The 57671-nt window shown below is 37.1% G+C and carries 41 protein-coding genes, 3 tRNA genes and 1 pseudogene; 21 read left to right on the top strand and 24 right to left on the bottom strand.

What is annotated here, in order from left to right; genetic code table 11:
• Nucleotides 1-306 precede the first annotated feature (306 nt).
• Nucleotides 307-381: transfer RNA gene (locus ACFIKQ_RS05965), tRNA-Glu, on the bottom strand.
• 1253 nt (nt 382-1634) lie between these two features.
• Between ACFIKQ_RS05965 and ACFIKQ_RS05960 the strand changes: the two genes are divergently transcribed.
• Both ACFIKQ_RS05960 and glpX read left to right on the top strand, forming a co-directional pair.
• Nucleotides 1635-2951, top strand: coding sequence for a homoserine dehydrogenase (locus ACFIKQ_RS05960; protein ID WP_375656129.1), 1317 nt, complete (start codon nt 1635-1637; stop codon nt 2949-2951).
• Nucleotides 2952-3094: 143 nt separating this feature from the next.
• A complete protein-coding gene (gene glpX, locus ACFIKQ_RS05955; protein WP_015856516.1) occupies nt 3095-4081 on the top strand; it encodes a class II fructose-bisphosphatase in 987 nt (328 codons plus the stop codon).
• A gap of 104 nt (nt 4082-4185) precedes the next feature.
• Here glpX and ACFIKQ_RS05950 read toward each other — a convergent pair whose 3' ends face one another.
• Nucleotides 4186-5292: a branched-chain amino acid aminotransferase gene (locus tag ACFIKQ_RS05950; protein ID WP_015856515.1), complete on the bottom strand. Its 1107-nt coding sequence runs from the start codon at nt 5290-5292 to the stop codon at nt 4186-4188.
• A 305-nt stretch (nt 5293-5597) separates the two neighbouring features.
• On the opposite strand from ACFIKQ_RS05950, the gene ACFIKQ_RS05945 reads away from it, so the two are divergent.
• Nucleotides 5598-5870: a membrane protein gene (locus tag ACFIKQ_RS05945; protein ID WP_015856514.1), complete on the top strand. Its 273-nt coding sequence runs from the start codon at nt 5598-5600 to the stop codon at nt 5868-5870.
• 179 nt (nt 5871-6049) lie between these two features.
• Here ACFIKQ_RS05945 and ACFIKQ_RS05940 read toward each other — a convergent pair whose 3' ends face one another.
• The 3 genes from ACFIKQ_RS05940 to ACFIKQ_RS05930 all read right to left on the bottom strand — a co-directional run bounded on the left by ACFIKQ_RS05940 (nt 6050) and on the right by ACFIKQ_RS05930 (nt 11729).
• Entirely contained in the window at nt 6050-8587 is a 2538-nt protein-coding gene (locus ACFIKQ_RS05940; RefSeq protein WP_375656128.1) for an SPOR domain-containing protein, read from the bottom strand.
• Between the two features lie 151 nt (nt 8588-8738).
• A complete protein-coding gene (gene argS, locus ACFIKQ_RS05935; protein WP_375635884.1) occupies nt 8739-10496 on the bottom strand; it encodes an arginine--tRNA ligase in 1758 nt (585 codons plus the stop codon).
• A gap of 30 nt (nt 10497-10526) precedes the next feature.
• Nucleotides 10527-11729, bottom strand: a complete 1203-nt coding sequence (locus ACFIKQ_RS05930) for a deoxyguanosinetriphosphate triphosphohydrolase (protein WP_375644741.1) — start codon at nt 11727-11729, stop codon at nt 10527-10529.
• A gap of 108 nt (nt 11730-11837) precedes the next feature.
• Between ACFIKQ_RS05930 and ACFIKQ_RS05925 the strand changes: the two genes are divergently transcribed.
• From ACFIKQ_RS05925 to glmS, 5 genes are all read left to right on the top strand, one after another.
• A complete protein-coding gene (locus ACFIKQ_RS05925) occupies nt 11838-12161 on the top strand; it encodes a HesB/IscA family protein (RefSeq protein WP_375644740.1) in 324 nt (107 codons plus the stop codon).
• Between the two features lie 39 nt (nt 12162-12200).
• Nucleotides 12201-13187: a carboxypeptidase regulatory-like domain-containing protein gene (locus ACFIKQ_RS05920; RefSeq protein ID WP_375644761.1), complete on the top strand. Its 987-nt coding sequence runs from the start codon at nt 12201-12203 to the stop codon at nt 13185-13187.
• A 46-nt stretch (nt 13188-13233) separates the two neighbouring features.
• On the top strand, nt 13234-14019 hold the full coding sequence (locus tag ACFIKQ_RS05915) for a cytochrome c biogenesis CcdA family protein (RefSeq protein WP_273788202.1): 786 nt from the start codon (nt 13234-13236) through the stop codon (nt 14017-14019).
• A gap of 14 nt (nt 14020-14033) precedes the next feature.
• Nucleotides 14034-15383 (top strand): bifunctional UDP-N-acetylglucosamine diphosphorylase/glucosamine-1-phosphate N-acetyltransferase GlmU, encoded by a 1350-nt coding sequence (gene glmU, locus ACFIKQ_RS05910; protein ID WP_375635886.1) that lies wholly within the window; start codon nt 14034-14036, stop codon nt 15381-15383.
• A 172-nt stretch (nt 15384-15555) separates the two neighbouring features.
• Nucleotides 15556-17379: a glutamine--fructose-6-phosphate transaminase (isomerizing) gene (gene glmS, locus ACFIKQ_RS05905; protein ID WP_375635887.1), complete on the top strand. Its 1824-nt coding sequence runs from the start codon at nt 15556-15558 to the stop codon at nt 17377-17379.
• Between the two features lie 393 nt (nt 17380-17772).
• Here glmS and recG read toward each other — a convergent pair whose 3' ends face one another.
• The gene (recG, locus tag ACFIKQ_RS05900; protein ID WP_375644738.1) at nt 17773-19881 is read right to left on the bottom strand and encodes an ATP-dependent DNA helicase RecG; all 2109 of its coding nucleotides are present in this window, start codon (nt 19879-19881) and stop codon (nt 17773-17775) included.
• A 401-nt stretch (nt 19882-20282) separates the two neighbouring features.
• On the opposite strand from recG, the gene dnaE reads away from it, so the two are divergent.
• Complete coding sequence (dnaE, locus tag ACFIKQ_RS05895) at nt 20283-23750, top strand: DNA polymerase III subunit alpha (RefSeq protein WP_375652955.1); 3468 nt, start codon at nt 20283-20285, stop codon at nt 23748-23750.
• Between the two features lie 191 nt (nt 23751-23941).
• Here dnaE and ACFIKQ_RS05890 read toward each other — a convergent pair whose 3' ends face one another.
• Together ACFIKQ_RS05890 and ACFIKQ_RS05885 are read right to left on the bottom strand one after the other, a co-directional pair.
• On the bottom strand, nt 23942-25189 hold the full coding sequence (locus ACFIKQ_RS05890) for an FAD-binding protein (protein ID WP_375652944.1): 1248 nt from the start codon (nt 25187-25189) through the stop codon (nt 23942-23944).
• A gap of 52 nt (nt 25190-25241) precedes the next feature.
• On the bottom strand, nt 25242-25490 hold the full coding sequence (locus tag ACFIKQ_RS05885; protein WP_015856502.1) for a zinc-finger domain-containing protein: 249 nt from the start codon (nt 25488-25490) through the stop codon (nt 25242-25244).
• Nucleotides 25491-25816: 326 nt separating this feature from the next.
• Between ACFIKQ_RS05885 and ACFIKQ_RS05880 the strand changes: the two genes are divergently transcribed.
• Nucleotides 25817-27997, top strand: a complete 2181-nt coding sequence (locus tag ACFIKQ_RS05880; protein ID WP_375635891.1) for an RNA degradosome polyphosphate kinase — start codon at nt 25817-25819, stop codon at nt 27995-27997.
• 6 nt (nt 27998-28003) lie between these two features.
• Nucleotides 28004-29521: an exopolyphosphatase gene (ppx, locus tag ACFIKQ_RS05875; protein WP_375644737.1), complete on the top strand. Its 1518-nt coding sequence runs from the start codon at nt 28004-28006 to the stop codon at nt 29519-29521.
• A 303-nt stretch (nt 29522-29824) separates the two neighbouring features.
• Here the strand turns inward: ppx and ACFIKQ_RS05870 are convergent, their stop codons facing one another.
• From ACFIKQ_RS05870 to rnd, 3 genes and pseudogenes are all read right to left on the bottom strand, one after another.
• Complete coding sequence (locus tag ACFIKQ_RS05870) at nt 29825-30001, bottom strand: helix-turn-helix transcriptional regulator (protein WP_375635893.1); 177 nt, start codon at nt 29999-30001, stop codon at nt 29825-29827.
• Between the two features lie 208 nt (nt 30002-30209).
• Nucleotides 30210-31378 (bottom strand): annotated as a pseudogene (locus ACFIKQ_RS05865) (tyrosine-type recombinase/integrase).
• Between the two features lie 432 nt (nt 31379-31810).
• Nucleotides 31811-32965, bottom strand: coding sequence for a ribonuclease D (rnd, locus tag ACFIKQ_RS05860; RefSeq protein ID WP_375644736.1), 1155 nt, complete (start codon nt 32963-32965; stop codon nt 31811-31813).
• Nucleotides 32966-33097: 132 nt separating this feature from the next.
• On the opposite strand from rnd, the gene aspS reads away from it, so the two are divergent.
• Nucleotides 33098-34891 carry an aspartate--tRNA ligase gene (gene aspS / locus ACFIKQ_RS05855; protein WP_375656127.1) on the top strand — a complete coding sequence of 598 codons (1794 nt, stop codon included), beginning with the start codon at nt 33098-33100 and terminating at the stop codon, nt 34889-34891.
• 775 nt (nt 34892-35666) lie between these two features.
• Nucleotides 35667-37916: a DNA topoisomerase IV subunit A gene (parC, locus tag ACFIKQ_RS05850; protein WP_375656126.1), complete on the top strand. Its 2250-nt coding sequence runs from the start codon at nt 35667-35669 to the stop codon at nt 37914-37916.
• Between the two features lie 337 nt (nt 37917-38253).
• Here parC and ACFIKQ_RS05845 read toward each other — a convergent pair whose 3' ends face one another.
• The 10 genes from ACFIKQ_RS05845 to rpe form a co-directional block, all read right to left on the bottom strand.
• Complete coding sequence (locus ACFIKQ_RS05845) at nt 38254-39510, bottom strand: multidrug effflux MFS transporter (protein WP_375635906.1); 1257 nt, start codon at nt 39508-39510, stop codon at nt 38254-38256.
• A gap of 71 nt (nt 39511-39581) precedes the next feature.
• On the bottom strand, nt 39582-39914 hold the full coding sequence (gene grxD, locus ACFIKQ_RS05840) for a Grx4 family monothiol glutaredoxin (protein ID WP_015856495.1): 333 nt from the start codon (nt 39912-39914) through the stop codon (nt 39582-39584).
• A 98-nt stretch (nt 39915-40012) separates the two neighbouring features.
• Nucleotides 40013-40246, bottom strand: a complete 234-nt coding sequence (locus tag ACFIKQ_RS05835) for a BolA/IbaG family iron-sulfur metabolism protein (protein WP_375635930.1) — start codon at nt 40244-40246, stop codon at nt 40013-40015.
• 59 nt (nt 40247-40305) lie between these two features.
• The gene (gene purL / locus ACFIKQ_RS05830) at nt 40306-42516 is read right to left on the bottom strand and encodes a phosphoribosylformylglycinamidine synthase subunit PurL (RefSeq protein ID WP_375635907.1); all 2211 of its coding nucleotides are present in this window, start codon (nt 42514-42516) and stop codon (nt 40306-40308) included.
• Between the two features lie 290 nt (nt 42517-42806).
• On the bottom strand, nt 42807-43478 hold the full coding sequence (purQ, locus tag ACFIKQ_RS05825; RefSeq protein WP_273788188.1) for a phosphoribosylformylglycinamidine synthase subunit PurQ: 672 nt from the start codon (nt 43476-43478) through the stop codon (nt 42807-42809).
• 11 nt (nt 43479-43489) lie between these two features.
• A complete protein-coding gene (purS, locus tag ACFIKQ_RS05820; RefSeq protein ID WP_375623949.1) occupies nt 43490-43729 on the bottom strand; it encodes a phosphoribosylformylglycinamidine synthase subunit PurS in 240 nt (79 codons plus the stop codon).
• 79 nt (nt 43730-43808) lie between these two features.
• On the bottom strand, nt 43809-44573 hold the full coding sequence (purC, locus tag ACFIKQ_RS05815; RefSeq protein ID WP_375635931.1) for a phosphoribosylaminoimidazolesuccinocarboxamide synthase: 765 nt from the start codon (nt 44571-44573) through the stop codon (nt 43809-43811).
• A gap of 172 nt (nt 44574-44745) precedes the next feature.
• Nucleotides 44746-45294 (bottom strand): RBBP9/YdeN family alpha/beta hydrolase, encoded by a 549-nt coding sequence (locus ACFIKQ_RS05810; protein ID WP_375635908.1) that lies wholly within the window; start codon nt 45292-45294, stop codon nt 44746-44748.
• A 69-nt stretch (nt 45295-45363) separates the two neighbouring features.
• Entirely contained in the window at nt 45364-46671 is a 1308-nt protein-coding gene (gene purB, locus ACFIKQ_RS05805) for an adenylosuccinate lyase (protein WP_015856489.1), read from the bottom strand.
• Entirely contained in the window at nt 46671-47357 is a 687-nt protein-coding gene (rpe, locus tag ACFIKQ_RS05800) for a ribulose-phosphate 3-epimerase (RefSeq protein WP_375644732.1), read from the bottom strand. Before rpe ends, purB begins: the two co-directional genes overlap by 1 nt.
• Nucleotides 47358-47503: 146 nt before the next feature.
• Here rpe and ACFIKQ_RS05795 point away from each other — a divergent pair, with 146 nt between their 5' ends.
• Both ACFIKQ_RS05795 and dksA read left to right on the top strand, forming a co-directional pair.
• Complete coding sequence (locus tag ACFIKQ_RS05795; protein ID WP_026500725.1) at nt 47504-48037, top strand: flavin reductase; 534 nt, start codon at nt 47504-47506, stop codon at nt 48035-48037.
• Between the two features lie 313 nt (nt 48038-48350).
• Nucleotides 48351-48767 carry an RNA polymerase-binding protein DksA gene (gene dksA / locus ACFIKQ_RS05790; RefSeq protein ID WP_375635910.1) on the top strand — a complete coding sequence of 139 codons (417 nt, stop codon included), beginning with the start codon at nt 48351-48353 and terminating at the stop codon, nt 48765-48767.
• A gap of 52 nt (nt 48768-48819) precedes the next feature.
• On the opposite strand, the gene ACFIKQ_RS05785 is transcribed toward dksA, so the two are convergent.
• Nucleotides 48820-49296: a flagellar biosynthetic protein FliO gene (locus ACFIKQ_RS05785; protein ID WP_015856485.1), complete on the bottom strand. Its 477-nt coding sequence runs from the start codon at nt 49294-49296 to the stop codon at nt 48820-48822.
• Between the two features lie 210 nt (nt 49297-49506).
• Here ACFIKQ_RS05785 and ACFIKQ_RS05780 point away from each other — a divergent pair, with 210 nt between their 5' ends.
• A complete protein-coding gene (locus ACFIKQ_RS05780) occupies nt 49507-52041 on the top strand; it encodes a response regulator (RefSeq protein WP_375656125.1) in 2535 nt (844 codons plus the stop codon).
• Between the two features lie 291 nt (nt 52042-52332).
• Here the strand turns inward: ACFIKQ_RS05780 and purN are convergent, their stop codons facing one another.
• Together purN and purM are read right to left on the bottom strand one after the other, a co-directional pair.
• Nucleotides 52333-52944: a phosphoribosylglycinamide formyltransferase gene (gene purN, locus ACFIKQ_RS05775; protein WP_375635912.1), complete on the bottom strand. Its 612-nt coding sequence runs from the start codon at nt 52942-52944 to the stop codon at nt 52333-52335.
• Nucleotides 52941-54032: a phosphoribosylformylglycinamidine cyclo-ligase gene (purM, locus tag ACFIKQ_RS05770; protein WP_375647547.1), complete on the bottom strand. Its 1092-nt coding sequence runs from the start codon at nt 54030-54032 to the stop codon at nt 52941-52943. The genes purN and purM overlap by 4 nt, the downstream gene beginning before the upstream one ends.
• Before the next feature lie 158 nt (nt 54033-54190).
• On the opposite strand from purM, the gene ACFIKQ_RS05765 reads away from it, so the two are divergent.
• From ACFIKQ_RS05765 to ACFIKQ_RS05745, 5 genes are all read left to right on the top strand, one after another.
• A complete protein-coding gene (locus ACFIKQ_RS05765; RefSeq protein WP_015856481.1) occupies nt 54191-55402 on the top strand; it encodes an AI-2E family transporter in 1212 nt (403 codons plus the stop codon).
• On the top strand, nt 55399-56088 hold the full coding sequence (hdaA, locus tag ACFIKQ_RS05760; RefSeq protein WP_026500728.1) for a DnaA regulatory inactivator HdaA: 690 nt from the start codon (nt 55399-55401) through the stop codon (nt 56086-56088). Before ACFIKQ_RS05765 ends, hdaA begins: the two co-directional genes overlap by 4 nt.
• A gap of 708 nt (nt 56089-56796) precedes the next feature.
• Nucleotides 56797-56873 (top strand) — tRNA-Pro (locus ACFIKQ_RS05755).
• Nucleotides 56874-56962: 89 nt separating this feature from the next.
• Nucleotides 56963-57268: an ETC complex I subunit gene (locus tag ACFIKQ_RS05750; protein WP_015856479.1), complete on the top strand. Its 306-nt coding sequence runs from the start codon at nt 56963-56965 to the stop codon at nt 57266-57268.
• A gap of 39 nt (nt 57269-57307) precedes the next feature.
• Nucleotides 57308-57384: transfer RNA gene (locus ACFIKQ_RS05745), tRNA-Arg, on the top strand.
• Nucleotides 57385-57671 lie beyond the last annotated feature (287 nt).

The raw sequence follows: 57671 nt of genomic DNA, 5'->3' as shown, positions 1-57671 counted from the left end.
TATAAATGATGTGGCTGGTTTTAATTTAAAAATTAACGGTATACGCAAGAATATGGCTTATAAACTCACCGGATCACGAGCTAGAACCCTCTAATTTTTATATTTTATCGATTTTTATTGTTATTAACTGTGCGCAGTAAAACACTATCCTCGAAATGCAACAAAGAAATCAATTATCTAATGATTCTTGTATCTTTTTTACGAAGAGATCCCTTTAAAAATCTTATTCCCTCGTTTTTATTTATGCATTCCTCATTTTTTAAAATACGAATAAAATGAATGTATTAAACATAGAAAAAAAGATGATGGTACGCCCAAGGGGAATCGAACCCCTGTTTCCGCCGTGAAAGGGCGATGTCCTAACCGCTAGACGATGGGCGCAAACCATTGATGAGGCTTATAGAGAGGATCTTTTTACTTCGCAAGCCCTCTGTGTCATTTTTTTTGAAAAAAGTGTGTTTTATTGAATAATTTTTGAGCAATTCCTGTTTGGATTGTTTCTTTTCAGTTTGAGTAGTAGGAAAAAATGATCAAAACATTATTTTAAATGTGTTTATTTTTTGCATATTTTATCGTTTGTTATCTTTGCTTGCACATGATAATATTATTTAACTTGCTTGAAAGAGCCTTTATACAGAAGATTTCTCATTTGAACTTATCATAAAGCAAAAAACTGTATAATTTATGAAGTAAAAAGACAATATTTATTACCAAATAAACAAATAATACCAATCATACAAAAGTTTTTTGAGGCATAAGACATAGCTTAGTTGTAGTTTTAAAAATATAAATAGATTCTGTATGATGAAAATGAAAATATTAAAGCAATTTTTACAGAATATATTAAAAATATTTTTCTTATCTTTACTTTTACATGTTTATAAGGAATTTAAAATTAAAACCCCTTCATTTGTTCCCTCAAATGTTGAGAAGGTTATTTATTTGAAAATGAATTAGCATGGGTAAAGGGTAGATTGAGGTTTTTGTCATTTCAATTCGCTAGTTTTTCAAAGGGGTGGCAGTAAGTTTAGGTAAAATATTTGAGTTTTGCAAATTTATTCTCCATATTTATAACATTTCAGAATTATGGTGTGCACATATTAAGTCTTGTTTTTTACTTTAATGTAAGGTTCTATTTTGATATATAAGTGCATTAAGATTTTTGCATTAAAGATTTATATTTCAAACTATGGAATGGTAGGAAGAAATGTGTTATTATTTACTGATCTACTTTGTTTTATCCATTCTCTTAATTTATCATATGAAAGAATGTTTTTTGTTCCGTATTTGTTAATTTAGAAGAGATGTTTTTATTCTTTCTTACTAAGTCCTTAATATTCTTTAACTTGTTATTGATTATTTTTTAGAACTTTTCTTTATGGCAACTTGCATTTATCAGTTTTACAGATTTTTATTCTGAATTAGATATTTTATAAAGATTCTGAAATCTTTGAAGACAATAAATATTATATTTTTAGGAATGTTGATTGAACAAGCGGGGATAATTCTATTGGAGAACATGAAGTGAATAGAGCGGAGTATTTCTTTTGTTCTTATGGATGTAAGTACTCTTTGTGTTGATTGGCACATCATTTAAACGATTTTTCAGTGAAGATAGGGATCAGTGGTTAATAATGGCAGAAGCTTTAAAAGTTGGTGTTGCGGGACTTGGTACGGTTGGTACTTCAGTTGTTCGAGCTCTATGTGAAAAAGCGAATAGTTTAGCTTGTCAATGTGGGCGATTTATCAAAGTCGTTGCTGTTAGTGCGCGCGATAAAAACCGTAATCGTGGAATTGATCTCAGTGATATAAAATGGTTTGATTCACCTGTGGAGTTGGCTGCTTCTAATGAGATTGATGTTTTTGTAGAGTTAATTGGTGGTGAATTGGATGTGGTGTACACCGCTGTTAAGAGAGCGCTTGAGGCGGGACATCATGTTGTAACAGCCAATAAAGCCCTTCTTGCTCGACATGGAGTAGAGCTGGCTATAATTGCAGAAAAAAAAGGTATTTTTCTTCATTTTGAAGCAGCAGTTGCAGGGGGAATTCCTGTCATCAAAGCGATGAGAGAATCACTTGTCAGTAATCACATATCGCGAATTTATGGTATTCTCAATGGAACCTGTAATTATATATTAACACGCATGTTTATGGAAGGTCTTTCATTTAAAGATTGTTTAGCAGATGCACAGAGACTTGGGTATGCTGAAGCAGATCCAAGTTTTGATATTGAGGGAAATGATACTGCTCATAAATTAGCTTTGTTGACAAGCTTGGCATTTGGAACAGCTGTTTCGTTAGATGATGTTTATGTTGAAGGAATTCATAATATTTCGCAAATTGATATTCGAGCAGCTGATGAATTAGGGTATCGGATTAAGCTTTTAGGGGTTGCATTAAAAACGGATTCTGGAATAGAGCAACGCGTTCATCCGACAATGGTACCAACATCTTCAATGATTGCACAGATAAATGGCGTAACCAATGCTCTTTCTATTCAAAGTGATTTATTAGGTGAATTACTGTTTTCTGGTCCTGGCGCCGGAGGAATGGCAACAGCATCAGCCGTTATTGGTGATTTGGCTGATATAGCAAAAGCGCGTTCTGGTTTTCAGTATGCACCTGTTTTAAGACGTCCAGCATTAGAACTTACTCCTCATAAAAAAGCACGTATTTCTCATCATGCAGGGGGTTATTTTATTCGTTTAAATGTTCATGATCGTACTGGTGTTTTTGCCGCGGTTGCAAGGCATATGGCTGATAATCACATCTCATTGGAGTCGATTGTTCAAAGATCTTTTGTAGAAGATCAAATTGAAAAAACAATTATTTTAATTACGCATGAAACAACAGAGGTGAATGTACGACAGGCACTTGCAGAAATTGAAAAAGATGGACATCTTGTTGCAAAATCTCAATTTATTCGTATTGAGCCTATGGCAGAGAATTGATAACTTTCTTGATAATGACAAAAAGGCAAGCTTGAGTTCTTTTGTCTCTTGTGGAAAATTTTCATCTTTGCCAAAAACTTTATTCTTAGTATTTAATAAGGACTCATATTTTTTCTGGTATTCATTCGGTAGGATTTTTTCATATGCCCACAACTCAGAAGATTTTAAATGGACTTGATCGTATTTTGACGCTTGAATTGGTACGTGTTACTGAACGTGCTGCTGTTGCTGCTGCACGCTGGCGCGGGCGTGGCGATGAAAAAGCTGCGGATCAGGCTGCTGTAGATGCAATGCGGCAGGAACTTAATCGATTGCCTATTGATGGTACAGTGGTGATTGGTGAAGGTGAGCGGGATGAAGCGCCTATGCTTTATATTGGAGAAAAAGTAGGTCTTCAAAGTGGATTGGCGATCGATATTGCACTTGATCCATTAGAGGGAACAACACTTTGTGCTAAAAATATTGCCAATTCTTTGGCAGTAGTTGCAATTGCTGAAAAAGGTAATCTCCTTTACGCTCCTGATGTTTATATGAAAAAAATTGCTATTGGTCCTGGTTATCCAAAGGGAGTAGTAGATATAGATGCTTGTCCTACCGATAATATCCATGCTCTTGCGAAGGCTAAAGGAGTGGCTGTTAATCAGATTGTTGTTTGTATTATGGATAGGCCTCGTCATGAAAAATTAATTAATGAAGTACGAGCGACAGGGGCATCGATTCGCTTGATTGGGGATGGAGATGTTGCTGCTGTTATTGATACAACTGATCCAGAAGAAACAGGTATTGATATCTATATGGGGATTGGGGGAGCACCTGAAGGTGTTTTAGCTTCTGCTGCTTTGCGCTGCATTGGAGGACAGATGCAAGGTCGTTTGCTGCTAGATACAGAAGAGAAAATTGCTCGTGCAGCTAAAATGGGGATTAGTGATCCCAATAAAGCTTATACAATGGAAGAAATGGCAAAGGGTGATGTTTTGTTTGCAGCAACAGGGGTAACAGATGGCAATATGCTTTCTGGTGTTAAATTTACATCTCGTTACATTCAAACGGAAACTCTCGTAATGCGCTCCCATACGGGTACAGTCCGTAATATTAAAGCGCAGCATAGAGATCATTCAAAATTTGATTAATGTTTTCTTTTTTCGTCATTAAAAATAGAGGGAGTTTTTTAGGAAATACGCTTCCATGAATCTATTTTCATGGAAGCATTTATAGATATGAGAATATCTTATTATTATGAGAGCTGGACAGAATGAACCCAGCCATTTTTATCTTCTATGTTCCCTTTTTGAAGGCCAACCAATTGTGTACGAAGCTGCTTTGTAACTTCTCCAACTGTTTCATTTCCAATAATAAATTCTCCCCCTTTATATTTAAAACGACCAATTGATGTGACAACGGCAGCTGTACCACAAGCAAAGACTTCTTTAAGGTGTCCACTCTTTGCATCTTCTTGAAGCGCTGCAAAAGAATAAGGACGCTCTTCTATTTTTAATCCCATTTGTTGAGCTAATCTTAAGATTGAATCACGAGTTATCCCTGGAAGAATAGTGCCGTTAAGCGCAGGGGTTACAAGTGTACTATCTGCCATAATAAAGCAGACATTCATACCACCAAGTTCTTCAATCCATTTATGTTCAATCATATCAAGAAAGAGTACTTGGCTACAATTATTTTGCGTTGCACACTTTTGTGCCAGTAAGCTTGCTGCATAGTTTCCGCCACATTTTGCAGCGCCTGTGCCCCCTGGACCAGCGCGGCTATAATCTGTTTCAATCCATACACTGACAGATTTTTCTTCTCCTTTGAAATAGGATTCAACTGGAGAGGCTATGATACAAAAAAGATATTCTTGAGAAGGGCGGACTCCCAAAAAGTTTTCATTGCCAAACATAAATGGACGGATATAGAGGCTAGCGTTGGGATGATCAGAAACCCATTTTTGATCAATTTTTACTAATTGATGAACGGCATCCAGAAAAATATCTTTTGGCAATTCTGGCATAGCTAAACGCCTCGCTGATTCTATAAAGCGTTGTGCATTGGCATCAGGACGGAAGAGCAAGATGCGCCCATCTTTTGCTCGATATGCTTTTAAACCCTCAAAAATTTCCTGTCCGTAATGTAAAACGGTACTTGCAGGGTTAATTTCTAAAGCTTTGTATTGAGAAATGATGGCATTATGCCAGCCTTTGTCTTCAGTCCATTGAATAGTACACATGTGGTCTGTAAAAAATTGACCAAAACCGGGATTTTTTAAAATTTCTTCACATTTTTCTTCTGACAGAGGAGATGGGTGTTTTTCTATTTTAAAGGGAAGCGACGATATAGGAGATTTCATAAAAAACCTTTTGAGTATGTTTCATTTTTATTAATAAAAATAATGAGATATTTTGATCACAACTCTATTATTAACAAAACCTTTGTGTCAATGTTTTATTATAAAACACAAAGAGGTTTATTATAGAATTCAAAGGCTATTATAGATATTTTAATTCTACTCTCGCCTCTTTTTCTCAACTTTATAAAGTAAGCTGGAACTTTTTTCTATAATTATCGTTTTCTCAAAATAGGTATCTGAATAATTTCATATATGCATATTGTCTAGAAATTAAAAGGTAAGGGAATTGAGAAAAGGAATCTACTATGATTGATAAAAATTATCACACATATGAAGAACGTATGGCAGCAGAAAGAAGAGATAGTGAACAACGTGTTTCAATTGCTAAGGGTATTTTTGCTATTCTTCTTGCGGTCGTTATTATCTGGTTTGTTTTTGGTTTTTTAGGATCTTTTTTTGCAAAATCTCCTGAACATAGTTCGCGTTATAATACTCCAGAAACAAGCCAAAGCGTAACAACGCCCAAAAAAGATTTAAATTCGCTTCCTTCTGTACCTTATACTTATAAGGGTACGTAGTGATTTTTTCATAAATATAATCTTTTAGATAGGACGCAAATCGACGTAGATTAAAGAATAAAGTCAGAACAAAGACATAAAAAAGATTAGACGATTTTAATTTCTGAAGTTTTTGATAAGTAATTAAATGGTATGGAAATAAATAATGCAACGGTTTTAACAACCGTTGCATTATTGGTTTAGCGTGTGATGAAGCAACTTCCTCCAGAACTTTTAATGGATTCACAAAGGATTATGGCTTCATTACGGTCTTGTGTTTGAATCCGAACACGGTAATAAGTACCTTTTCCTGGTATAAAAGCGGGTTGAATATTTAAAGAACGGGCACCGATAAGGAATCCAAATTTAGATTTCATATTTTTTAAAGAACTTCTAGCTAGCTCATGCGTTGGCTGAGATGCAAGTTGTACGTAATAACTTTCTGAATTTTGTGCTGCGACTCTGTTTGGTGATGTGGGGCGAGATGCGGCGGGTGTTTCAACTTGTGTATTTCTTTCTGCATGAGAAGGAATAGGGATAAATTTTTCTTCAATATTTGAGCTAGAAGTATTTTCTGCGATTATTTTATCAATATTATTTTTGAGATCAAGGTCTATTTCTTGATTGTTTATATCCGAATCATGCGACGAAACAAGGGACGAATCTTGAAGTTCATTAGGAGTTTGATCAATGTTTTCTTCAGATTGAGCAGCAGTTTTGCTCTTTGTTTGATGTACGGGAGCTAGTGTAACTGTACCATCTTGATTTACAATAACAGTTTGTACTTCTTGCGTGGGAATAGTATGGTTTATGGCTTCTGTGACTGCATCTTCAACATCAGATTCATTTAAAGAAGAAGATGAAGCGTTTGAAGATTCTTCAGGATTTAATTCTTTTAAATTTTCAGGTTGTTCAGAGTTATCAATAAGAAATTGTTGTGTGTTTTCTTGTTTTTCATTTTGTTCAGTTGTTTGTTTATAGATATCTAAATTATGTGCAACATCATTTTTCGGTTCAGTTGTTTCTGGTTTGAATTTAAAAGGCGCATTATCAGCGTGGATAATGATCGTTTCTTCATTTTTTTGTGATGGCATAAAAAAGTGCGAATAACCAGCAAATCCAATTCCTATTAAAATAAGTATAAAAATACCTTTAATGAAAGTTTTACCAAAAATAAAACTTTTTAAGGGAGGAGGAGCTGGTGGATGCGTGGGAACTTCATTTGAGCTTGTGTATGATGAATTCTCGCTAAAAGGGGGAAAATTATATTCCATATTGGCAGAAGAAAAATAGTCGGAATTTTGTTCTTTAGAGTTTATATAAACACTTTCTTTTGAATTTTGCATAGACTGATGAAAAACCTCACTAAAAACCTCATTTTTCTGTTGTTTTTGAGAAAAATTATCCGTTGGGACATTTCCTACATTAAGTACATCAGCAAATTCTTCTTCTAAACCACCACTAGTTGGCACATCATATTCTGGCGCTTCATACGGGACTTCTGGAACCATAATAGGGCCAGTTTTTTCTACGATTTCCTCTGAAAATTTATAAGTATCAACATTGGGAGGGGGAGTATCTCTGTGCGTATAGTTATGGGCAAAAAAGCCATCCGTTTGTTTTGTATTCAAAGAGGCTGATGAGGAAAGAAACTCATCTGAATTATTTTCATTATATGAAATTTCTCTATTTGGGTTAGAGGTACCTTCGGTGTTATTGATGTATTGGGCTTGAGCCTCATTATATATTGGAACTTTTTCGCTATAAGTTTCTTGTTGTGAAGGGTTTTCTTCAAAAAAATGGGGATAATTGGTTGTATGATCCTCTTGTGAAGCTCCCTTTAAATAAGATTGTCTATCAACTGGTGGAGAATCCAAAGGTGAGGAGAATGTACTTTTTGTTTGATTTCTTGCAGTGTTTTGTCTTTCTGACATAAGGTTAGAAGATGAGAAAAACTCATTTGCCTCTGTAGAAGAGGAGATATCAGGATAAGAAGAGGAGACATCAGAATAATCTTTTTTGATCCAATTTTCTTGATCAGCTGAAATTTTATAGGGATGGTTTACAGGAGTGTCATAGAGGTTTTGATTGTCATCATAAGTTTGTTGTATATTCGTAGTTTTAGGCTGTTGTGAATTTGTTTGTGAAAACCGATTGGTTTGTTCAACAGATTCTGGAATCTCTTTCTTATTTTCGCGCCTTTCAGATTTATCAAAAAAGAAATTTTCTGATTCTGATTGTGAAATAAGATTACTTTTTTTAAGAAACGGATCAGCACTGGTTGCTGTTGTTTTCTGTTGAGGGGATTGATTCTTTGGGATTGGTAATGGAGAAAGCTCATCTAAAATTTGTTCTTCATCATGACTGCTAGGTGAAGAATATTTCTCTTCAAATAAATTATTTTGTTTTGAATGGTTGAAAGAAACAGTTTGTGCAATATCTGAGGCTGTTGCGTTGCTGGTTGCATGCAAGTCCCATTGTTTTTTTTGATCATCAAACGGTAAGTCATGTGCTAAATTATTTTCAAGTTCCTCTTCTAGAAAGGACAAATCAAAATCATCATCATGGGATGATGTTTCGGGGTGAGACGTTGATCGATCTGTCTGTAAAGAAGATTGCTCATTTTGGTTTCCGCTTTGTTTGTGCGGATTAAAAATGCGCGTAAGCCTTTCCAAAGGATCATGGTGTTCATGATCGTGTTTTGTTTCGTGTAGATTTTTGCGATCGTTATCGCTCATAGCTTTTCTCACATGGTGATTTGCATCTGCGTGCAATCAATGGTTGATTTTGATTTGTTATATTAAAATTATAAATTTTCCCCCTCTCATGCAAGGATACATGAAAAAGTTTATCAATAGAGTACCTATTGTATGTATTTATAGAACTTTTTCAACGCATTTCTATTGGTGCTTCGACTCCTATGATGGTAAGTCCTGATGATAAAATATTGATAACAGCTTGTATCAATCCCAATCTTGCAAAGGATAACTCTTTATCATCAGGTTGAATAAAGCGTAAATTGAGATTTTCACTCCCTTTATTCCAATGGGTGTGAAAGCTGGAAGCAAGGTCATAAAGATAAAACGCTAATCGATGCGGTTCCTTATGAACGACGGCCTGTTCAATGATACGTGGATATTCAGAAAGTTTGCGTATTAACAATATTTCATGGTCATCTGTTAATCGATGAAGATGGGCGATTAATGTATCATTTGAAAAGCTTTTAATATGAAGCGCTTCTTGTGCTTGACGAAAGACTGAGTGACAACGTGCACTTGCATATTGTACGTAAAAGATGGGGTTATCTTTTGATTGTTCTGTTACTTTTGCAAAATCAAAATCAAGAGGTGCTTCACACTTACGGTATAGCATCATAAAACGCACAGGATCACGCCCAACCTCTTCGACAACATCGCGTAGAGTGACAAAAGATCCTGCTCTTTTTGACATGCGTACAGGATGACCGTTGCGAAAAAGTTTTACCAATTGACATAAGAAGACGCTTAATTTAGCTTTATCCCCAGAAATTGCTTTTGCCATTGCCTCTAGCCGCTTTACATAGCCAGCATGGTCTGCGCCTAGAATATAAATCATTTCATCAAAATGACGATTAAATTTATCCCGAAAATAAGCAACATCAGCAGCAAAATAAGTGTAAGAACCATCAGATTTAACTAAAACACGGTCTTGGTCATCACCAACATTTGTTGAACGGAACAAAGTTTGTTCACTTGGTTCCCAATCTTCTGTATTTTGTCCCTTGGGAGGGGGGAGTTTTCCTTTGTAGATATAACCATTTAAAGTGAGGTCGTTGATGGTGTTACGAATGGCGCGTGCATTATCTGCATAGAGCATTCGCTCAGAGAAAAAGATATCATGATAAATATTAAGAGCAGCCAAATCTTCGCGAATCATGGTCATCATTGCATGAATTGCACGTTCTTTCACAAGAGATAAGGCTTCATCTTTATCCATCGTGAGGAGTTGGTCCCCAAACTCTTGAGCAAGCGATTGTCCCAATGGTATCAAGTATTCTCCAGGATAGAGCCCTTCTGGAATTTCATTAATTTCTTGCCCAAGAGCCTCACGATAGCGCAATAGTACAGAGTGGGCGAGGACTTCGATTTGTTGACCAGCATCATTGATATAATATTCTTTCGTAATGTTATAGCCCGTAAATTGCAGCAAATTGGAGAGAACATCTCCAACAACCGCTCCGCGGCAGTGTCCTACATGCATTGGTCCTGTCGGATTTGCTGAGACATATTCAACATTGACGCGTTTTCCTTGTCCCATTGGGATACGACCATAAGAAGTGCCTGATTCAAGCATGGATTTTATAGCATCTTGCCAAAATAATTTTGTAAGCTTTATGTTTATAAAACCAGGACCGGCAACATCTATATTTTCGATAGAGGAATCATTTTTAAGAAGTTCTATGATTTTATCTGCAAGTGCACGTGGATTGATTCCAATAGATTTTGCAAGCACCATAGCAGCATTGGTTGATAAATGACCATGGGAGGAATCACGCGGAGGATCAACAGTAATTTTTGATAAATCTAGATCTTCTCCATTTTTTCCTTTTATATCAGATAATTCAATTGATCTCTTAATTTTTTTTTCGAAGTTTTTAAAGATATTCATATTTAGCTTCCATGATGATGCCAAAAGCCATTAAACGAAATTATCTGTATGGTCAAATAAACGGTGATATTCACGTAGAGCGTAGTGATCTGTCATGCCTGAAAGGAAGTCAGCAATCAAACGTGCTAACTCTTGATTTTTTAAGTGCACTGTTTTGCTCTGCCAACTTTCAGGCATTGTATTTGGATTTTCATAATAACAATTGAATAATTTTTGTACAATGCATTTTGCTGCATTGCGACGACTAAGAACTTGTTCATGGTAGTAAAGATTTTTAAATAAAAAGTTTTTTAGTTCTTTTTCATAAACGGTCATTGTTGGTGAAAAGGTAACAATAGTTTGTTTTGCTTGGTGAATATCGTTTATGCTTGTTGGTTTGATGCGTGCTAAATTTTCTTGTGATTGTTTGATAACATCTTCAACCATGGTTGTTATTTGTCTTCGTACAAGTGTGTAACCGCGACGCGTTTGGTCGAGGTGGGGATGCTCATCTGTTATATCTTTTAATATTGCTGCTGTTAGTGAAACATGTTCAAATTGATCGAGTGTTAAAAATTGCGAACGTAGACCATCATCAATATCATGCGCATTGTATGCGATATCATCTGCAATAGCAGCACATTGCGCTTCTAGTCCTGCAAAACAATCGAGTGCAAGGTCTTGCTCTGCATTGTATTGTAAAATATCGATAGGAACCTCCTTATTCTTCGCGTGAGGACCTAAAAGAGGACCATTATGCTTTACAAGTCCTTCGAGGGTTTCCCATGTAAGGTTAAGTCCATCAAAATTTGCATAGCGCTGTTCTAGTTTTGTGACAATGCGTAATGCTTGTGCATTATGATCAAAGCCGCCATAATGTACCATGGCTTCATTAAGTGCATCTTCTCCAGCATGGCCAAAGGGCGTGTGTCCAAAGTCGTGAACAAGGGCAATGGCTTCGGCAAGGTCTTCATCAAGGCACAGGGCACGGGCTAATGTTCTTGCAATTTGAGAGACCTCTATGGAATGGGTTAGGCGAGTACGATAATGATCGCTTTCATCAGCAATAAACACTTGCGTTTTATGTTTAAGACGTCGAAATGCATTAGAATGGATAATACGATCTCTATCTCGTTGAAAAGGTGAGCGTGTGGTGCTCATCGTTTCATGGAATAATCTACCACGGCTTGTTTGCGGATGAGCACTGTACACTGCTCGAGATTGGTAATTGAAGTTGATAGTGCCTATATCCATTGCAAGCTGCCCATTATCATCTTAAAATTGAGAGTGGTTTATGACAAATAAACTTCTCTTTGAGTATGGGATACTCTTTCTTGATGGTTTAATGCAAGGATATATAAAATGAATGTGAAAATTTCAGATGTTGCTGCCCAAAAAATTGCACAGATACTTTTGCGTGAACCCGATAAAATAGCATTACGTATTTCTGTTGAAGGTGGTGGGTGTTCTGGTTTTTCTTATAAATATGACTTGGTTTCTGAAATGTGTAAAGATGACCTCGTTCTCAAAAAAGATGGGGCAGTTGTGTTTATTGATTTACTATCACTTCCTTTCATGGAAGGAGCTGAGATTGATTTTGTTGATGATCTTATGGGGCAGTCTTTTCAAATCCACAATCCCAATGCTGTTTCATCATGTGGTTGTGGTGTAAGTTTTTCAATCTAAAATGATGGCTTTGTGATATTGTTTCTTGAAAAAAATATCATGTTGGTCAACAATGTGAAAATGGGTATTCTTATGAAAATAGTGCACCGATGTGTATGGTTGTGCGTGGTGCTTACTTTATTGATCTGGAGTCACTGTGCTTTTTCTGAAGAAGAAGGGCAAGATCAGCAGCAGGGACAATCAAGGAGTTTTATTGTAAAGTCTCAAGAGCAGGGAAAAGAAAATTTAGCATCTCAAACACAACTCATTTTGAATGCTCGATTAATAAATAGTCATCCGGATATTGAAAAAGGGCTTGTCTGGCGGGTTTATGCCCCTATTCTAGGGATTGATAATAAATTACCATTAGTGGCAACCTATAAGGGGGGAAGTGCGCGTTTTGATCTCGAACCAGGAAGTTATCTTGTTCATGTCTCATTTGGTCATATGAGTGCTGTGCGCCATATTCGCCTAGAAAATGGACAGAGTCTTGTAAAAAACTTTAATCTTGAGGCTGGTGGTGTCATTTTAAATGCAACACTGCTTAATGGTGTAATGAATGAAAAGGAATTACGTTTTACCATTTATGAGGATGAAAAAGAAAATGATGATACGGGGGTGATTTTATCAAATGTTAAACCCCAATCAGTTGTACGTTTAAAAGCTGGACGCTACCATGTTGCTTCCCATTATGGTTCTATTAATGCGACGGCTCGTTCCGATATTCAAGTGGATGCTGGTAAAATGACAGAAGTTACCCTTGAACATCAGGCTGCTCAGATTGTCTTAAAGCTGGTACGACAAGAAGGAGGGGAAGCGCTTGCAGATACAAGTTGGTCTCTTGCCAATGATTCTGGTGATATCGTTTATGAAACAGTTGGTGCTTATGTTTCACTCGTGTTAGCGGAGGGAGAGTATATTGCAATTGCTAAAAATAAAGATAAAATCTATCAAAAAGTTTTTTCAGTCGTTTCTGGTCATGATGAAGATATAAGTGTGGTGGCGAATGAGCAAAATATGCAACGAATTGATGAAGATGTGGATTGATCGTTGTTTATGGGGGTAAACTATGATGAGAGACGGGGTATGAGTTTTGATTGAAATTTCAACAGTTGGTGTGTTTTTTGCTGGGGCACTCTCTTTTTTGTCGCCCTGTGTTTTGCCATTAGTTCCTCCTTATTTGTGCTATATGGCAGGTGTTGGTATTGATGATTTTCGTTCAGAAAATCGTGATGAGAAAGTCTTTATACGGTGGGCTTTATTGTCTTCTGTTATTGCTTTTGTTCTCGGGTTTACGACTGTTTTTGTTGCTTTAGGTGCCAGTGCTAGCACAATTGGGAAATTCATCGGTTATTATCGTGATTGGTTCGCCCTTGCTGCTGGAATTGTCATTATTATTTTTGGTTTAAATTTTTTGGGGATTTTCAAGATCGCTTTTTTATTTCGTGAAGCGCGTTTTCAGACCAAAAAAACACCTGCTGGTCCTTTAGGCGCGTATATTATTGGGTTAGCTTTCGCTTTTGGTTGGACACCGTGTATTGGCCCCATTTTAGGCCCTATTATAACGCTTGCTGGAACAAAAGAAACTGTGGGAGAGGGAGCTGTTCTATTAGCGGTTTATGCATTAGGTCTTGCTATTCCTTTTATGTTGGCAGCTTTATTTTCGAGCAGTTTTATGCGATTTTTAGGAGCTTTTCGTATTCATTTAGGAAAAGTTGAAAAAATTATTGGTGTTTTTCTTATTCTTACAGGGATTTTGTTTTTAACAGGCTCTATGCAGGATCTTTCATTTTGGCTTTTAGAACATTATCCTTCGTTGAGTTATATTGAAGATATTCGTTGGCACGATATTATGAATTTTTTTGGATTTTCTCGTTAGTCTTATGTGTTTTTATGGTTAGAAGTTGTCTTTCTATTGTTCTTGCTGCAGGTGAAGGGACACGCATGAAATCGTCTCTGCCTAAGGTACTTCATAAAATTGCTGGATTGCCTCTTATATGCCATGTTCTAAAACAAATAGAATTGGCAGGCTCTTCACAATTAGCAGTCGTTGTGGGATTTGGTGCTAAGGAGGTTACGCACGTTGTTCAGTCATTTGTAAAAGATGCGATGATTTTTGAACAAAAAGCGCGTTTAGGAACAGCTCATGCTGTTTTATCTGCTCGTTTAGCTTTGCAAAAGGAAGTGGATGATATTCTCATTGTTTTGGGGGATACGCCTCTCATTCAGCAAGATTCATTGCACCAAATGCGTGCACAGCTTGCTGATGGAGCAGATGTTGTTTTTGCAGGTTTTCATACCCAAAATCCAACAGGTTATGGGCGTCTTCTCGAGAAAAATGGTCAATTGATCGCAATTGTAGAAGAAAAAGACGCTAGCGATGAAGAAAAAAAGATTTCTTTTTGTAACGGTGGAATACTCGCTATGCGTGGAAAACATGCACTTTCTCTTTTAGAGAAGGTTGGTAATAACAATGTGAAAAAAGAATATTATTTAACAGATATTGCTGCTCTTGCAACACGCGAAGGATTAGATGTGCGTGTTGTTGAAGTTCCTTTTGAAGATATTGTAGGAATTAATAACAGTCTTGAGCTTTCTGAGGCTGATTCTTTGTGGCAAAAACGTAAAGCGCGCGATTTAATGTTATCGGGTGTTACACTCTTAAAACCAGAGACACTCTATTTTTCTTATGATACAGAAATTGAACCAGGGGTTGTGATAGAACCAAATGTTTATTTTGGATTAAGCGTGAAAGTACAATCTGGTGCTGTTATTCATGCATTTAGTTATCTCGAGGGTGCTGTGGTTGGTAAGGATGCACAGATTGGTCCCTATGCACGTTTGCGTCCTGGAACAGAGTTGGCGAAGTCCGTAAAGATTGGAAATTTTTGTGAAGTCAAACAAGCTAAGGTAGGAGAATCTTCTAAAATCAATCATTTAAGTTATATTGGTGATGCCGAAATTGGTGCACATACCAATATTGGAGCCGGTACGATTACTTGCAATTATGATGGATTTAACAAATATAAAACCATGATTGGTGATTATGCTTTTGTTGGGTCTAATACGGCACTTGTTTCCCCATTAGTAATAGGGGATGGCTCTTATGTTGCTTCAGGAAGTGTTATTACTGAAAATATTCCTATGAACAGTATGGCTTTTGGGCGTGCACGACAGGTTATAAAAGAGGGCTATGCGACAAAATTTCGAGAGCGCTTGTTAGAAAACAAACAGAAAAAATGATTATTTTCAGTCTATTCCTTTGTTTCGTGTGAATCTAACGATGGATAGGATGTTTATTCTTAAAGATTGCCGTACTCCATGTTTGAATTATTTTATTATTTATAGTTTTAAATAAAGGCTGTTGGATTGTTTTATAAGATTTAAATCTTAAGATGTGGGTTGGAGCTTTTTAATGTGTGGAATTATTGGAATTATTGGAAAGAGGTGTGTTACGTCCTCTTTGGTTGAGGGGTTAAAACGTCTTGAATATAGAGGGTATGATTCATCTGGGGTGGCAACAGTCCATAATGGGCATCTTTATCGTGTACGTGCTGAGGGGAAGCTTGTTTATTTAGAAGAAAAATTAAAAAAAACACCTCTTGAGGGAAGTTTAGGGATTGGTCATACCCGTTGGGCTACGCATGGAATTGCTGTTGAACGCAATGCGCATCCCCATGTGACTGAAAAACTTGCGATTGTTCATAATGGTATTATTGAAAATTTTGTAGAATTGCAAAAGGAACTCATAGAAGATGGTTATATCTTTGAAACAGAGACGGATACGGAAGTTATTGCACATTTAATAACGCGTGCATTAAAAGAAGGTCTTTCTCCGCAAGAAGCTGTACGTACCAGTTGGAAAAGGCTGCAGGGGGCTTTTGCTATTGTTCTTATTTTCGAAGGTGAAGATAACCTTATGATTGCGGCTCGTTCTGGTCCACCTCTGGCAATTGGTTATGGAAAAGATGAATTTTTTGTGGGGTCAGATGCGATTGCTTTGGCACCATTCGTTGATCATATTAGCTATATGGAAGATGGGGATTGGGCTGTTCTCACACGGGAAGGCGTCAAAATTTATGATGTATATAATCAACCGGTAAAACGTCCTGTGACAACATTACTTGAAGAGGCTTTATTGATTTCTAAGGGTAATCATCGTCATTTTATGCACAAGGAAATGTTTGAACAACCTGAAGTGATTTCTCATAATTTGGCGCATTATCTTGATCTTGGAAATTATGCCGTTCGATCATTTGAGAATTTGATTGATTGGAAAAATATTCATCGTCTCCTTTTTGCGAGTTGTGGAACGGCTTATTATTCAACCTTAGTTGCGCGCTATTGGTTTGAGAAATTTGCCGCTTTAAGTGTTGATAATGATGTTGCTTCGGAGTTTCGTTATCGTGAACCTCCTATAACGTCTGATGTGTTGTCGCTGTTTGTTTCTCAATCTGGTGAGACAGCTGATACATTGGCTTCTTTGCGTTATTGTCGTGAGCGGGGTGTAAAAACAGCAACAATTGTGAATGTAGAGCAATCAACAATGGCAAGGGAGGCTGATTTTATTCTCCCAACACTTGCCGGACCGGAAATTGGTGTTGCGTCAACAAAAGCTTTTACCTGTCAATTGGCAACGCTTGCTTCACTAGCACTTAGTGCTGCTAAACAACGTGGCTATCTCTCGGTTCAAATGGAACAGCAATTGGTTCAACAATTGGCAGAAGTTCCACGTATTTTAAATGAGGTCTTAAAATTAGAGAGCAAAATTGAATGTATTTGTCGTGATTTAGTGAATGCAAAAAGTGTTCTTTATCTGGGACGTGGGACTTCTTATCCGATTGCTTTGGAGGGAGCCCTTAAATTGAAAGAGCTTTCTTATATTCATGCTGAAGGTTATGCGGCGGGTGAGTTGAAGCATGGACCAATTGCTTTGGTGGATGAGACAATACCTGTTATTGTTGTTGCACCTTATGATCGGTGGTTTGAAAAAACTTTTTCTAATATGCAAGAAGTGGTAGCACGTAATGGTCGTATTATTTTAATAACCGATAAAAAAGGAGCAGAAGTAGCTTGTCTTAAGACTTTATCAACGATCACTTTGCCAGAAGTTCCAGAATTTATTTCTCCTATTATTTATGCACTCCCTGTTCAGTTAATCGCTTATCATACGGCTGTTTTATTAGGAACAGATGTCGATCAACCCCGTAATTTAGCAAAATCAGTCACGGTTGAATAAAAGTATATTTCTGAATCTTTGGGAGAATAATCAAGTGTAAGAAATTGATTTATAATGATAGCTTATTTTTTCCACTTTTCTCTGTTGAACGAGAATATCGGAGACGGGATTTTTCTTTCTAAATTCTTTACGATAAAATAAAAAATATTTTCTGACCTGTCAAAAAATGGATCAGCTATGTGAATATAATGATAGAAAAAGGCGCAATATTTCTTCTACTGTTTTAATGCAAGAATAATTTAGATTGAAAGAAAAGATGCTGTTGTTGGTTTGTCACTCTTTCATGAAGCATAAAGATGGTAAGGGATTGTATAGATTATTTATGGTTTATTCTAAGAGAGAAAATCGTATTTGAACAGAGAGGTATTTTAATTTTTTATTAGAGGGGCTTTGTTATCCTGCTCGCAAGAGGCGTGTAGCATCATCGTGTCCGAAAAGATAAAGCAGCAACTGTAAAGCTTGTCCTTGCTGAGAAGAAAGATGAGGATCGCGTTGTAAAAATAAACGAGCATCTTTTCTTGCCATTGACAAAAGATCGCTATGAACTGCAAGGTTTGCTATATGAAATTCAGGGACTCCGGATTGTTTGGTACCTAAAAGCTCTCCTTCGCCTCGCAGGCGCCAATCTTCTTCAGCGATTTCAAAACCATCTTCTGTATTGCGGATAATATTAAGGCGTGTTGCTGCTGTTTTAGTCAGTGGATCTTTATAGAGCAAAATGCAGGAAGATTTTTTATTGCCTCGTCCTACACGTCCACGTAATTGGTGCAATTGTGAAAGGCCAAAATGTTCCGCGTGTTCGATGATAATGATCGAAGCATCTGGAATATCTACTCCCACTTCAATGACGGTGGTTGCAACTAAAATACGTGTATTTCCACATTTAAAAGATGCCATAGCGGCTTCTTTTTCTGCTGTAGACATTTTTCCATGGATCATACCAACGTGTGCTCCAAAGCGTTCATGGAGAAATGTAAAGCGGTTTTCAATTGAAGTGAGATCAAGAACTGTCGATTCCTCCACTAAAGGACAAATCCAATAGAGCTTTTCTCCTTTTTCTAATGCAATTGCGATTCGCTCTATAAGCTCATGAAGACGTTTCAAAGAAAGCATTGCTGTTGTAATGGGTTGTCGTCCCATTGGTTTTTCTGTAATTTTAGATACATCCATATCACCAAAAGCTGTTAAGACAAGTGTGCGCGGAATGGGCGTGGCGGTCATAACCAGCATATCAGGTTTATTGCCTTTTTCTGTAAGAGCGATACGTTGATGGACACCAAAACGGTGTTGTTCATCGATAATGGTTAAGGCAAGATTGTTATAAGTGATGCTGTTTTGTATGAGAGCATGGGTTCCGATGATAATAGAAACTTGACCTGATTGAATATCATTCAAGATATTTGTCCGCAATTTCCCTTTTTCTCGTCCTGTTAAAAGAGTTGTTTGTAATCCGACTTTTTCGGCAAGAGGAGCAATGGTGGAAAAATGTTGCCTGGCAAGCACTTCGGTTGGTGCCATTAAAGCTGATTGTCCTGAATTTTCAGCAATTTGTGCCATTGCCATCAATGCAACAACAGTTTTTCCTGCGCCTACATCACCTTGAAGCAGTCTTAGCATCGGTTCTGGCGAAGCAAGATCCTTCGCGATATCTTCTACTGCTTTTTTTTGTCCGGTTGTGAGTTGAAAGGGGAGGACATTAAGCAATTTTTTAGTATAAATTCCTGTTGATGGTCGAGAAGTGCCAACAAGAGATTTGGTTTTCAAACGCACGAGTCCTAGCGCCAATTGACAAGCGAGCAATTCATCATAGGCAAGACGTTTGCGTGCTGTACTTTCTAAGGATAGATCGTTGGTATTAATGGGCGCATGGATACGGCGTAAAGCAACAGAAAAAGAAGAAAAATTTTGCTGCTTTTTCACATTTTCATCTATCCATTCTGGGAGGAGAGGAATAAAATCAAGAGCGTTTTGTATGGCGCGTCTTAGTGTCTTTGCAGTTAGTCCTGCAGTAGAGGGATAGACAGGTTCGATGAGAGGAATCTGATTTGATTGTTCGCTTGGAGCAATATAGTCGGGATGCGCCATTGAAAATTGCCCATTAAACCATTCAACTTTTCCTGATACAGTGACTTTTTTTCCTTCAGGGAGTTGTTTTTTTAGCCAAAGAGGCTGAGCGTGAAAAAAGACTAAATTTATTTTTCCTGTTTGATCATGGGCAATAACACGATAGGGGATTTTGTTGTGACCACGGGGCGGTGGTTGATGTTGATCGATGATAATTTCGAGTGTAACAGTGTCTCCTTCTGTTACACAAGCAATGTTGGGACGCATTCTGCGGTCTATGACGGAATGAGGCATTAATTGAAGAAGATCAATAAGAGTTGCTTCGCGTTGTGTAGGATTAACATTTAAGAGTTTGGTCAGTAAACCATAGACTTTAGGTGTAATACCAGAAAGAGTTCGAATAGAATTAAAAAGAGGGGTAAGAAGACTTGGAGGCATGAGCAAATTTAACCTGCTCTTTTTGTTTTTTCTAGACCTTTAGAAGAGCTTTTTGGGGATAAAGTTATAAAGAGGAGGTTGCTTTACTTACACATTGAATTTTAGGAAGAAAATTAATATTTAAAGATAAATACAATAAAAGGGAGCTAAAATTAAAGTGCTTAGATGAGCTATATTATTTTTCTTTTTATTTTAGCTGTTTATTTGCTGTGAATAGAAGCATTTTCTTGATATAATTCTCTTATAAATATTAATAAAATTGGGATATTGCTCCTATGTAGGATGATGAATTTATAGCTTTAAAGTTATGATAAACAGAAGTTTTTTTCTTTTATAAGGGGTGCTGTTTGGCATTTATTTTGTAGTGGGAAATTGTGAGAGTGGTAAAAAATAAAAATAAAATGCAAGAGAACAAAAATTCTCTTCCTCGCTTTATTCATTTGAGAGTGCATTCAGCTTATTCCTTGCTCGAAGGGGCTTTAAAAATCCCCCAAATTATTCAACAGACGATTTCAGATCATGCACCAGCGGTTGCTATTACCGATACCAATAATTTATTTGGTGCTTTGGAATTTTCACAGCATTGTCTTTCTCATGGGGTACAACCTATTATTGGTTGTCAGCTTACTGTTGATTTTTGTGATGAAAATGATCATTCACGTTTGGCTAAATGGCGTAATCCTTCTGATTTTTGCTCTATTGTTCTGTTGGCTGCTAGTGAAACCGGTTATGCTCATTTGGTTCGTCTTGTGAGCCGTGCTTATCTTGATAAATGTGATACTGATCCTCCTTATATTAAAGCTCATTGGTTGTCGGCACACAGTGAAGGAATAATTGTTTTAACGGGAGGCAAGGGAGGGCCTATTAATCTTTCTTTAGCAGAAGAGAAAAAAGAACATGCTGTTGAACGCTTAATTTATTTGAAAAAATCTTTTGCTGATCGTCTTTATGTGGAATTACAACGGCATGGCTCTTATGATCGGAGAGTAGAAGCTGATCTTATTGAATTGGCTTATGCGCATGAAATTCCTCTTGTTGCAACAAATGAAGCCTTTTTTCTGAAGAGAGAAGGGTATGAAGCGCATGATGCGCTGATGGCTGTTTCAGAAGGACAAATAGTCTCTAATCCAGATCGTAAACGTGTGACGCCAGATCATTATTTGAAGTCACAAGATGAAATGGTTACACTGTTTTCTGATCTTCCAGAAGCTTTAGAAAATAGTGTTGAAATTGCATTGCGTTGTCATATTGCCACGCCTCTTCGAAAACCGATATTGCCTCGTTTTATAGAACAATCTGCTAATTCAGAAAATACTTTAGAAGTAGAAGATAGTGAGTTGTTAAATCAGGCTAAAGCTGGTTTGAAGATGCGGCTTGAAACAATTGGATTAGCTGAAGGGTATACGATTGCAGATTATGAGCAGCGGCTTGATTATGAAATTTCAGTTATTACGCGTATGCAATTTTCTGGATATTTTCTTATCGTTTCAGATTTCATAAAATGGGCAAAGGTTCATGATATTCCCGTTGGACCAGGGCGGGGTTCTGGTGCTGGTTCACTTGTTGCTTATGCATTGACGATTACTGATGTTGATCCATTGCGGTTTTCTCTTCTCTTTGAACGTTTTCTCAACCCAGATCGTGTTTCGATGCCAGATTTTGATATCGACTTTTGTCAAGAGCGGCGCGAAGAAGTTATTCAATATGTTCAAAAAAAATATGGACGTGATCAAGTTGCTCAAATTATTACCTTTGGTAAGTTACAGGCACGTGCAGTTTTGCGTGATGTGGGGCGTGTTTTAGAGGTTCCTTATCGTCAGGTGGATTATCTTACAAAATTAATTCCTACCACGCCAGGAAGTCAGGTAGAATTGGCTGATGCTATTAAGGATGAACCTAAATTTGAAGAGGAAAAGAAAAAAGATCCCGTTGTTGGACGCGCATTAGATATAGCACTCCAGTTGGAGGGACTTTATCGTCATGCTTCGACTCATGCTGCTGGGATTGTTATCGGAGATCGTCCGCTTTGGGAGCTTGTCCCGATGTATCGTGATCCTCGTTCTGATATGCCTGTTACACAATTTAACATGAAATATGTTGAACAGGCAGGGCTGGTAAAATTTGATTTTCTTGGATTAAAAACGCTTACTGTTTTGAAAATGGCAGTCGATTTTGTTGCCAGAAAGGGGATTAAAATAGATTTATCAAATATCCCTCTGAATGATGAAGCAACCTACGCTATGATGGCACGTGGTGAAACGGTTGGCGTGTTTCAGGTGGAAAGTTCTGGTATGCGCAAGGCGTTGATTGGAATGAAGCCAGACCGTATTGAAGATATTATTGCGCTGGTCGCACTTTATCGTCCAGGTCCAATGGAGAATATTCCAACCTATAATGCACGCAAACATGGGGAAGAGGAAATTGCTTCTATTCATCCTAAAATAGATCATCTGATCAAAGAAACACAAGGTGTTATTGTCTATCAAGAACAGGTGATGCAAATTGCTCAGGTGCTTGCTGGCTATTCGCTTGGAGAAGCCGATTTATTACGTCGTGCTATGGGGAAAAAAATTCATGCTGAAATGCAAAAACAGCGTACGCGTTTTGTCAATGGAGCTGTTGCAGGTGGTGTTGATAAAGATCAAGCTGATATTATCTTTGATCTTTTAGCAAAATTCGCTGATTATGGTTTTAATAAATCGCACGCTGCTGCTTATGCAATTGTTTCTTACCAAACAGCTTATATGAAAGCAAATTATCCCGTTGAGTTTTTAGCAGCTTCAATGACGTATGATATGACGAATACAGATAAACTTAATGATTTTCGGCGTGAAGCATTAAGGCTGGGTATTGAAGTTATTGCACCTTCTATACAAACATCTCATCGTGTTTTTGAGGTTGGTGATAACTGTATTTATTATTCTCTTGCTGCCATTAAAGGAGTGGGAGAAACTGTTGTGGATCATATTGTTACTTGTCGTGGGGATAAGATTTTTAAGGATCTGGAAGATTTTTGTGCGCGTGTTGATCCTCGTATTGTTAACAAGCGTGCGATGGAAAGTTTAGTTTGTGCTGGTGCTTTTGATTGTTTTAACATTGCACGTGAGGTTTTATTAGCCAATCTTGGAACCCTTCATGCGCGTGCACTTCGTATTCTCGATGACAATTCTAGCGGGCAGGTTGATATATTTGGAATGGCAGGCGGATTAAAAGAACCATTAATCTTATCGCAAACAACCCCTTGGTTGCTGGCTGAGAAACTTTATCGAGAATTTCAAGCTATAGGTTTTTACTTTTCTGCGCATCCATTGGAGGAGTATCAAGCTATTCTAGACAAAAAACGCATTCAGACTTGGGTTAATTTTGCCAATGCCGTTAAAGGAGGAGCAACGGCTGCACGGCTTGCTGGAACTGTTGTGGCAAAAAACGTGCGCAAAACAAAATCTGGTAAAAAAATGGGAATTATTCATTTTTCTGATACAAGTGGACAATATGAAGCTGTTCTCTTTTCTGAGGCACTCTCGGATTATGAAGAGATGCTAGAACCCGGAAAATCTTTTATTATTACGGTGAGCGCAGAAAATCGTTCTGAAGGAGTTAGTTTGCGAATTGAAACAATTCAGTCGTTGGAACAGGAATCATTAAAACAGCATAAAATGATGCGTCTTTTTATAAAAACAGTTGATATGCTTCCACAAATTGAACAAAATTTAAATCTTGGGGGGAATGGAGAGGTTGGGCTTATTTTAATTCAAGAGGATGGATTGCGAGAAGTCGAAATTGCGCTTCCTAAGCGATATAAGGTAAATTCACATGTCGCAAATGCTATGAAATTAATTCAGGGTGTTGTTGATGTAGAATTGAGTTAACAGAAAGATTAAAGATGGGAGCTGATTTTGAGTGGTGTTTTTGCTTTTAGGAGAGCTAAAAATTGAGCTTTTAAAATCGGATTGTAGGTTTCGAAAAATATTGCTTTTATTTGAGTAAATTATGATGTTTTTTAGTGTCATAGTGTCAAAAAATCTCTTTCTTTCGTAATATTCAAAATACTGGAAGAATTTTATAAGTTTTTATCATTATTTTTTATGGAATTCATCGCATCATACATGTAAAGCCAATCGAGATCTGACATAATGCTCTCTGGTGTACGAATTTTCATCATGAGATTGCGTGCAATTGCTATAGGACCGGTTGCGTGATAGACCAATCTATTGAAATCTCCGCGTTTTTTTACTGCTACAATACGGGGGGTGCGTGTTGTTTCGTAAAGCGAAAGTGCTTTCGTTAATGAAAAATCTTTCAATGAAAGTGCTTCTGCTAATGTGGCAGCATCTTCGATTGCCATAGCGGCACCTTGCGCTGCAAAAGGTAAGGCTGCATGTGCACAATCGCCAACAAATACTTGTCTCTCTAAGCCGATAAAACGATTTTGTTTCATTTGAAAGAGTGGCCAATAGCTCCATTCATCGATATGATCAAAGATTTGTAAGATTTTTGAATTCCAACCTTTAAAAAGAGATTTGAGTTTTTCTTTATCTCCTTTATGAGCCCATCCTTCTTTTGAATTTTCTCCATGCGTAATGGCGACAAAATTAAAAATTTTTTCTGACGATTGAATGGGATAGACAACAAGATGATTTTGGGGTCCCATCCAAGCTGTAATTGTCTTCATATTTTGCAATGAAGAACGAAATTTTTGAGGAAGATTATCAAATGTTGTTGTTGCACGCCAAGCAATAAAGCCACTAAAATTTGCTCTTTCATGAAAGGGAGATTGTTGCCGTAATGTTGACCAAACTCCATCACATCCGATCAGGAGGGGCGTTGAATGAAGCTGTTCTGTTGTTGTATTTGTTTTTATTGTTTTTATTTTAATGTTGGTTGCAGATTGGGTAGAAGATACAATCGTTTCGCCTGCTTTGTATTTGATCAAAGGATTTTCAATCACTGCATCATATAAAATTTTTTGTAAAGCCGCACGGTGGATCGTCATATAAGGGGCTTTCCAATATTTTTCTGTTAGATTGATAAGATGAGCCCGTAGATGTATTTTTAAAGATAATCCATCTTTTAACTCAAGAAAATGTGGGATTGTCGCGACTTTAGTGAGTTTGTTAAGAAGTTCCCAGCGAGCAAGAATAGATGTTGCATTTGGTGTCAGTTGAATACCAGCGCCTATTGTTTCAAGTTGCTTACACTTTTCGATAATGGTGCTTGCAATTCCTTTATGAGCGAGTGCTAAAGCGGTGCTTAAACCAGCAATTCCTCCTCCAACAATGAAGGGTGATCGGTTCACAAATGATTCCATATTAAACAAGCAGAATTAAAAGAGTGGTTATTAAGAAAGCCCAAAAACGCGATTATAATAGCTTTTCTGGATGATATAAACATCCTGTTGGGTTTGTTTGATTGTATGATAGCGAGGGAACATAACGATAAAGGGTTGAGCAATAAGGGCAAATTTTCTCATCTGCTTCTCCCATGTCGATAAAGATATGGGGATGATCGAATGGTTGTGTAGCGCCTACACACATAAATTCTTTCACACCAATTTCGATTGTTTTATATCCAAGGTCATTTTGGAAATGGGGAATATTGTGATCAGCCATGGCGTACAAACTCCAGAATAAATTTTCTCATCAGCTATAATTGGGCTCTTTTATTTTATAGGCGTGAGTTTGTAATAAAGCTTATAATAATGCAAGCTGCTTTTTAAGACAAATTTCTCCTCCTTTTATGCTATATTAGAATAATTGTCGTGTTTTTAGCGCTTTGCGCATAGAAATAGTTCCAAGTATTTTTAAATATTAAATGAAAACACGATGAGAAAAGTTAGGCATTGATATATTATTATGATGATAACGCATTATAAAATGTTATATGGGATATTTCGTCAAGGATTTTAGAAAATATAAAAGAAAATTATTTAGGATATATGGAACAGAGGGTGGTAGATAAAATTTCTATATCGAATATAACAATGAAAAATCCGGTACGGTTTATTAATCGAGAGTTTTCATGGCTACAATTTAATAATCGTGTTTTGATGGAAGCGGCTAATTCTAAACATCCTTTATTAGAACGTCTACAATTTCTTTCTATTTCAGCTGCAAATCTTGATGAGTTTTTTATGGTTCGTGTTGCTGGGCTAGCAACTCAAATTCGTGCTCGCGTTACAGCGTGCAGTGCAGATGGGCACACTCCACAGGAACAACTTGATATTGTATTAGCTGAGATTTCAAAGCTGCAGGCTCACCAACTACGAGAATTGAATGTTTTACGTGATGAATTAAAAAAGAATAATATTGAAATTATTTGTTCTGATGATCTTTCAGAAATTGAAAAATCATGGCTTGAAAAGTATTTTCTTGAGACAATTTTTCCTGTTTTAAAACCTTTGCCTGTTGATTCTACCCATTCTTTTCCATTTATTCCTAATTTAGGGCTTTCTATTGCGCTTCAATTGTCTGGAGAAACTGATCATAACTCACACACAGTGCTGTTGTCTATTTCAATGCTTTTGAGGCGTTTTATTCTTCTTCCTCAAGAGGGCAATCATTTTCGTTTTATTGCAGCTGAAGATGTTATTTGCTTTTTTATTAAACATGTATTTCCTAATTATGAGGTTAAAGGAATTGGTACATTTAGAGTAATCCGAGATAGTGATATTGAAGTCGAAGAAGAAGCTGAGGATCTTGTTCATTTTTTTGAAACTGCTCTCAAAAGGCGGCGCCGTGGGCAGGTTATTCGAGTTGAATTTGACGCAAAAATGCCAGAGAGTTTACGCCAGTTTATAGCGAATAGTCTTGCTGTTCCTGATAATTGTATTAATGTTCTTGATGGATTTTTAGCGCTTAATATGGTATCAGAAATTGTTTCTATCCCCCGTAATGATCTCAAATTTATTCCTTATATTCCCCGTATTCCAGAATGTATTCGTGAACATAAAGGGGATTGTTTTGCGGCTATTCGTGAAAATGACATTGTGATTCATCACCCTTATGAGACATTTGATGTTGTTGTCCAATTTTTACGTCAAGCTGCTTGCGATCCTGATGTTGTGGAAATCAAACAAACACTTTATCGTACATCAAACGATAGTCCAATTGTTGGAGCTTTGATTGAAGCAGCTGAACAGGGAAAGTCTGTGACTGCTTTGGTAGAACTTAAAGCACGTTTTGATGAGGAAGCAAATATTCGTTGGGCACGGGATCTTGAATGTGCTGGGGTTCAAGTTATTTTTGGTTTTATTGCATTAAAAACTCATGCCAAGATGTCATTGGTTGTGAGACGTGAGGGAAAACGTCTTTGCTCTTATGTTCATCTTGGAACAGGGAATTATCATCCCATTAACGCTAAAACTTATACGGATCTTTCTTTTTTTTCCAAGGATGATGATATCGCTCATGATGTTGCGTTATTGTTCAATTATATTGCGCAATATGAGCGTCCGAATGAAACAATGAAGATTGCTTTTTCACCCTTAACATTGCGTGGTCGTATCTTAGAGCATATTGAGGGAGAAATTGCTCATGCACAACAGGGAAGGTTTGCTGCTATTTGGATGAAAGTTAATGCATTGGTTGATCCTGAAATTATTGATGCTTTATATCGTGCCAGTCAAGCAGGGGTGCAAATTGATTTGGTTGTGCGGGGGATATGTTGTTTACGTCCTCGTATTCTAGGAATTTCAGATAATATTCGTGTAAAATCAATTGTCGGGCGTTTTCTTGAACATAGTCGCATTTTTTGTTTTGGGAATGGTCAAGATTTGCCTAATGAAAATGCACTTGTTTACTTAGGTTCTGCTGATATGATGCCTCGTAATCTAGACTATCGTATTGAAATATTGGTTCCAGTTTTTAATAAAATAGTGCGTCAAAAAATTCTTTTACAAATTATGTTGGCTAATATCATTGATAATCAACAAAGCTTTGATATACTTAAGGATGGAACATCAAAACGTATCACACCGCAGATAGGTGAAAGTCTGTTTAATGCGCAGGAGTATTTTATGGCTAATACAAGTTTTGCGGGGAGAAAAGAGTCCTTTGAATCTTCTGTTTCGCGCTTGATTGCGTTGCGTCGGCAACAAGCCGAAATACATAAAGATTAAAATCCAATGACATATATAGATGCTCAAGGTCGGTTAAAAGGGCGTAAGCCTGTTGCTGTTGTTGACATTGGCTCAAATTCTGTTCGGTTGGTTATTTATGAGGGGCTTGTTCGCTCACCAACGGTTTTGTTTAATGAAAAGATTCTTTGTGGTCTCGGTCATGGTGTGGCAAAAACAGGATTTTTAGAAGAAAAATCGATGAAAATGGCGTTGCAAACACTGAAACGGTTTCGTACGCTTTGTCGACAGATTGGGGCAGATGAGGTCTATACTTTAGCAACAGCAGCAGCACGAGATGCAAAGAATGGCGTAGCATTTATTCAGCATGCTGAAGATATTTTGCAAAGTAAAATATATCTTCTTTCAGGAAGTGAAGAAGCTATGTATTCAGCATATGGAGTTGTGTCTACTTTTTATCAACCAAAAGGTATTTCTGGGGATCTTGGTGGTGGAAGTCTTGAGCTGATTGATATTAATCATTCTGATGTTGGTGAAGGGATAACTCTCCCATTGGGTGGTTTAAGGCTACAGTATATGTCAAATAATGATAGTGCTGTAGCTACAAAAATTGTACATGAGCAACTTTATAAATCGTCTGTTGTTCGGACTCGTAAAGGTATAGCACGTTATTTTTATGCAGTAGGGGGGACATGGCGTAATTTGGCAAAACTCCATATGGCAATGAAACACTATCGGCTCCCTGTTATGCATGGCTATGAAGTTGATGCCGTTGAAATGGAGAACTTTTTGCGTCTTGTAGCACGTGGCAATATTGATAATATGAGAGGGATTGCAGCGGTTTCTCAGAATCGTCGGAAACTTTTATCTTATGGGGCAATAGTTCTTATTGAACTCATTCAGTGTATGGAGTTTGAAAAGATAATTTTTTCTGGTGCTGGCGTTCGTGAAGGTTTTCTTTATTCACGATTGCCGCAGGCGCTTCGACTTTCAGATCCTCTCATTGCAGCATGCACAGAAATGGCTATTTTACGGGCACGTTCACCAAAACAAGCAGAAGAACTCATTGATTTTACGACGAATGCTTTTGAAGTTTTTGGAATTTCAGAAACTGAAAATGAATGCCGTTATCGTCAAGCCGCTTGTCTTCTTGCGGATATTGGTTGGCGTATACATCCAGATTATCGAGGCAATGAAGCAGCAAATCAAATAGCTTTAGGATCTTATCCAGGAATTTCTCATGAAGGGCGCCTTTATGCGGCGCTTGCTGTTTTTTTTCGCAATACAAGTTTACTGGTTGATAAAGAATCTCTCCCCATTTTTCAATTAGCAACTCAAAATATAATTGAAAAAGCACGTATTCTTGGCGAAACTATGCGGATTGCTCATCTTTTTAGTGCTTCTGTTGCAGGTATTTTACCTCATCTATTGTGGCGTAAAAAAGCAGATCATATTATTTTGCAGATCCCAAAGAATTACGCTGGGTTATTAGGAGAACGTCCTCTTGGACGATTAAAGAAGTTATCAAAAATAATAAAAAAACCTTTTGCTTTTGAAATTTTTTGATTTTTTTCTAATTTATTCGGGCTTTATGTCTTATAATAGTGCCATTGACAAGGGATAAATTAGGCAACCTATCATCATGAGCTGGACAACGGGGGGGCTTTTTGTTCCATAACGCCCGTGTCATCCCCCACGTAAGGCATTTGTAATGCCCTGAGCATTCATAAAAGAAAATATAATTTTTTTATCCAGTTACTTGCATCACAGAATGGATTTTGCATGTCATAAGCTTCGTGTGAAAATGAAAAGCCTTGTCCATCCTTACGTGACAAGGTTTTCTTTTTATGCTGTGTCATTTTGACGTTGCTATTTAGCTTGCTCGATGACATTCAAAAGATTCGATTGTAATAAACGCGATAAAAAACTAAATTTGAAAGGTTTTGGTAAAGATCCATTGGTAATATGACGCCGGAATGTTGAAACACTCATATGAAACAGTTTTGCACTTTCACGGCCCGCTAAAAGAATATCATTTTCTGTCATTATAAAATTCTTTCACTATAAAAAATAGAAACAAATCATAAGCATTTATTAACCATATTTTCGAATCCTTTGAAAGGTATTTAATTTATAAAAAACAATATTTTATTATATAATTTCTGATGTGATTATTTATGCTTCTTATTGAGACGATATGAGAGAAAAGGGAGAGAAAGTCATCCACAAATAATGGGGTTATGTATCCCATATCTTAGCTTTGATCTGTAACATAAGCCGTCCATTTATCCATATAGACACGGCGCTGTTCTAGATAGTCTGTTCGACGATAGGGCACCGCTCTACTTGTCTTCCGACTGTATGACCTAGGATGGTTTCTGCGATTTTATAAGGGGGAGCGGTTGTTTCAGTAAGCCAATCGCGTAAACTAGAACGAAACCCATAGGGGCAGACATCAAGTTTATTTTTTCTCATATACTTTGACATACAATTCTGAGCAAGGGGACTACGCTGGTTGCAGAAAAAAAGAAAACATTGCGAGAAAGCAAGCGCGCTTGTTTTAAAATTTCTGATGTCTTTGTTGATAAGGGCACGCGAAATTCTGTTGTAGCGTCATGCAAACCGTTCATATTTTCAGCAGGGATAGTCCATATACCCCCATCCACTTGATTTTATGAATATGACACAAAGGAAAAGTGCGAATCCCTGTAAGGATGAGTAGACGCAAAGCCAATAGTGTTAGGGTTGTTGTTTGGCAAAGTGTTTTTTATAAAAAGATGGTACATCTCTTCAATCCATTGCTGGTAAATTTTGTGTTTTATGGCGTTGTTTTCTTAAGAGAGAGTGTGCTTTTTCTGTTATTTGTAAATCAACATTCAAATCTAAGGCGCAGTATGTTTGAGATAAAGATTAAGACGGTTCAAGTGCTTTCTTTGCTGTTCCATCTTTTGTATACCAAATTGGGGCAAGGGTATTGCGTATCTCTGTTTGTATACTCTCTGAAACAGGCAGACAGCCTAATTTGGGGAGAATATGAAGGCGTAAAGATAAGACCAATCCCCAGCTTTTCCATCATTTTTGAATTTAGCTTTACGGCTTTCAAAGGCATCTAGAGCAATGTATTTGAAGTAACGGAGATTATGCATTGCCTCACGTTTTTGTTTGTTGCGTTCTTTAATAGGGTCACGACCTTCACGTAAAATAGAACGCCATTCGGTTGCACATTCACGAGCTTTTTTAAAGAGACATCTCTCAAGGCACCCAAGCCCATTTCACGGCGGCGTCCATGAATTGTATAACGATAAAGCCATTGAGCACCACTATCTTTACGTTTGTGAAGAAGCAAGCCGGCACCATCATTATATTTGCTAGCTCCCAATGTTGCGACAGTCCTTGGCACTTGAGACGATTCATAAGAGCCATTTTAGTCCTTTCTTGTACAGTTTTTACCCACACGCCAGCCCCGCTTATGACGTGCAAGAGAATGGTTTTGATTGTTAGATTGTAATCTCGGTAGTTTTTTTAATACGATATGGTGACGTGAGGCATTATATCTTTGTTTGTTCCTATTGCTAGGCTGCTATTTTTGTAACGAATGCGCTTTTATTATAAGAACTTTTTCTTTTTAAAACTTTTAAATGAGGAGCTGTCTGTGTTTTTAGATTTTTGTAATAAGATTGCTATTTGATTGACCTGATAAAGATTTAGCTGTCATTTTTAATAAGAGTTTACTATTTAAGTTTTTAACTTTGTCAGAAGTAGGCTTTAGTTATCCTATTTGCGTTGGTCCATAGGGCATACCAATTTATGTAGATAATAAGTAGCGTAATGGATTTTTAAAAATGAAAATGTAAATTAAAGCTGTTTTGTGCTTATTTTTCCATCGTTAAAGTAAAACCCTATCTGCCCCTTTAGCAGTTGTTCGGCTTTTTTACCAAAAATTTCATAGCGCCAGCCATTCATAGCGGGAATATTTTTCTTTATTCCTCCATTGGCAATTTTTTCTAAATCATTAGATGTTGCAATAATTTTAGGGGCAATGCTGTTTTCGCTTGCAACAATTTTTAATAACACTTTAAGCAGATCGATAACAGCGACCGTCGTATCATTGAGTGGATTATGTTTAGGAATGGGGGGTAAAGTAGAAAGATCCACCTCTAAACCTTCGTGGACAGCTTTGATTAATGATTGAGCAATTGAGAGTTTATCCCAATTCTTATTAAGACTGCGCAATCGTTTTAATGCAGATTCATCTTTTGGTTGTTGGGTTGCTATTTCTATAAGACATTCATCTTTTATGATATGACGACGTGGCATATTGTATCTTCGTGCTTCACGTTCACGCCAAGCTGCTATCTTTTGTAATACAGCAAGTTCACGAGGCTTTTTAATTTGTCCTTTCACTTTTTTCCATGCTTCATCTTCTGGCATATCATAGGTTTTAGGATTTAAAAGGATTGTTAGTTCATCATCCATCCAGTGAGCACGTTGATTTTTTTCTAACCTTTTTTTCAATAACAGGTAAACATCTCTTAAATAGGTTACATCGGCAAGTGCATAAAGCAGTTGTTTTTCAGACAAAGGTCGGCAACTCCAGTCTGTAAAGCGGGAAGATTTATCAAGATGATGCCCCGTGCAACGTTGTACAATTTGATCATAGGAGATAGAATCACCAAACCCACAAATTGATCCTGCTATTTGCGTATCAAAGAGAGGGGAAGGAATAACACCTCCAAGATGATAAATTGTTTCAATATCTTGGCGCGCAGCATGAAAAACTTTTACAACTTTTTTATCGATCATAAGGTCAAAAAAAGGTTGTAAATCAATATCTGGTGCTATGGGATCAATCAAAACTGTGACATCTGGTGATGCGAGCTGGATTAAACACAGTTGAGGCCAAAAAGTTGTCTCGCGGATAAATTCAGTATCGACTGTTACAAAATCAGAGGTACGTAGAGCGTTAAGTGCAATTTCAAGATCTGTTGTTTGTGTAATAAGATTCATCATTTTATTATAATTCGATAAATTAAATTTGTCCTTTATTGACTTTATTTTTGAGTTTTTATTCTCATATCTTGACAAATGGTTATTAAAAAGCGTTTGTAGCGCATGTGAATATTATAATCAAAGGCAAAAAACATGCACCGTTATCGCAGTCATCATTGTGCGGCTCTTCGTAGATGTGATGTAGGAGCACAAGTCCGTCTTTCGGGATGGGTTCATCGTGTTCGTGATCATGGAGGAATTCTTTTTGTGGATTTACGTGATCATTTTGGAATTACACAAATTGTTGCTGATCCTGCTTCGCCGGCTTTTAAAGTTATTGAAAAAGTGCGTTCTGAATGGGTTATTCGTGTGGATGGAGAGGTATGTGCACGTTCTGATGAGGTTATTAATGCAACGCTTCCAACAGGTGAGATTGAAATTGTTGCACAAGAAGTAGAAATTCTTTCAAAATCTGATGAACTTCCTTTACCGGTTTTTGGTGAGCCTGATTATCCAGAAGATATTCGATTAAAATATCGTTTTCTTGATTTGCGTCGGGAGACTATGCACAAAAATATCATGCGTCGGACTGAAATTATTGCGGCTATGAGACGGGCTATGCAAAATAATGGTTTTACGGAATTTACGACGCCACTTTTGACAGCTTCATCGCCGGAAGGAGCACGTGATTTTTTGGTTCCAAGTCGTGTTCATCAGGGAAAATTTTATGCGCTACCGCAAGCACCACAGCAATATAAACAGTTGTTGATGATGTCAGGTTTTGATCGTTATTTTCAGATTGCTCCATGTTTTAGAGATGAAGATCCAAGGGCCGACCGTCTTCCTGGTGAATTTTATCAATTAGATGTTGAAATGAGTTTTGTTGAGCAAGAAGATGTTTTAGCAACTATGGAACCTATTATGCGTTCTATTTTTGAAGAATTTGCAGATGGAAAAACTGTGACACAGAGCTTTCCTCGCATTTCCTATGATGAAGCAATGCAAAAATATGGTTCTGATAAGCCTGATCTACGTAATCCGATCATTATGGAAGATGTTTCTCAACATTTTTATAATTCTGGTTTCAAAGTCTTTTCTCAAATTTTAGCGAATGATGAGAATGCACAAGTGTGGGCTATTCCGGCTAAAACGGGTGGAAGTCGTGCTTTTTGTGATCGTATGAATGTATGGGCACAAGGCGAGGGGCAACCAGGGCTCGGTTATATTTTTTGGCGTGAAGAAAAAGAAAAATTTGAAGGAGCAGGGCCTATCGCCAAAAATATTGGTGAACAGAGGACTGAAGCAATCCGTATACAGCTTGGACTTGAAAGTGGTGATGCTTGTTTTTTTGTGGCTGGAGATCCAAAAAAATTCGCATCTTTTGCTGGAGCAGCCCGTACACGGGTAGGGGAAGAATTAGATCTTCTCGATAGAGAGAGTTTCTCTTTGGCTTGGATTGTTGATTTTCCATTTTTTGAATGGAATGAAGATGAGAAAAAGATTGATTTTGCACATAATCCTTTTTCCATGCCTCAAGGGGGAGAAAATGCTCTTGCCTGTCAAGATCCTCTTACTCTTAAAGCTTTTCAATATGATCTTGTTTGCAATGGTTATGAAATTGCATCAGGTGGAATTCGTAATCACTTACCAGAAATGATGCTTAAAGTTTTTGAACTAGTAGGACTTTCTAAGGAAGTTGTGAAAGATCGTTTCGGTGGTCTTTATCGTGCATTCCATTATGGGGCTCCGCCACACGGTGGTATGGCTGCGGGAATTGACCGCATCATTATGCTGTTGCAAGGTGTTAAAAATTTGCGTGAAGTTGCTTTATTTCCTATGAATCAACAGGCACTTGATCTTTTGATGAGTGCTCCGTCTGATGTTTCTCCCACACAATTACGTGATTTAGGAATCCGTATGGCTCCTACTCACAAAAATAGCTCATAAAGTTGATTATGGATTGTTTTCATCTTTTTCTTATGTAGAGTGAAGTTTTGATGTCTCTCAAGAGCGTCATGTGTGTGTGCTGTTTGTGAAATTTAGATAGACAAAAACACCATTGTGTTGATTCTTTACGAGGCATTTTTATTCCTTGTTTTTATAATGCCCTCCCCCTTGTGATAGGTGAGAAAATGATTGTGATTGTTTTATCATGAATAAATTAGAAATAAGAGAATTCTATAAGTTTTGGGAGTCTCATTTTAGTTGAAAAAAATGAATTATCTTTATAAGTCAATATATTATTTATTTTTTGTTGAAGTTTTTACAATGTTGTAGCAGAGAATTGTGTCTCTTCGTTTTTATGAGAATAATACGGTTTTCTATTCTATGAACTTATTCTGAAAAGTTTAAATTTTATAAGCTTTGAATATTTTTTTAGTTTTTCATAGAAAAACTGAATGGGGTTGTTATACAATTTATCTTTATAATAAAAGATGATGTTTGAAAGGTGCTTTTGTCATTCCAAAAAGAGATGAAATAACTCTTTGTGAGCAGTTAAATTATTGTCGGATTTGACAAAGCTTTCAATAAATCACTTAGGACAAGGGGGAAGGACATGTATAAATTTTTCAAATTGATATAATTTTCTGTTCATGTTCTAATCGCGGCGTTTGTTTTTATGTAATTGACTTTTAATAAAAAAGTCGACTCATAGAAGATTTCATTAAATAAATCCTATAAAATAATTTCTTATTATTATGGGAATTGTTATTTTAATACTATGTCTGATAAAATGAATTTACTTTTTGATAAAGAACATATTGAACCAATAGAATTACGTTCTGCTTTACAGGAACGTTATTTGGCTTATGCACTTTCTACGATTACACACCGTGCATTGCCTGATGTACGTGATGGATTGAAGCCTGTCCACCGGCGGATTGTTCATGCGATGCGTCTTCTCAAACTAAATCCTGGACAGTCTTATGCGAAATGTGCGCGGATTGTCGGTGATGTCATGGGAAAATTTCATCCTCATGGGGATGCGTCTATTTATGATGCTTTGGTGCGCTTGGCTCAAAGTTTTGCTGTTCGTTATCCGTTGGTTGATGGGCAAGGCAATTTTGGTAATATTGATGGTGATAATGCTGCTGCCATGCGTTATACGGAAGCACGTATGACTGAAGTGGCTGCATTGTTACTTGAAGGAATTAATGAGAATGCTATTGATTTTCGTTTAACCTATAATGAAGAAGATGAAGAGCCTGTTGTTTTACCAGGAGCTTTCCCTAATCTTTTAGCAAATGGTTCTTCTGGTATTGCTGTTGGTATGGCAACATCTATTCCACCCCATAATGTTGCTGAGCTTTGTGATGCAGCGCTCCATTTGATTGCGCATCCCGATGTAAATGATGAGGAATTAAATCAATTCGTTCTTGGTCCTGATTTCCCGACAGGGGGAATTTTAGTTGAGCCTAAAAAAAGTATTGAGGAATCTTATCGTGTTGGGCGTGGATTCTTTCGTTTGCGTTCACGTTGGCATCAGGAATCGGGTAGCCGTGGTTCTTATGTGATTGTTGTGACTGAAATTCCTTATCAGATTCAAAAGTCACGTCTTATTGAAAAAACAGCAGAGTTATTGCTTGCACGGCGATTGCCAATGCTTGAGGATATCCAAGATGAATCAGCAGAAGATATCAGAATCGTGCTGGTTCCTAAAAATCGTACGGTTGATCCGGAGCTTCTTATGGAGTCTCTTTTTAAATTGACTGATTTTGAAGTAAGATTTCCCCTTAATCTGAATGTTTTGTCTTTGGGAAAAATACCCAATGTTCTCTCTTTGCGTGAGAGTTTACAGCAATGGCTCGAACATCGTCAAGAAGTCCTTATTCGTCGCTCTCATTATCGGCTTGATCAAATTGATTGTCGATTAGAAATTCTTCATGGATATCTTATTGCCTATTTAAATCTCGATGAGGTTATTCAGATTATTCGTGAAGAGGATGAACCTAAAAAGCAGCTGATTAGTCGTTTTGAATTAACAGAAAATCAAGCTGAAGCTATTCTTAATATGCGCTTGCGTTCTTTGCGTAAGCTTGAGGAATTTGAAATTCGTAAAGAATTTGAAAGTTTGAAAGCTGAAAAAGAAAAGCTACAGAATTTGTTGGCTTCTCCTATAAAACAATGGAAAATAATTTCAGAAGAAATCAAAAAAGTTCGAAATACTTTTGGTCCTGAAACACTCTTAGGGAAAAGACGTACGACATTTGAAGAGGCACCTAGACATGATCTTGATGATATTCAACAGGCAATGATCGAAAAAGAGCCGATTACTATTGTTATTTCTGAAAAGGGGTGGATGCGTGCTTTGAAGGGACATTTGAACGATTATAAAGCACTTTCTTTTAAAGAAGGAGACAGTTTAAAGTTAGCATTTCCAGCATTTACGACCGACAAGATTGTGCTGATAAGTACGGGGGGAAAGTTTTTTGCTATTGGTGCAAATAGTTTACCTGGAGGGCGGGGACATGGTGAACCTATTCGTCTTTTAGTTGATATGGATGATGAGCACGATGTTCTTACAGCTTTTGTGCATCACGCTGAGGAAAAATTGCTCTTGGTTTCATCTCACGGTAATGGTTTTATTGTTTCTTCTGCAGAAGTGATCGCCAATACACGAAAAGGAAAGCAAGTGATGAATGTGAAAGCTCCTGATAAGGTAAAGCTTTGTGTTCAAGTAAATGGTGATCATGTTGCGGTGGTTGGTGAGAACCGTAAAATGCTTATTTTTTCTATTGAACAAATACCAGAAATGAATCGCGGTAAAGGTGTTCGTTTACAGCGTTATAAAGAAGGTGGTGTTGTTGATGCCAAGACTTTTAATTTATCAGAAGGCTTAAGTTGGCAAGATACAGCTGAACGAATCTTTAACCGTCAGGCGGACGATCTCTTTGAATGGATGGGAATGCGTGCGGGAGTCGGGCGTTTGGTTCCAAGAGGATTTCCAAAATCAGGAAAATTTATTAATTAAATGTATTTTATAAATGGGAAAATTCCCTATGGTTTTATGATTGTGTAAGATATTAATTTATAAGGATAATTTATTATTTTTTATATTGAAAAAAACCTAAAGCGTGAGTTTTTTCTATTTCGATCTTGTTCAGGTTAAATCAATCAAAACTGTTTTTTAACATTACAGCATTTATGGGTGCTGTCGTGAAATGGTTTGATATTTTGAGAGCTGTATCTTTAAACAAACAGTGTGAATGTTTAACATAAGAGTGTTCTATTTGGAGATGTTTTATTTGTCTGATAGGTTTATCTCCTTATTGTTCAAGAGAGATGTTATTAATCTTTCGTCGTAATATTTATTCGTTAGGATTACTATGATATTGCCTAAAAAGATGACCACGTTCAGCCCATAAGACGAGAAGTATGGCAGTGAGACTCAGAAAGAAAAATCCTGCTGAGTTTGGGATAGTGGTTTCATCAAATTGTTGGGCAATAAAAAAGCTGAGTCCCGCACCGATAGATGTTTGAAGAAAGCCGGATACAGAAGAAGCTGTTCCAGCTATTTCTCCTACAGGTTCAAGAGCGAGTGTATTGAAATTGGCCATAATACCACCGCAGGCAAACATCAGTATACAGAATAACAGCATGTAAAAAGCAAAAGGAAGAATACCATCTGTTAAGATAGAGCCAACAAACCATACACATGAAGTGATACAAAAGAGCAAAAGCATAGTATGAGCAATACGCCGCATTCCAAGGCGTCCAACGAGTTGAGAGTTAAAGAATGATGATAGAGCTTGAAATGCAGCACCAACTGCAAAGGCAATAGGGAACCAAAGTCCTAGATTATAGATCCCTTCATACGTTTGTTGTGATGTATTAACGGCGGTAAAGATACAGCCTAAAATAATCGAAGTTGCTAGTGTATAGCAAAGTGTTGTGCGATTGGTTATTACAATCCATAAATTATGTTTGACTGAAGAAAAGGAAAGAGAGCGTTGCGCATAAAGAGTTTCCGGCAAGCGGAATTGAATCCAAATCATCAACCCGAAACCAATCATTGCCATGAAAATAAAAATATATTGCCAATGTCCGAGCAGTAAAATGATCTGTCCTGTTGCGGGACCAACCATTGGTGCAACAAGAAAAACCATCATAACAATAGACATAACTTCTGCCATTTTTCGACCACTGTAAAGATCACGTACGACGGAAACTGTAAGAACCCGCATAGCAGCTCCTCCAATACCTTGTAAGATACGCAAAATAAGTAAGAGAGAAAAATCAGTTACAAAGGCACAGCCAATCGCCGTAAATGAATAAAAAGCAAGACCAATAAGAATAAGTTTACGTCGTCCATACCTATCGCTTATTGGACCGAAAAATATTTGAGCAATACCATAGCTAATAAGATAACTCGAAATGATATAATGTTGATCATTTTCATTGAGAACATTTAAGCCATCTAAAATATTAGGCATAGCTGGCAGCATAATATCAACAGCTATAGCGTTAATAGCCATGAGCGAAGCAATAAGAATAACAAATTCTTTATAGCCAATTTTTTTTCTAATCGCATCACTATGCGTTTGTTCATCGACTGAATATGACATATGGCATCCTTGAAATAGAAATTTCGTCTGAAAACAGCTCTTTTTAAGAGTCTGAATAAAATGAAAGATACCTATGATTGATTACAGGGAATATTTTTTTCTTTCAAAAGTTCCTGTAACTCATTGTTTTGAAACATCTCTTTAACAATATCACAGCCTCCGACAAATTCACCCTTGATATACAGCTGTGGAATTGTTGGCCAATTTGAGTAATCTTTAATTCCTTGACGCAATTCGTTAGAAGTTAAGATATTAATTCCTTTATAATTCAATCCTAAATAGTCAAGGATTTGAACAACTTGTCCTGAAAACCCGCATTGCGGAGCGTCAGGTGTTCCTTTCATGAATAAAATGACGTCGTTTGTTTTAATCTCGTTGTCAATAAAATCATGAACAGTGGTCATTTTTATCCCTCGATATTTCAGATTTTTATAAGTGTGTAATTTATATTCATACTGTTTTTAATCGTATTAAATGAGTGAATGCAAGAAGAAATTTTAGATTATTTTGGGATATTTGTTTGCAACATTAAGGCGTGAAGGTCATTTCCCATATTGCCTTTAAGGGCATCATAGACCATTTTATGTTGTTGAATACGGGTTTTACCACGAAAACTTTCAGAAATAACTTCTGCAGCGTAATGTTCCCCATCTCCAGCAAGATCACGAATTGTTACAGTAGCATCAGGAATGCCTTCACGAATAAGCGTTTCAATTGCATGGGCACTCATTGCCATCATTATTCTCCTATGTTATTCATTTTTTATAAAGGCTGTTTAAGAGAAAAAAACAATTTTTACTCTTCACCCATAAATTGTGGAAACCAGTTTTCATAGGCTTTTGTGAGTTTGTCTACTGAAAGTGTTAATATCCCATCTATATTGAGAGAAGTTCCCTCAACTTGACCTAGCTCTGTTAAAGAAACTGTATTGATTTGTGCACGCTCTTTAAGACTATTGAGAGAGTGAGGTTTGACGGCTAAAAGATAACGTCCTTGGTCTTCTCCAAAAAGTTCTGCATGATGGGGTGATTTATTGCTTAACGTTACTTTGATTCCTTTACCTGCTTTAATCACCATTTCAGCAAGTGCTATCGCTAATCCTCCGTCAGAAAGGTCATGGGCGGCGTGAACAAAACCGCTATTAATGGCATCTCGAACAAATTGACCATGCTTTTTTTCAAGTTGTAAATCTACGGGGGGGGGGGTACCTGCATCAATATTTAAAATGTTACGTGCATAAATTGATTGTCCTAAATGGGAGCCGCAATTTCCTACTAAAACAAGAATATCTCCATTTTGCATACCACTTATTGTTACCATTTTAGACCAATCATTAAGAAGGCCTACACCAGCAATTGTGGGGGTTGGAAGAATGGCTTCCCCATTTGTTTCGTTGTAAAGAGAAACATTGCCTGAAACGATAGGAAAATCGAGGATTCTACAAGCTTCTCCTATACCTTTAATAGCTAAAACCAGCTGTCCCATAATTTCAGGTTTTTCAGGGTTACCAAAATTGAGATTATCTGTCGCAGCCAGTGGTGTTGCACCTGTCGTACTAATGTTTCGCCAGCATTCTGCGACAGCTTGTTTTCCTCCTTCATAAGGGTCTGCTTCACAATAGCGAGGTGTTACATCAGAAGAAAAAGCAAGAGCACGTTTGCTGTTGTTTCCTACACGGATAACGCCTGCATCACCTCCTGGACAAACAAGGCTATTTCCTTGGATAAGGGTATCATATTGTTCATAAACCCATCGCCGTGAACTTTGATCAGCAGAATTCAATAAGGTCAAAAGCGCATCACCAAGATTTTCAACTTTTTTGACGTCTTCTGCTTTCAAGGGTGTTTTTTTTGCCGGTTCACTCCAAGGACGATCATAAACAGGCGCTTCATCACCAAGCTCTTTGATGGGAAGATTGACAACTTCTTCTCCTTGATGAAATACACGAAAACGTAAATCATCGGTTGTTTTTCCAATGATAGAAAAATGCAGCCCCCACTTATGAAAAATTGCTTCTGCTTGCTTTTCTAGTTCTGGTTTAAGAACCATGAGCATACGCTCTTGACTTTCAGAAAGCATCATTTCATAAGCTGTCATGTTTTCTTCTCGAACAGGAACTGTATCGAGATTAAGCTGTATCCCTAGATTTCCTTTTGCACCCATTTCAACGGCAGAAGAGGTGAGTCCTGCTGCCCCCATATCTTGAATAGCAACTACGGCTCCAAGTTCCATGAGCTCTAAACATGCTTCAAGGAGACATTTTTCTGTAAAAGGATCACCTACTTGAACAGTTGGGCGTTTTTCACTGATTGAATCATCAAATTCAGCAGAAGCCATTGTTGCTCCACCGACACCATCACGTCCTGTTTTTGCACCAAGATAAACAACAGGGAGTCCAATACCTTGCGCTTTAGAATAAAAAAGGGCATTTGTCTTTGCAATACCGGCGACAAAAGCGTTAACAAGGATATTGCCATTATAACGCTCATCAAAATTTACTTCTCCACCAATAGTTGGAACGCCGAAAGCATTGCTGTAACCACCAATTCCAGAAACAACACCAGAAACAAGATGGCGTGTTCGTGGGTGGTCAGGAGCACCAAATCGCAATGCATTCATAGCAGCAACAGGACGGGCTCCCATTGTAAAGACATCACGTAAAATACCACCAACACCTGTCGCTGCACCTTGATAAGGTTCAATATAAGAAGGGTGGTTATGGCTTTCCATTTTGAAAACAACACATTGCCCTTCGCCAATATCGACAACACCAGCATTTTCACCAGGTCCTTGGATGACACATTTTCCTTCTGTCGGAAGAGTCTTTAGCCATTTTTTAGATGATTTATAGGAACAATGTTCGTTCCACATTGCAGAAAAAATTCCTAGTTCAGTAAATGTTGGTTCTCTATCGATTAACGTCAGGATACGTTGATATTCATCCTCTTTTAGCCCGTGTTGTGCAATGAGTTCTGGTGTAATAATGATGTTATTGCAAGGCTTCATGAGTATTTATCCGTTAAATTAATCGAAATTTAGCATTTTTATTTTTTTAATCTAGTAGCTTATATTATAAGCAATAATGTCGTTTAATAATAAATAGTTATAGATATTAATCTGAAGTTTTTGTTCGTTTGTTTGGTGGGATTTAAGACTAAAATGGTCTTAAATACTTATGTGTTTAGAAAATAATATCCATTGTTGTTTGTGAAGAGCTTTGTTCATAGATTTACGATGCGAGGAATAGTATAGATCCTTGTTTTTGACAATCATGGAGCGCGAGTATTTTTGCAACATCATCCATTTACCAACTCTAAAGCACTTTGAAAAAGTAAACGACCGTCAATACCTCCGTGGGCGGGTTCAATAAAGTTTTCAGGATGAGGCATCATACCAAGAATATTACCAGCTTTATTAACAATACCAGCAATATCTTTCATTGATCCGTTCGGGTTTGTATTTTCTGCATAGCGAAAAACAATTTGTTCATTGTCTTCCATTTGCTTTAATGTTTCACTATCAACAAAATAATTTCCATCGTGATGGGCAACAGGACAACGAATAATTTGTCCTTGAGAATAATATCGAGAAAATTTCGTCTTGGCGTTAACGACTTCAAGTTTGATTTCACGACAAACAAATTTTAAAGAAGCGTTACGCATTAAAGTTCCAGGTAATAATCCTGCTTCCAACAAAATTTGAAATCCATTACAGATACCTATTATTGTAGTACCTTCTTGTGCTTTTTCACGAATGGCTTTTAAGATGGGAGTTCGCGCTCCAATAGCACCACATCTTAAGTAGTCGCCATAGGAAAAACCACCAGGAATAATAATAACATCTACATCTGGAATTGTTGTTTCTGTTTGCCAAATTTTTAGTGGCTCAACTCCCGTTATATGGTGTAATGCTGCAACCATATCTCGATCACGATTTAATCCAGGAAGTTGAATGATGGCAGTTTTCATGAGTGTTCCACTTAAAAAAGTTCGATTGTATAATTTTCAATGACAGTATTTGCGAGTAACTCTTCACACATTTGTTCAAGTTTTTTCTTTGCGGTTTCAGAAGGTAGATCATCAAGAACAATATCAAAAACCTTTCCTTGACGAATGGATTGAATGCCTTCGAAAGCTAAACTTTTTAAAGCACCGACAATTGCTTCTCCTTGTGGATCAAGAACGCTTTCTCTTAAAGTAACCGTAATGCGTGCTTTCATTTTTTGCTTCCTGCTTGTTAAAAGAACCTCTCCTTTGAAGAGGGGTACTTATATAAGGTGATGTTTTTTTGCCCTGTTTTTACTTTACGAGAACGGGACCACTTGGTCGTGTTGGTTCGTTTTCATTCATAATACCAAGGCGTTTGGCAACTTCTTGATAGGCATTAATAAGCCCACCCATATCACGACGAAAACGGTCTTTATCCATTTTTTCTTGTGTGTGCATATCCCATAGTCGTGCAGAATCAGGTGAGATTTCATCAGCAAGAACAATACGCATCGTTTCATCTTCCCACAGGCGACCAAATTCCATTTTAAAATCAATTAATTGGATGTTAACACCGGCAAAAAGCCCAGAAAGAAAATCATTAACACGAATTGAAAGTTGCATGATATCTTCTAGCTCTTGTGGGACAGCCCACCCAAAAGCTGTGATATGTTCTTCCGTTACCATAGGATCATCGAGAGAATCATTTTTATAGTAGAACTCAATGATGGCTTGCGGAAGCGGGGTTCCTTCTTCCAGTCCTAAACGCTTAGCAAGAGAGCCGGCAGCAACATTGCGAACAACAACTTCCAACGGAATGATTTCCACTGCTTTAATAAGCTGTTCGCGCATGTTTATACGTTTGATAAAATGTGTTGGGATGCCCAAACGCCCAAGATGGCTAAAGATATGTTCCGAAATTCGGTTGTTTAAAACCCCTTTTCCGTCGATAATCTCATGTTTTTTTGCATTAAAGGCAGTTGCATCATCTTTAAAAAATTGAATATAAGTTCCTGGTTCAGGTCCTTCATATAAAATTTTAGCCTTGCCTTCATAGATACGGTGGCGACGATTCATCATGATTCTCTATTTATCTTGAGAGGTTTTAATAACATTAGTGAATGATACTATCCTAATTGATAGAATTTCTCAATGATATTGCTATGATACTTTTATAATTTTTGTCATTACACGTCTACCCAAAGGTGAAGATACATAAGTGATGAGAAAGAAGATTGCCTCTCTTTGATCAAATTTTTGCAAGAAAGTGAGAGAGGACCATAAGCCCTTCAGGCCAAGGTCCGTGTCCGGATTCTGCGTTAATATGGCCAGAATACCCAGCATCAACAAAGAGTGATCCCCAATCATTGGCAATTTTTTCTGCTACTGAAAATTGACAAAACTCATCGTTGCGACTGGCTATGACAATAGAAGGAAAAGGCAGTTTTTGACGATGATAGGGGCCAAATGTCATTAAATGTTTGGGACGTATTTTCTCATTGGAGACATCTGGAGGTGCAACAAAGAAAGCGCCGCAAATTTTTTCTGTATTTTGTACCGTTGCATGAATAGCGCTGGGAACTCCTAATGAATGAGCAATAAGCATAACAGGCCTTTGAGCTTTTGCGATGGCAGTTTTAATTTTGTTAACCCACTCTTCACAAACAGGCTTTGACCAATGGAGTTGTTCAATGCGGCGGGCTGTCGACAATTTTTTTTCCCAGCGTGTTTGCCAATGATCTGGACCAGATCCTTTGTAGCCAGGAACAATAAGAATATCGAGTTGATTTGCTTTCATGAATTGTTTTCTTTGTTACAATAGATTTTTGATCATAGGTAGAATAGATTTGGGTTTCCTATGTCGCCTTTATTGTTCTTCAAAAACACGTTTAAAAATCGTATTGATATGTTTGGTGTGGTAAGAAAGATCAAATTTTTCACGAAGTTCTTCTTCACTTAAAGCTTTGGTAACATCTTTGTCGTTGAGGAGTTCTTCTAAGAAATCTTTTCCTTGTTCCCAAACTTTCATCGCATTTCGTTGTACAATCCGATAAGAATCTTCACGACTGATTCCTGCTTGCGTGAGTGCTAAAAGCACCCGTTGTGAGTGAACAAGACCGCGGAATTTATTGAGATTTTTTTGCATATTTTCTGGATAGACAATGAGATTTTCAATGACAGATGTGAGGCGAGAAAGAGCAAAATCAAGTGTAATAGTCGCATCTGGAGCAATATAACGCTCAACAGATGAATGAGAAATATCGCGTTCATGCCAAAGTGCAACATTTTCCATGGCTGGGAGTGCAAATGCACGTACCATGCGGGCTAATCCAGTTAAATTTTCTGTTAAAACTGGATTACGTTTATGAGGCATTGCCGATGAACCTTTTTGCCCAGGTGAGAAATGTTCCTCTGCTTCAAGAACTTCTGTTCGTTGTAAATGGCGTATTTCTATTGCTAACCTTTCAATAGAGGAAGCAATAACACCAAGTGTTGCAAAAAACATAGCATGACGATCTCTTGGTATTACTTGAGTGGAAACCGGTTCAGCACGCATCCTCAAGGCTTTTGCTACATGTTCTTCAACGCGGGGATCGATATTTGCAAAAGTTCCTACAGCTCCTGAAATTGCGCAAGTAGAAATTTCTTCTCGTGCTGCAAGAAGACGTTTGCGACAACGGGAAAATTCAGCGTATGCGAGAGCAAACTTGATTCCAAATGTTGTCGGTTCAGCATGAATGCCGTGACTCCGCCCAATGGTGATTGTCTCTTTATGCTCAAAAGCACGTCTTTTTAATGCTTCAAGAAGTTGATCTATATCCTCTAGCAAAATATCACTAGCACGCATCAATTGAATGTTTAGCGTTGTATCTAGAACATCAGATGATGTCATGCCTTGGTGGATAAAACGTGCCTCTGGTCCAATGAATTCAGCTAGGTGGGTCAGAAATGCGATAACATCATGTTTGGTAATTGCTTCAATTTCATCAATGCGATTGATATCAAATTTAGCTACTGCCCCTTTTTCCCAAATGACTTTGGCGGCTTCTTTCGGAATAATCCCTAAGTGAGCAAGGGCATCACAGGCATGGGCTTCAATTTCAAACCAAATACGATATTTTGTTTCTGGAGACCAAATTGCTACCATTGCAGGGCGGGAATAACGTGCGATCATTATTTTTTTCCTTCTTGTGAGAGGATTGCGGCTTGGCGCAATGCATTAATACGTGTTTTGTAAAGCTCTTTATTTCCGTTTTTATAAATTGCAGAGCCTGCGACAAATACATTTGCACCAGCTTTTGCAGCTATCCCAATTGTATCAACGGTGATACCACCATCAACTTCAAGATCAATAGGGCGGTTTGCAATCATGCTTTTAACGCGCTTAATTTTATCTTTTATTTCTGGAATAAAACTTTGTCCACCAAAACCGGGATTAACCGTCATGATGAGAATGAGATCTAATTGATCAAGCAAATATTCAAGTACATGTTCAGGGGTGCTTGGATTGAGTGCAATTCCTGCTTTTTTTCCCATTTTTTTTATTGTTTGTAATGAACGATGAAGATGTGGACTTGCTTCAGCATGAATGGTTATAATATCTGAACCCGCTTTTGCAAAAGCTTCCAAATAAGGGTCTACCGGTGCGATCATCAGGTGGACATCAAATGTTGCTTTGGTTAATGGGCGCAGAGCCTTGACTATTTCAGGACCAAAGGTGATGTTAGGAACAAAGTGTCCATCCATGATATCAAGATGAAGCCAATCTGCACCAGCATCAACAACATCTAACATTTCTTGTCCAAGTTTAGAAAAATCAGAAGCCAAGAGTGAAGGCGAAATGAGATGAGAATGGGGCATTAAAATCTCCTTGATTGGCTGTTTTTATCATATCGCTGTGTATACACAAATATCTTTTGTGTTATGACGGAAAAGAAAAAATATGTATTATAGGTCTTTGTTATGGAAAGATCGCTTGAAATTTTAAAGCTTTATAAGTGAAAGATATGTCGAATCATAAAACATATTTGATGCCTGAACTTCAACATAATATTGCGGTTTCTTCCCAAGAATATCGAGATGCCATGAGTCTTTTTGCAGGAGCTGTGCATATTGTGACAACAAATGGCATTAAGGGAAGACGCGGGGTGACTGTTTCGGCGTGTTGTTCTTTATCTGATAATCCTCCAACCCTTCTTGTTTGTCTCATGCGCCATAATTTAAAGAATCAGGTGTTTATGGAGAATGGAAATTTTTGTGTTAATAGCTTGGCAGGAAAACATCGTTCATTAGCGGATGTTTTTTCGAGGTGTTGCACTCTTACACAAAATGAGCGTTTTGATGCTGCTCAATGGGGAGTTTTGCAAACGGGGGCGCCTAGTCTTTCAGACGCTCTAGCGTCGTTTGATTGTCGTTTGATTTGTTGGCACGAGCACGCAACCCATTGTGTTTTGATTGGTGAGGTTGTTGCAATCAACTGTAATAAAGAAAAAGATGCTTTGATGTATTTAAAACGTGAATATCACACTTTGCCTTTATAAAGATTTTATTTTTTTGCATTGCTGAAATGATTTATTGTTGCTTCATTTAGATTTTAAACGATGAGAAAGCAGGGGAGTGATGACTCTGATATCTGATATTAGATTTCCTTCTTTTTGAAGTTTCTCAGTAAGCAAGAAAAATGTTCTGGATGAGATTTGATCAAGAATCCAATCTACATAGAAAAGCGATCAAATCTAAACAGTGTATTTAGACATATTTGTAGATTGTTATGAAAAAACATTTTACTCTTGTGTTGATGGGTATTGCACAATATATAGACCGCACATAGCATATGTGGAGGTTTTTTATTGCATGAGCGAAGAGATTGATGGTCAATATCGCCCTAGTGAAGATGAGCCTTTTATGAATGAGCGGCAAAAGGCGTATTTTCGTGCTAAATTGGTTTCTTGGAAGAATGATATATTAAAAGAATCTCGTGAGACTTTGGAAAATTTGCAGGAAGAGAATGTTGGTCAACCTGATTTGACTGATAGGGCTTCTTGTGAAACTGATCGTACAATCGAATTACGTGCGCGGGATCGTCAGAGGAAACTTATTTCAAAAATAGATGCTGCTTTAGAGCGCATTGATAATGGGACATATGGCTTTTGTGAAGAAACCGGCGAACCCATTAGTATAAAGCGTCTTGAGGCTCGGCCAATAGCCGTTTTGTCATTGGAAGCGCAAGAACGTCACGAACGACGTGAAAGAGTTTATCGCGATGATTAAGGTCATTGAAATGATAAACAAACAAAACTCGTGGTGATAAAATTGTATATTTTTATTTTTGAGGGGTAGGAATGAATAAAGATGGTTCTTGCCGCCCCTCAATTTCGGCGGTAATTGCTGAATCTTTTACCGCTTGATTCGTAAAAGGAGAGGGATTTTTATCCGGTATATCGTTTCTTTCTGTAGGGGCGGAATTTGGATGTGTGAGCGTTTCTCCCTTTTGTATTTTTGATGTACCGGTAATATCGGATTCTACAACCACATCTGTTAATCCACCAATAAGGAGCAAATGTTCTTTATTATCGCAACGGACTAAAACAAGGCGGCGTGCTCGATCTATAGAAATTACTTCACATAATGCTAATCGTGATAGACTTTTTTTTCTATTAATGCTGAATCTTCTCGTACTTAAACGACGTAAAAACAAGATAATTATGGTAATAGCAACGATTGTTATTATAAAAAACAAAAAGCTTATCGTTATTTTCGCAGCAGATACACCTATTTGCTCTGATAACCAGATATACATAGATTTTCTCCCATTTTTGTGTGAAAATATCGTTTTTTATCGAGATAAATTTATAAACACACCCTTAAAAGGTTCACTTAAATACAAGAAATAAACTTTTTAACATTAAGTGAGCTTTCTTAGAGATAATATCATAGTATATACTTTATAACAATGAATATAAAGGAAGTTTTGTGATATAAGAAACAACTAAATCTAAGGCAATGAGAGATGGATAAAGGTTTTGATAATAATAAAAGATCAGCGTCTTCTGTTCATCGAAGAGTTGTGATTTTTAGTGTTGTTTTTATATTAGTTTCTCTTTTCATTGTGGGTATTTTAGGTTTTTTTTATCCACAAAGCTATTTGCAAAAGGCTATATTGATATCTTTTTTGATTCTAGCAATTATCGGCGTTGCAACACTTGTTTTGTGTGGAATGGGAATTTTAAGATACCATGTGTGGTTGCATGAAGATTTTGATTTTAGCATCTTTAATGGGAGCGATGATGCAATTGTAATCTCTGACCTTTCTGGTTTTGTTTATTATTCTAATCAAAACTATCGAAAAATTCTGACCTATAAGCCTGAAGTGTCTTGTTATATGGTTATTGCTGATCTTCCAGGAGCTGGCGCACTTTCGTATCGCTTAAAGGTTGCAGCCTGTAATAATCTTGCAGCGCAAGAGGAATTAAGAGTAGAACAACCAATTTTTACCGATGCTACACCAAAAAAATCTGTTTGGTATAATATTTCTGTTCAACCTATCACAAAACAGAAAAAAAAGCTTTTATTTTGGCGTATTGCTGATATTTCGCATTTACAACAAACGCGAGAAGTTTTTTTCTCGAACCTTCAAGAGGCTATCAATCACTTGGATCAAGCTCCTATTGGTTTTGTATCAGTTAATACACAAGGAACTATTCTTTATGCTAATGCGGTTTTTGCCGAATGGTTTTCAATTGATTTAGCGAGTTTCTCAATTGGTCAATATAATTTTGATTCGTTATTTGATAGCGTTGGCGCTAAGAGCTCATGGAGTGATATCTGTTTGCAAACCAACAGATATCAAAGTTCAGGTTACTCATTACCTTATAAGTTTTCGTTATGTTTAAATTCACAAGCGACTTGTGAGAAAATATTCCATTGTCTTATCTCTGTTTCTTCTCTCTTAGAAGAGGAAGCCGTTTATCGCATTGTGATCATTCCACAACAAATACAAAAAGAAGAGGACGATCAATTAAAATTACCCACTATATTAGGAGAATATTTTGATGCGAGTCCTTTTGCAATAGCCGTGGTGGATCATGAAGGGCAATTGGTTCATATGAATAAAGCTTTTTCATCACTCACGGGATGTGTGGACAAAGCAGTCAATTTTTATGATGTTATTTCTCGTCGTGATTGTGTGCAGTTAGAGCGTTCTTTTCAGAGAATTGCGACAAATAAAAATTATTTTGTTTCTCTAGAAACTGTTTTGGAAAAAAATGAAGAATGCCATTTACGGCTTCATATTATGTCTGTACCGCCCTATCATGGTGATGCATTGCAAGATTTACTTATTGTCTCTGTGATTGAAACAACCGAACAAAAAACGCTTGAAGATAAAATGATGCAAAGTCAGAAAATGCAAGCTGTTGGACAATTGGCTGGCGGCATTGCTCATGATTTTAATAATGTTTTAACAGCAATTTTAATGTCGTGTGATCTTCTTTTAAATACGCATCGTAGTTCTGATCCTGCTCATGCTGATCTGATCAATATTAAAAATAATGCTAATCGTGCAGCTGCTCTTGTACAGCAATTATTAGCTTTTTCTAGAAAGCAAACACTTCGACCTGAAGAAGTTGATTTTACTGAATTTTTATCGGATATTCGCAATCTTATTGTACCACTCTTGGGAAATAATATTCAGTTAAAAATTATCCATGGAAGAGATTTGTGGAGTGTTGAAGTTGATCAAGCATCTTTTCAGCGTGTTATTATGAATTTGGTTATTAATGCGCGTGATGCCATGTTAGATGGAGGTATTGTTACGATTGCGACAAACAATATTACAAAGCAACAAAGTGCTGAATTTAATCATCTTGGTTTAGTAATTGGTGAGTATGTGCAATTGACTATTTCAGATACAGGGGCTGGTATATCTGCTGCTATACAAGAAAAAATGTTTGAGCCATTTTTTACAACAAAAGAAGTTGGAAAAGGAACAGGCCTTGGTTTATCAATGGTTTATGGAATTATCAAGCAGAGCGGTGGGTACATTTATTGTGAAAGTAAAGAAGGTGAAGGAGCAACATTTCATATTTTTCTTCCCCGTTATATCCCCAATATAAAAGGAGAAATTTCTCAAAAGATTGAAAAAGATGAAGAAAAAGATAAAAATATAGACTTAACAGGATTTGCGACTGTTTTATTGGTTGAAGATGAAGATGCGGTTAGAATGGGGGGGGTAAGAGCTCTTCAAATGAGAGGATATACGGTTTTAGAGGCAGCGAGTGGGGTGGAGGCACTCTCTATTCTTGAGGAACAAAAAGGAGCTGTTGATATTATTGTTTCCGACGTAGTGATGCCAGAAATGGATGGGCCCACTTTATTGAAGGAAGTACGTAAAAACTATCCTGATATCAAATTTCTTTTCGTTTCTGGATATGCAAAAGATGCTTTTGCTAAAAATCTTCCACAAGATGCTGTTTTTGGTTTTTTATCTAAACCTTTTACACTCAAACAGTTAGCTCTAACAGTTAAAGAAACACTTTCATCATGAGGCAAAAATTTATGCAATAGAAAAATTGCGTATTTAAGATTTTTTAGGCGAAATATGAGAGTATTTTAATAAATAGGGCTTGTGATCTTGTGATAATGTCATAGAACTGAATAAAAAAGAAGAATTTGAAAAATTAACTAAAATTCAAAAAAATCACACATTCTGCGCAAAAATTTATGAAGAGATAGACTTTATTATGTTAATATTTCATAGAGATTTTTAATTATAGACACTGAGCACAAATTATGTGTAAAACATTGAAAAATGCTAATTAATAGATTGTTGATACACTCAAAAAGATAAAAGCTGTTGCTGCGTATCTACCATTTTGCTCTTCCCTTCAATAAATGCTTTTAAGGCTTCGGGGTAGAGTTTATGCTCTGCTTTAAGAACTCTTTGTGCTAAGCTCTCAGCAGTATCATGGGGATAGACTGGAACGGCTGCTTGGGCAAGGATTTTTCCTGCATCCATGTCTTCTGTAACAAGGTGAACAGTGCAACCCGTGATTTTTACGCCTGCTTGTAAAGCTTTTTCATGTGTGTTTAAGCCTTTAAATGAAGGCAAAAGAGAAGGATGAATGTTTAAAATTCGTCCTTCGTAAAGTTTTACAAAACGTGGTGAGATAAGGCGCATATATCCTGCAAAGCAGAGAAAATCCGGTTTATATTGATCTAAAATCGTAAAAATACTTTCTTCATGCTCTTCTTTTGTTTTGTAAATTTTGCGATCAACAATATGAATAGGTAAGTTATGGTTTTGTGCCTTTTCAATACCATTTGCACGCGGATTATCGCAAATAACTGCGACGATTTCAGCAGGATATTCCTTTTGCTGACTAGCTTGAGCAAGGGCGACCATATTGGATCCATTACCAGAAATGAAAACGACGATTTGTTTTTTCATAAATGCAGTACCCCTTTATAAAGTATTCCTTTATTTTGATCTTGGCGTTTTGTTAAAATGCCAAGGGGAGTTACACTCTCTCCTTTTCTTTCAAGAGCTTGCGTAATTGTTTCAGCTGCATGCTGTGCTACGATAATGATCATGCCAATACCACAATTGAATGTTCTTAACATTTCTGCTTCTTCTATTTTACCTTGTTTGGCAATCCATGAAAATACTGCTGGAACATTGATGGTAGAAAGATTAATTTCAGCGCAGAGAGAAGATGGAACAACACGTGGAATATTTTCAGGAAAGCCTCCACCCGTAATATGAGCAAGAGCTTTAATCCCTTCGTATTTTTGCATGATGGGAAGAAGCGATTTTACATAAATGCGTGTTGGGGTAAGAAGTGCTATACCAAGGCTGTTTTCGGGGGCAAAAGGGGCAGGGTCATTCCATTTGAGATCATGTTGCTGGATGATTCGTCGAACAAGCGAAAAGCCATTGGAATGAATTCCAGAGGCGCTTAGACCTAATATAATATCACCTTCTGTTAAATCTTTTGAAGGGAGTAGTTTGCTGCGTTCGCATGCTCCTACAGCAAAACCGGCTAGATCATAATCTCCCTCTGCATACATTCCTGGCATTTCTGCAGTTTCTCCTCCAATAAGAGCAGCACCGGCTTGTTTACATCCTTCGGCAATACCAGAAACAATTGTAGCACCTTGTTCTGGGTCAAGCTTTCCAGTTGCAAAATAATCCAGAAAAAAGAGAGGTTCAGCCCCTTGTACGAGTAAATCATTGACACACATAGCTACAAGATCAATACCTACAGTGTTATGGTGACCTACTTCAATGGCAATTTTTAATTTTGTTCCCACACCATCATTGGCTGCTACTAGGATAGGATCTGTAAAGCCAGCTGCTTTTAAATCAAAAAGACCACCAAAACCGCCAATTTCTGCATCTGCTCCGGCTCGTTTTGTCGCGCGTATAAAGGGTTTAATTTTTTCTACCATGGCATTACCCATATCGATGTTTACACCGGCTTTTGCGTAGGTAAGACCAACTTTGGATTTATTATTTGTAAGATCTTGATTGCTCATTGGAGCCTTCCTTTAATGGAAAATCAGGTTTTGACATTATGCAATGCCATGATAGAGTTCTCTCTGCAAGAGATATTGATAAGAAAATAAGCAACTTTTCTTGTACCTTATTTAGAAGATGTTTATAATTTTTTGTGAAGAATTTTTTAGGATATTTTATGAGCAAGATATCAGATAATCACGGTCAGTCTTCTTGGCAACTTATGAGAAAGAAAGTGGGTGAGAATACATCTCGTGATCGTTATAAGACTTATGTGCCAGCGTATACTCAATTACCGTTGCCGAATAATATGAAAAGGCAAATCTTTTTTTGGCTTAGTACGCTGATTTTTTTCGTTCTTTTTATGTTTGTTTTTGGATCGATTTTGCTTCCTTTTGTGGCAGGGATTGTGTTGGCTTATTTTCTCAATCCTATTGTTCAATTACTTGAAAGATTTGGTATTCGCCGTGTGTTTGGGACTGTCCTCATTACCTTATTTATTGTTATTACCTTTGTTGCTGCTTTAGTTATTTTGATTCCTGTTATTAGTTGGCAAATACAGCAATTTATGAGTGATGGTTTACCTGTTTATATTAATCGTATTCAAACCTTTTTTGTTGAGCATGATTTTGATTGGATAAGGCGCTATTTTGGAAGTGATCCAAATGAATTACGGAATAATATTAAAGGATTTTTGGGAGAAGGTTCTGATTTTATTACGTCTCTTTTGAATTCACTTTTAAAGTCAGGAAAATCTATCGTTAATATCGTTAGCCTATTTGTTGTGGCACCTGTGGTGGCATTTTATATGTTATTAGATTGGCCGCGTATGGTAACAGCAATTGATTCGTTAATACCGCGTGATCATCTTGAAACCGTTCGGAGTATTTTTCATGAAATGGATAGAGCTATTGCAGGCTTTGTTCGTGGACAAGGAACAGTTTGTCTTATATTGGGAGGCTATTATGCTATTGGTTTAACGATTGCAGGACTCAATTTTGGTCTTTTGATTGGTATGTTTATTGGTCTTATTAGCTTTGTTCCTTATATCGGCACAATGAGTGGTTTGGTCCTTTCTGTTGGTATTGCATGGGTCCAGTTTTATCCCAATAATTGGGGAGGAATCATCGTTGTGATGGCACTTTTTTTAATTGGTCAATTTATTGAAGGTTATATTCTTCAACCCAAGCTTGTAGGTTCATCAGTGGGATTACATCCCGTATGGTTGATGTTTTCACTTTTTGCTTTTTCTTCACTCTTTGGTTTTACTGGTATGCTTGTTGCTGTTCCTGCGGCGGCGGCTGTTGGCGTTTTAGTTCGTTTTGCTCTTCATACTTATCTTAGTTCTCAGATGTATTCGCGAAGGGGAAATTCGGAGCCGCTAAAATGAATGGGCGTGAAACGCAATTATCTTTAAATTTTCCTTATGATCCGATTTTTCAATTTGAGGATTTAGTGGTAACGGAAAGCAATCGTATGGCTTTTCAGCTTATTGATCATTGGCCCAATTGGAGCTTACCTATTGCAGTTTTGGTTGGAAAAGAAGGATCTGGGAAAACGCATTTTTCTAATATATGGCTCCAAAAAGCAGATGCTTTCAGGATTCAGCACAATGAAATTGATCAGGCTGTTACTATGGCTTCTTTAGGCAGATCATTTTTAATAGAGGATATTGGTGCAGGTGAAATTAATGAGACAGAACTTTTTCATTTAATTAACAGTATTAAGCAAGCAAATCTTGATGCACGACAAGCTACTTTATTGATGACGGCACGAACACTTCCTTCCGCTTGGAATTTAAAGTTAAATGATCTAAAAAGTCGTCTTAATTCGGTGATGTTCGTTGAAATTAATCAGCCTGATGATGCATTATTAACAGCTGTTGCATTTAAGCTTTTTTCCGATAGGCAACTTATTGTACATCCAGACACGGTTTATTATCTTGTAAGTCGTTGTGAACGTTCTTTATTTTCATTGAAGCGTGTTATTGATTCTGTTGATCAGTTGGCATTACAAAGAAAAAGAAAAATAACACGTGCTGTTATTGCTGAAGTTTTGAATAGAAGAAATCCGTAAATACTCCCTATCATGGCTTACTTATTCTGTCCTTCTATTATCGTTTCAATATGTGGCAAGACAAGTCATTTAAATTTTCTTCTTTTTTGATATCTGTTAAGAGTGAAAAATAGTATTTTTTACTTTAGTCATGTGTTTATCTTAAATAGCTTTGAGATTTTATTGTATGATGTTGAATTCTTTCCATCTTTGCATTTGAAAATTTTTCTAAAAAAGCGCTTTATTTTATTTATAATGGAACTTTCGTGCTTTGAAAAAATGTTTGTTGTTTATGGATTTGGATTTTAGAAGATTCTAGGATTTTTAATAAAAGAGTTCTTTGCAAGATAGAAAAAGAGGGGAAAAAGCTTAATACAGCTGATTTTTTGGCTTGTGTTCTCTTTTGGAAAGTTTTTCTATGATATTTAAGTCGTTTTTTTCTAAAATTGTATCTGTAGAATGCGTTTTGATACAGTGAGAGTTTGCTTAAAGCAGGATGAAAATTATGAAATCCTTACAGAGAAATTCATTATTTTTTTAATATAGATTGGATTCTTTACGGAGGTTGTTTTCTATTATTTGTCAATAAATATGTTATTGAGTAGGGAAAAAATTTTTAAAACGTGCTTTTTTGTAAAGAAATGCAACAAAATTAAAAAAAAGTGTGTTTTTCTCTTGCACTTCTGTTGTGAAAATTTTAGGAAATGTGCATCAAGTAAATGTAAATGGCGGAGCGTAGCGCAGCCTGGTAGCGCACCTGATTTGGGATCAGGGGGTCGTAGGTTCGAATCCTATCGCTCCGACCATATTTGATTAAGTGTGTGAGAATGACCCAATTGGGTACGTGTGGTGGAAAACTATCATTCAAGCGTTGTGTAATCTGAAGGAAAAAGGCATGATCGCACGTATTTATAGTCCTGCTAAGACAGCTATGCAGTCAGGTAAGGGGAATACAGGTTTTTGGATTCTAGAGTATGAGCCGGTGAAAGCAAAAATGCTTGAACCTCTTATGGGGTACACGGCAACGTCTGATATGAATAATCAGGTAAGGATCAGATTTAATAGGAAGGAAGAAGCGATTGCTTTTGCGCGTAAGAATGCTATCTCTTACCGTGTAGAAAAGAAACGTACGTCGATTCGACGTGCTATTTCTTATTCTGATAATTTTCGCAGTGATCGGCAGCACTCTTGGACACATTGAATTAAAGATGCTATTTTGAATTGAGAAAATAATCAGTTGGGTCCCGTAGCTCAGCTGGATAGAGCAACGGCCTTCTAAGCCGTGGGTCACAGGTTCGAATCCTGTCGGGATCACCATCCAGTTTTTACCCATGTATAACGTATTTATTCTTTGTAATCTTTTTTAAGGTTCGGGAACATTAACAAAAGTTCGGGAATAGGATTTTCCAACATACCGTTACAAAGCTCATCTTTTTCCTCCAACATTCTCTAATAATTTTTTGAATTCTTTGAAATCCACTGCTTCAAATGGGCGAAGACATTCTCTATCGCCTCCATGAGACGAGTAAAATTAAGAAATCATTTTCTAAAGAATTTCGCGCGTCTCAGAGTATGTTTAGAGTCGGATATTTGGTTTTTGTGTA

Source organism: Bartonella sp. MR63HLJHH (assembly GCF_042194155.1).
Taxonomy (GTDB): Bacteria; Pseudomonadota; Alphaproteobacteria; order Rhizobiales; family Rhizobiaceae; genus Bartonella; species Bartonella grahamii.
Note: the sequence above shows the minus strand (reverse complement) of the source record. Positions and strands in the feature narration are given on the sequence as shown.

Bases quoted from the DNA above. Each gene is read 5' to 3' on its own strand.
- purQ (WP_273788188.1), bottom strand. From the start codon at position 43,478: ATGAAAACTGCCATCATTCAACTTCCTGGATTAAATCGTGATCGAGAT.
- dksA (WP_375635910.1), top strand. From the start codon at position 48,351: ATGAGCGAAGAGATTGATGGTCAATATCGCCCTAGTGAAGATGAGCCT.
- ACFIKQ_RS05835 (WP_375635930.1), bottom strand. From the start codon at position 40,246: ATGGCAATGAGTGCCCATGCAATTGAAACGCTTATTCGTGAAGGCATT.
- ACFIKQ_RS05930 (WP_375644741.1), bottom strand. From the start codon at position 11,729: ATGGATATAGGCACTATCAACTTCAATTACCAATCTCGAGCAGTGTAC.
- dnaE (WP_375652955.1), top strand. From the start codon at position 20,283: ATGCAAGAGAACAAAAATTCTCTTCCTCGCTTTATTCATTTGAGAGTG.
- ACFIKQ_RS05880 (WP_375635891.1), top strand. From the start codon at position 25,817: ATGGAACAGAGGGTGGTAGATAAAATTTCTATATCGAATATAACAATG.
- ACFIKQ_RS05940 (WP_375656128.1), bottom strand. From the start codon at position 8,587: ATGAGCGATAACGATCGCAAAAATCTACACGAAACAAAACACGATCAT.
- ACFIKQ_RS05950 (WP_015856515.1), bottom strand. From the start codon at position 5,292: ATGAAATCTCCTATATCGTCGCTTCCCTTTAAAATAGAAAAACACCCA.
- rnd (WP_375644736.1), bottom strand. From the start codon at position 32,965: ATGATGAATCTTATTACACAAACAACAGATCTTGAAATTGCACTTAAC.
- glmU (WP_375635886.1), top strand. From the start codon at position 14,034: ATGGTTAGAAGTTGTCTTTCTATTGTTCTTGCTGCAGGTGAAGGGACA.
- argS (WP_375635884.1), bottom strand. From the start codon at position 10,496: ATGAATATCTTTAAAAACTTCGAAAAAAAAATTAAGAGATCAATTGAA.
- purM (WP_375647547.1), bottom strand. From the start codon at position 54,032: ATGAGCAATCAAGATCTTACAAATAATAAATCCAAAGTTGGTCTTACC.
- purB (WP_015856489.1), bottom strand. From the start codon at position 46,671: ATGATCGCACGTTATTCCCGCCCTGCAATGGTAGCAATTTGGTCTCCA.
- ACFIKQ_RS05765 (WP_015856481.1), top strand. From the start codon at position 54,191: ATGAGCAAGATATCAGATAATCACGGTCAGTCTTCTTGGCAACTTATG.
- ACFIKQ_RS05845 (WP_375635906.1), bottom strand. From the start codon at position 39,510: ATGTCATATTCAGTCGATGAACAAACGCATAGTGATGCGATTAGAAAA.
- purN (WP_375635912.1), bottom strand. From the start codon at position 52,944: ATGAAAAAACAAATCGTCGTTTTCATTTCTGGTAATGGATCCAATATG.
- hdaA (WP_026500728.1), top strand. From the start codon at position 55,399: ATGAATGGGCGTGAAACGCAATTATCTTTAAATTTTCCTTATGATCCG.
- ACFIKQ_RS05925 (WP_375644740.1), top strand. From the start codon at position 11,838: ATGAATGTGAAAATTTCAGATGTTGCTGCCCAAAAAATTGCACAGATA.
- grxD (WP_015856495.1), bottom strand. From the start codon at position 39,914: ATGACCACTGTTCATGATTTTATTGACAACGAGATTAAAACAAACGAC.
- ACFIKQ_RS05885 (WP_015856502.1), bottom strand. From the start codon at position 25,490: ATGGCTGATCACAATATTCCCCATTTCCAAAATGACCTTGGATATAAA.
- glmS (WP_375635887.1), top strand. From the start codon at position 15,556: ATGTGTGGAATTATTGGAATTATTGGAAAGAGGTGTGTTACGTCCTCT.
- glpX (WP_015856516.1), top strand. From the start codon at position 3,095: ATGCCCACAACTCAGAAGATTTTAAATGGACTTGATCGTATTTTGACG.
- ACFIKQ_RS05890 (WP_375652944.1), bottom strand. From the start codon at position 25,189: ATGGAATCATTTGTGAACCGATCACCCTTCATTGTTGGAGGAGGAATT.
- ACFIKQ_RS05795 (WP_026500725.1), top strand. From the start codon at position 47,504: ATGTCGAATCATAAAACATATTTGATGCCTGAACTTCAACATAATATT.
- ACFIKQ_RS05920 (WP_375644761.1), top strand. From the start codon at position 12,201: ATGTTGGTCAACAATGTGAAAATGGGTATTCTTATGAAAATAGTGCAC.
- ppx (WP_375644737.1), top strand. From the start codon at position 28,004: ATGACATATATAGATGCTCAAGGTCGGTTAAAAGGGCGTAAGCCTGTT.
- ACFIKQ_RS05750 (WP_015856479.1), top strand. From the start codon at position 56,963: ATGATCGCACGTATTTATAGTCCTGCTAAGACAGCTATGCAGTCAGGT.
- purC (WP_375635931.1), bottom strand. From the start codon at position 44,573: ATGAATCGTCGCCACCGTATCTATGAAGGCAAGGCTAAAATTTTATAT.
- ACFIKQ_RS05870 (WP_375635893.1), bottom strand. From the start codon at position 30,001: ATGACAGAAAATGATATTCTTTTAGCGGGCCGTGAAAGTGCAAAACTG.
- recG (WP_375644738.1), bottom strand. From the start codon at position 19,881: ATGCCTCCAAGTCTTCTTACCCCTCTTTTTAATTCTATTCGAACTCTT.
- parC (WP_375656126.1), top strand. From the start codon at position 35,667: ATGTCTGATAAAATGAATTTACTTTTTGATAAAGAACATATTGAACCA.
- ACFIKQ_RS05945 (WP_015856514.1), top strand. From the start codon at position 5,598: ATGATTGATAAAAATTATCACACATATGAAGAACGTATGGCAGCAGAA.
- purL (WP_375635907.1), bottom strand. From the start codon at position 42,516: ATGAAGCCTTGCAATAACATCATTATTACACCAGAACTCATTGCACAA.
- ACFIKQ_RS05785 (WP_015856485.1), bottom strand. From the start codon at position 49,296: ATGTATATCTGGTTATCAGAGCAAATAGGTGTATCTGCTGCGAAAATA.
- ACFIKQ_RS05780 (WP_375656125.1), top strand. From the start codon at position 49,507: ATGGATAAAGGTTTTGATAATAATAAAAGATCAGCGTCTTCTGTTCAT.
- purS (WP_375623949.1), bottom strand. From the start codon at position 43,729: ATGAAAGCACGCATTACGGTTACTTTAAGAGAAAGCGTTCTTGATCCA.
- rpe (WP_375644732.1), bottom strand. From the start codon at position 47,357: ATGCCCCATTCTCATCTCATTTCGCCTTCACTCTTGGCTTCTGATTTT.
- ACFIKQ_RS05810 (WP_375635908.1), bottom strand. From the start codon at position 45,294: ATGAAAGCAAATCAACTCGATATTCTTATTGTTCCTGGCTACAAAGGA.
- aspS (WP_375656127.1), top strand. From the start codon at position 33,098: ATGCACCGTTATCGCAGTCATCATTGTGCGGCTCTTCGTAGATGTGAT.
- ACFIKQ_RS05960 (WP_375656129.1), top strand. From the start codon at position 1,635: ATGGCAGAAGCTTTAAAAGTTGGTGTTGCGGGACTTGGTACGGTTGGT.